The 57,671-nt window shown below is 44.6% G+C and carries 60 protein-coding genes, 1 pseudogene and 2 other annotated features (1 of these 63 running past the window's edge); of the genes and pseudogenes, 7 read left to right on the top strand and 54 right to left on the bottom strand.

The annotated features are described in order from the left end of the window. The 8 genes from era to VM640_RS13870 form a co-directional block, all read right to left on the bottom strand. Positions 1–634, bottom strand: partial view of a GTPase Era gene (era, locus tag VM640_RS13905; protein ID WP_325393232.1) — the 5' portion only. Its footprint begins 278 nt before the window's first position; only the first 634 of its 912 coding nucleotides appear in the window; the start codon lies at positions 632–634; its stop codon lies off the left edge, out of view. Positions 635–768: 134 nt separating this feature from the next. Then, a complete protein-coding gene (locus VM640_RS13900; protein WP_325393231.1) occupies positions 769–1,185 on the bottom strand; it encodes a cytidine deaminase in 417 nt (138 codons plus the stop codon). An 86-nt stretch (positions 1,186–1,271) separates the two neighbouring features. Beyond that, a complete protein-coding gene (locus VM640_RS13895) occupies positions 1,272–1,661 on the bottom strand; it encodes a diacylglycerol kinase family protein (RefSeq protein ID WP_325393229.1) in 390 nt (129 codons plus the stop codon). A gap of 13 nt (positions 1,662–1,674) precedes the next feature. Next, positions 1,675–2,151 carry an rRNA maturation RNase YbeY gene (gene ybeY, locus VM640_RS13890; RefSeq protein WP_325393227.1) on the bottom strand — a complete coding sequence of 159 codons (477 nt, stop codon included), beginning with the start codon at positions 2,149–2,151 and terminating at the stop codon, positions 1,675–1,677. Between the two features lie 74 nt (positions 2,152–2,225). Beyond that, the gene (locus VM640_RS13885; protein WP_414647999.1) at positions 2,226–4,481 is read right to left on the bottom strand and encodes an HD family phosphohydrolase; all 2,256 of its coding nucleotides are present in this window, start codon (positions 4,479–4,481) and stop codon (positions 2,226–2,228) included. A 27-nt stretch (positions 4,482–4,508) separates the two neighbouring features. Beyond that, positions 4,509–5,486, bottom strand: a complete 978-nt coding sequence (locus tag VM640_RS13880) for a PhoH family protein (RefSeq protein WP_325393223.1) — start codon at positions 5,484–5,486, stop codon at positions 4,509–4,511. 13 nt (positions 5,487–5,499) lie between these two features. Next, positions 5,500–6,714, bottom strand: a complete 1,215-nt coding sequence (gene yqfD, locus VM640_RS13875) for a sporulation protein YqfD (protein ID WP_325393221.1) — start codon at positions 6,712–6,714, stop codon at positions 5,500–5,502. Then, positions 6,714–6,995, bottom strand: coding sequence for a YabP/YqfC family sporulation protein (locus VM640_RS13870; protein ID WP_325393219.1), 282 nt, complete (start codon positions 6,993–6,995; stop codon positions 6,714–6,716). Before VM640_RS13870 ends, yqfD begins: the two co-directional genes overlap by 1 nt. A gap of 384 nt (positions 6,996–7,379) precedes the next feature. Between VM640_RS13870 and VM640_RS13865 the strand changes: the two genes are divergently transcribed. Beyond that, positions 7,380–8,189, top strand: a complete 810-nt coding sequence (locus tag VM640_RS13865) for a hypothetical protein (protein WP_325393217.1) — start codon at positions 7,380–7,382, stop codon at positions 8,187–8,189. A gap of 88 nt (positions 8,190–8,277) precedes the next feature. Continuing rightward, entirely contained in the window at positions 8,278–8,613 is a 336-nt protein-coding gene (locus VM640_RS13860) for a hypothetical protein (protein WP_325393215.1), read from the top strand. A gap of 830 nt (positions 8,614–9,443) precedes the next feature. On the opposite strand, the gene VM640_RS13855 is transcribed toward VM640_RS13860, so the two are convergent. Beyond that, positions 9,444–10,259 carry an FTR1 family iron permease gene (locus VM640_RS13855; protein WP_325393213.1) on the bottom strand — a complete coding sequence of 272 codons (816 nt, stop codon included), beginning with the start codon at positions 10,257–10,259 and terminating at the stop codon, positions 9,444–9,446. 264 nt (positions 10,260–10,523) lie between these two features. Here VM640_RS13855 and VM640_RS13850 point away from each other — a divergent pair, with 264 nt between their 5' ends. Then, positions 10,524–10,709, top strand: coding sequence for a hypothetical protein (locus tag VM640_RS13850; protein ID WP_325393211.1), 186 nt, complete (start codon positions 10,524–10,526; stop codon positions 10,707–10,709). A gap of 162 nt (positions 10,710–10,871) precedes the next feature. Here the strand turns inward: VM640_RS13850 and VM640_RS13845 are convergent, their stop codons facing one another. The 13 genes from VM640_RS13845 to hemW all read right to left on the bottom strand — a co-directional run bounded on the left by VM640_RS13845 (position 10,872) and on the right by hemW (position 23,400). Then, complete coding sequence (locus VM640_RS13845) at positions 10,872–11,507, bottom strand: SGNH/GDSL hydrolase family protein (RefSeq protein ID WP_325393209.1); 636 nt, start codon at positions 11,505–11,507, stop codon at positions 10,872–10,874. A 112-nt stretch (positions 11,508–11,619) separates the two neighbouring features. Then, on the bottom strand, positions 11,620–12,075 hold the full coding sequence (locus VM640_RS13840; protein ID WP_325393207.1) for a YbaK/EbsC family protein: 456 nt from the start codon (positions 12,073–12,075) through the stop codon (positions 11,620–11,622). Positions 12,076–12,210: 135 nt separating this feature from the next. Continuing rightward, positions 12,211–12,663 carry a GatB/YqeY domain-containing protein gene (locus tag VM640_RS13835; RefSeq protein ID WP_325393205.1) on the bottom strand — a complete coding sequence of 151 codons (453 nt, stop codon included), beginning with the start codon at positions 12,661–12,663 and terminating at the stop codon, positions 12,211–12,213. Positions 12,664–12,677: 14 nt separating this feature from the next. After that, the gene (gene rpsU, locus VM640_RS13830; RefSeq protein WP_006715885.1) at positions 12,678–12,854 is read right to left on the bottom strand and encodes a 30S ribosomal protein S21; all 177 of its coding nucleotides are present in this window, start codon (positions 12,852–12,854) and stop codon (positions 12,678–12,680) included. A gap of 75 nt (positions 12,855–12,929) precedes the next feature. After that, complete coding sequence (locus VM640_RS13825) at positions 12,930–13,274, bottom strand: histidine triad nucleotide-binding protein (protein ID WP_325393201.1); 345 nt, start codon at positions 13,272–13,274, stop codon at positions 12,930–12,932. A gap of 116 nt (positions 13,275–13,390) precedes the next feature. Continuing rightward, positions 13,391–14,722 carry a tRNA (N(6)-L-threonylcarbamoyladenosine(37)-C(2))-methylthiotransferase MtaB gene (gene mtaB / locus VM640_RS13820; RefSeq protein ID WP_325393199.1) on the bottom strand — a complete coding sequence of 444 codons (1,332 nt, stop codon included), beginning with the start codon at positions 14,720–14,722 and terminating at the stop codon, positions 13,391–13,393. Between the two features lie 792 nt (positions 14,723–15,514). Beyond that, positions 15,515–16,252: a 16S rRNA (uracil(1498)-N(3))-methyltransferase gene (locus tag VM640_RS13815; RefSeq protein ID WP_325393197.1), complete on the bottom strand. Its 738-nt coding sequence runs from the start codon at positions 16,250–16,252 to the stop codon at positions 15,515–15,517. 1 nt (position 16,253) lies between these two features. Next, entirely contained in the window at positions 16,254–17,180 is a 927-nt protein-coding gene (gene prmA / locus VM640_RS13810; RefSeq protein WP_325393195.1) for a 50S ribosomal protein L11 methyltransferase, read from the bottom strand. 119 nt (positions 17,181–17,299) lie between these two features. Further along, positions 17,300–18,436 carry a molecular chaperone DnaJ gene (gene dnaJ / locus VM640_RS13805; protein WP_325393193.1) on the bottom strand — a complete coding sequence of 379 codons (1,137 nt, stop codon included), beginning with the start codon at positions 18,434–18,436 and terminating at the stop codon, positions 17,300–17,302. 104 nt (positions 18,437–18,540) lie between these two features. Next, a complete protein-coding gene (dnaK, locus tag VM640_RS13800) occupies positions 18,541–20,391 on the bottom strand; it encodes a molecular chaperone DnaK (protein WP_325393191.1) in 1,851 nt (616 codons plus the stop codon). Positions 20,392–20,415: 24 nt separating this feature from the next. Beyond that, on the bottom strand, positions 20,416–21,045 hold the full coding sequence (gene grpE / locus VM640_RS13795) for a nucleotide exchange factor GrpE (RefSeq protein WP_325393189.1): 630 nt from the start codon (positions 21,043–21,045) through the stop codon (positions 20,416–20,418). Positions 21,046–21,062: 17 nt separating this feature from the next. Beyond that, entirely contained in the window at positions 21,063–22,100 is a 1,038-nt protein-coding gene (hrcA, locus tag VM640_RS13790) for a heat-inducible transcriptional repressor HrcA (RefSeq protein WP_325393187.1), read from the bottom strand. A gap of 172 nt (positions 22,101–22,272) precedes the next feature. Then, on the bottom strand, positions 22,273–23,400 hold the full coding sequence (gene hemW / locus VM640_RS13785; RefSeq protein WP_325393185.1) for a radical SAM family heme chaperone HemW: 1,128 nt from the start codon (positions 23,398–23,400) through the stop codon (positions 22,273–22,275). A gap of 485 nt (positions 23,401–23,885) precedes the next feature. Between hemW and VM640_RS13780 the strand changes: the two genes are divergently transcribed. Then, positions 23,886–24,020 carry a hypothetical protein gene (locus tag VM640_RS13780; RefSeq protein ID WP_325393183.1) on the top strand — a complete coding sequence of 45 codons (135 nt, stop codon included), beginning with the start codon at positions 23,886–23,888 and terminating at the stop codon, positions 24,018–24,020. Between the two features lie 284 nt (positions 24,021–24,304). Here the strand turns inward: VM640_RS13780 and lepA are convergent, their stop codons facing one another. From lepA to VM640_RS13755, 5 genes are all read right to left on the bottom strand, one after another. Further along, positions 24,305–26,110 carry a translation elongation factor 4 gene (gene lepA / locus VM640_RS13775; RefSeq protein ID WP_325393181.1) on the bottom strand — a complete coding sequence of 602 codons (1,806 nt, stop codon included), beginning with the start codon at positions 26,108–26,110 and terminating at the stop codon, positions 24,305–24,307. A gap of 96 nt (positions 26,111–26,206) precedes the next feature. Then, a complete protein-coding gene (locus tag VM640_RS13770) occupies positions 26,207–27,250 on the bottom strand; it encodes a phosphodiester glycosidase family protein (RefSeq protein WP_325393179.1) in 1,044 nt (347 codons plus the stop codon). A 61-nt stretch (positions 27,251–27,311) separates the two neighbouring features. Next, entirely contained in the window at positions 27,312–28,874 is a 1,563-nt protein-coding gene (gene murJ, locus VM640_RS13765) for a murein biosynthesis integral membrane protein MurJ (RefSeq protein WP_325393177.1), read from the bottom strand. Positions 28,875–28,980: 106 nt separating this feature from the next. Then, positions 28,981–30,072: a stage II sporulation protein P gene (gene spoIIP, locus VM640_RS13760; protein ID WP_325393175.1), complete on the bottom strand. Its 1,092-nt coding sequence runs from the start codon at positions 30,070–30,072 to the stop codon at positions 28,981–28,983. 67 nt (positions 30,073–30,139) lie between these two features. Then, on the bottom strand, positions 30,140–30,472 hold the full coding sequence (locus VM640_RS13755) for a phage holin family protein (protein WP_325393173.1): 333 nt from the start codon (positions 30,470–30,472) through the stop codon (positions 30,140–30,142). A gap of 243 nt (positions 30,473–30,715) precedes the next feature. Here VM640_RS13755 and rpsT point away from each other — a divergent pair, with 243 nt between their 5' ends. Continuing rightward, the gene (rpsT, locus tag VM640_RS13750) at positions 30,716–30,988 is read left to right on the top strand and encodes a 30S ribosomal protein S20 (RefSeq protein ID WP_325393171.1); all 273 of its coding nucleotides are present in this window, start codon (positions 30,716–30,718) and stop codon (positions 30,986–30,988) included. A gap of 187 nt (positions 30,989–31,175) precedes the next feature. Here rpsT and holA read toward each other — a convergent pair whose 3' ends face one another. From holA to VM640_RS13625, 26 genes are all read right to left on the bottom strand, one after another. Continuing rightward, positions 31,176–32,174: a DNA polymerase III subunit delta gene (holA, locus tag VM640_RS13745; RefSeq protein ID WP_325393169.1), complete on the bottom strand. Its 999-nt coding sequence runs from the start codon at positions 32,172–32,174 to the stop codon at positions 31,176–31,178. Positions 32,175–32,582: 408 nt separating this feature from the next. Beyond that, positions 32,583–35,108, bottom strand: coding sequence for a DNA internalization-related competence protein ComEC/Rec2 (locus VM640_RS13740; protein ID WP_325393167.1), 2,526 nt, complete (start codon positions 35,106–35,108; stop codon positions 32,583–32,585). Next, entirely contained in the window at positions 35,105–35,716 is a 612-nt protein-coding gene (locus tag VM640_RS13735) for a helix-hairpin-helix domain-containing protein (RefSeq protein WP_325393165.1), read from the bottom strand. The genes VM640_RS13740 and VM640_RS13735 overlap by 4 nt, the downstream gene beginning before the upstream one ends. Positions 35,717–35,888: 172 nt before the next feature. Further along, a complete protein-coding gene (leuS, locus tag VM640_RS13730) occupies positions 35,889–38,375 on the bottom strand; it encodes a leucine--tRNA ligase (RefSeq protein WP_325393163.1) in 2,487 nt (828 codons plus the stop codon). 74 nt (positions 38,376–38,449) lie between these two features. Next, positions 38,450–38,648: a binding site (T-box leader), on the bottom strand. Positions 38,649–38,752: 104 nt separating this feature from the next. After that, positions 38,753–39,100, bottom strand: a complete 348-nt coding sequence (gene rsfS, locus VM640_RS13725) for a ribosome silencing factor (protein WP_325393161.1) — start codon at positions 39,098–39,100, stop codon at positions 38,753–38,755. 1 nt (position 39,101) lies between these two features. Then, positions 39,102–39,662, bottom strand: a complete 561-nt coding sequence (yqeK, locus tag VM640_RS13720) for a bis(5'-nucleosyl)-tetraphosphatase (symmetrical) YqeK (protein WP_325393159.1) — start codon at positions 39,660–39,662, stop codon at positions 39,102–39,104. Between the two features lie 109 nt (positions 39,663–39,771). Then, entirely contained in the window at positions 39,772–40,026 is a 255-nt protein-coding gene (locus VM640_RS13715) for an RNA recognition motif domain-containing protein (protein ID WP_325393157.1), read from the bottom strand. Between the two features lie 92 nt (positions 40,027–40,118). After that, positions 40,119–40,751: a nicotinate-nucleotide adenylyltransferase gene (gene nadD, locus VM640_RS13710; protein ID WP_325393155.1), complete on the bottom strand. Its 633-nt coding sequence runs from the start codon at positions 40,749–40,751 to the stop codon at positions 40,119–40,121. Between the two features lie 591 nt (positions 40,752–41,342). Then, complete coding sequence (locus tag VM640_RS17210; protein ID WP_414648002.1) at positions 41,343–41,426, bottom strand: putative holin-like toxin; 84 nt, start codon at positions 41,424–41,426, stop codon at positions 41,343–41,345. Between the two features lie 4 nt (positions 41,427–41,430). Continuing rightward, the gene (locus VM640_RS13705) at positions 41,431–41,667 is read right to left on the bottom strand and encodes a hypothetical protein (protein ID WP_325393153.1); all 237 of its coding nucleotides are present in this window, start codon (positions 41,665–41,667) and stop codon (positions 41,431–41,433) included. Between the two features lie 17 nt (positions 41,668–41,684). Continuing rightward, complete coding sequence (locus VM640_RS13700; protein ID WP_325393151.1) at positions 41,685–41,993, bottom strand: DUF7689 domain-containing protein; 309 nt, start codon at positions 41,991–41,993, stop codon at positions 41,685–41,687. Between the two features lie 124 nt (positions 41,994–42,117). Next, positions 42,118–42,825, bottom strand: a complete 708-nt coding sequence (locus VM640_RS13695; protein ID WP_325393149.1) for a LytR/AlgR family response regulator transcription factor — start codon at positions 42,823–42,825, stop codon at positions 42,118–42,120. Positions 42,826–43,142: 317 nt separating this feature from the next. Beyond that, positions 43,143–43,433, bottom strand: a complete 291-nt coding sequence (gene yhbY, locus VM640_RS13690) for a ribosome assembly RNA-binding protein YhbY (protein ID WP_325393147.1) — start codon at positions 43,431–43,433, stop codon at positions 43,143–43,145. A gap of 208 nt (positions 43,434–43,641) precedes the next feature. After that, positions 43,642–44,841 (bottom strand): ABC transporter permease, encoded by a 1,200-nt coding sequence (locus VM640_RS13685; protein ID WP_325393145.1) that lies wholly within the window; start codon positions 44,839–44,841, stop codon positions 43,642–43,644. Beyond that, positions 44,838–46,064, bottom strand: a complete 1,227-nt coding sequence (locus VM640_RS13680) for an efflux RND transporter periplasmic adaptor subunit (protein ID WP_325393143.1) — start codon at positions 46,062–46,064, stop codon at positions 44,838–44,840. Before VM640_RS13680 ends, VM640_RS13685 begins: the two co-directional genes overlap by 4 nt. 49 nt (positions 46,065–46,113) lie before the next feature. Then, a complete protein-coding gene (gene obgE / locus VM640_RS13675; RefSeq protein WP_325393141.1) occupies positions 46,114–47,388 on the bottom strand; it encodes a GTPase ObgE in 1,275 nt (424 codons plus the stop codon). 53 nt (positions 47,389–47,441) lie between these two features. After that, on the bottom strand, positions 47,442–47,966 hold the full coding sequence (locus VM640_RS13670; RefSeq protein WP_325393139.1) for a Spo0B domain-containing protein: 525 nt from the start codon (positions 47,964–47,966) through the stop codon (positions 47,442–47,444). 239 nt (positions 47,967–48,205) lie between these two features. After that, positions 48,206–48,502: a 50S ribosomal protein L27 gene (rpmA, locus tag VM640_RS13665; RefSeq protein WP_325393137.1), complete on the bottom strand. Its 297-nt coding sequence runs from the start codon at positions 48,500–48,502 to the stop codon at positions 48,206–48,208. Continuing rightward, the gene (locus VM640_RS13660) at positions 48,496–48,852 is read right to left on the bottom strand and encodes a ribosomal-processing cysteine protease Prp (protein ID WP_325393135.1); all 357 of its coding nucleotides are present in this window, start codon (positions 48,850–48,852) and stop codon (positions 48,496–48,498) included. Before VM640_RS13660 ends, rpmA begins: the two co-directional genes overlap by 7 nt. A gap of 1 nt (position 48,853) precedes the next feature. Then, entirely contained in the window at positions 48,854–49,165 is a 312-nt protein-coding gene (gene rplU, locus VM640_RS13655) for a 50S ribosomal protein L21 (RefSeq protein WP_325393133.1), read from the bottom strand. A 10-nt stretch (positions 49,166–49,175) separates the two neighbouring features. Further along, positions 49,176–49,261, bottom strand: a sequence feature (ribosomal protein L21 leader region). A 258-nt stretch (positions 49,262–49,519) separates the two neighbouring features. Beyond that, the gene (locus VM640_RS13650) at positions 49,520–50,755 is read right to left on the bottom strand and encodes an Rne/Rng family ribonuclease (RefSeq protein WP_325393131.1); all 1,236 of its coding nucleotides are present in this window, start codon (positions 50,753–50,755) and stop codon (positions 49,520–49,522) included. 10 nt (positions 50,756–50,765) lie between these two features. After that, the gene (locus tag VM640_RS13645; RefSeq protein WP_325393129.1) at positions 50,766–51,482 is read right to left on the bottom strand and encodes a TIGR03936 family radical SAM-associated protein; all 717 of its coding nucleotides are present in this window, start codon (positions 51,480–51,482) and stop codon (positions 50,766–50,768) included. After that, entirely contained in the window at positions 51,479–53,335 is a 1,857-nt protein-coding gene (locus VM640_RS13640; RefSeq protein WP_325393128.1) for a TIGR03960 family B12-binding radical SAM protein, read from the bottom strand. The genes VM640_RS13645 and VM640_RS13640 overlap by 4 nt, the downstream gene beginning before the upstream one ends. 58 nt (positions 53,336–53,393) lie before the next feature. Then, the gene (locus VM640_RS13635) at positions 53,394–53,525 is read right to left on the bottom strand and encodes a hypothetical protein (protein WP_325393126.1); all 132 of its coding nucleotides are present in this window, start codon (positions 53,523–53,525) and stop codon (positions 53,394–53,396) included. Positions 53,526–54,053: 528 nt separating this feature from the next. Next, on the bottom strand, positions 54,054–55,100 hold the full coding sequence (locus tag VM640_RS13630) for a DUF4179 domain-containing protein (protein WP_325393124.1): 1,047 nt from the start codon (positions 55,098–55,100) through the stop codon (positions 54,054–54,056). A gap of 1 nt (position 55,101) precedes the next feature. Beyond that, positions 55,102–55,629 carry an RNA polymerase sigma factor gene (locus VM640_RS13625; protein ID WP_325393122.1) on the bottom strand — a complete coding sequence of 176 codons (528 nt, stop codon included), beginning with the start codon at positions 55,627–55,629 and terminating at the stop codon, positions 55,102–55,104. 308 nt (positions 55,630–55,937) lie between these two features. Here VM640_RS13625 and VM640_RS13620 point away from each other — a divergent pair. Together VM640_RS13620 and VM640_RS13615 are read left to right on the top strand one after the other, a co-directional pair. Beyond that, positions 55,938–56,156, top strand: a pseudogene (locus tag VM640_RS13620) (RNA polymerase sigma factor); the annotation flags it as partial. Between the two features lie 61 nt (positions 56,157–56,217). Beyond that, complete coding sequence (locus VM640_RS13615) at positions 56,218–56,760, top strand: hypothetical protein (protein ID WP_325393119.1); 543 nt, start codon at positions 56,218–56,220, stop codon at positions 56,758–56,760. A gap of 226 nt (positions 56,761–56,986) precedes the next feature. On the opposite strand, the gene VM640_RS13610 is transcribed toward VM640_RS13615, so the two are convergent. Further along, positions 56,987–57,547 carry a phytoene desaturase family protein gene (locus VM640_RS13610; RefSeq protein WP_325393117.1) on the bottom strand — a complete coding sequence of 187 codons (561 nt, stop codon included), beginning with the start codon at positions 57,545–57,547 and terminating at the stop codon, positions 56,987–56,989. Positions 57,548–57,671 lie beyond the last annotated feature (124 nt).

The raw sequence follows: 57,671 nt of genomic DNA, 5'->3' as shown, positions 1-57,671 counted from the left end.
CATCCCGGGTGAGCTGAAGGACTTTTTCCCGCACCAGTTCTGCCATAATGAAACGCTCTGGTTGATCCGTTACTTCATCCTCAGGATAGTACATTGGCCCTTCAGATAATTGATTGAAGATGACTTTCAGTAATTCCTCTTTGTTCTCCCCAGTCTTAGCTGAAAGCGGAACGATGGCTAAAAAGTCAGCGAGTTGAGAATAGTCTTGGATCAGCTTGAGAATTTGTTCCTTGTTCAGAAGATCGATCTTATTCAAAACGAGAATACAGGGTGTTTTAACCTGTTTCAGGGCGTTAATAATGTATTGTTCCCCACCCCCAAATTCAGCTGAACCATCGACCATATATAATACCAAGTCTACTCCACGGATGGAACCGACAGCGGCATCCAACATGAATTCCCCGAGTTTATGTTTGGGTTTATGTATGCCCGGAGTATCCAAAAAAATGACCTGTCCCCGCTCTTCCGTAAGGATACATTGAATTTTATTACGAGTCGTTTGGGGTTTATCAGACATAATAAGAATTTTCTGCCCTAAAAGCTGATTCAGGAGTGTTGATTTTCCTGCATTAGGACGTCCTATAACTGAGACAAATCCGGAACGAAATCCGGAGGATTGATTCGTTAATTTCAAATTATTACACTTCCTTAATTCAATATTAGGTTTAGATTTTTATTTGAGCTTATGCTTTTTATTTTAACTTTAAGTTAGATATCCAAAATTTTAAAACGATAATCTAGATATCATCCCTCTTTTGATAACTTTTATTATAGATACTCCGGTCCAAAGGAATCTGGAAGCAACGTTTTGAGATGGGTTAGCTGAGTTTCTCCCTGCCCATTCACCAGGATAACCAGGCAATCCTCTGCAAATTCTCGGAGAACCTGTCGACACGCTCCACAGGGAGAGGGGAAAGCTTCCGTAGGAACGGCCACCGCAACAGCCTTTAGCTTTGTTTCCCCTTGAGCAATGGCCTGAAAAATTGAGTTTCGTTCCGCGCACACCGTTAACCCAAAGCTAGCATTCTCTACGTTACATCCCGCAAAGATCTTCCCCGAAGCCCATAACGTTGCAGCCCCGACTGGATAGTGTGAATACGGAACATAGGCTTTTGGGTAAGCCTGCTGGGCAAGCCGAATAAGTTCTTCTTGTTCCTTGGGGGTAATCCCAATAAACTGATCCATAAATTACACCTCCGATTCAGCAGTGGCTTTCCTAGTATTTAGTGCTTGAATAAAAAAACTAAAGACCCCAAAGCTACATTTGAATTCTACCTCAGCGAATGCAGAATCCAGCGCCATAACGGCGGTCCAAAAATGAAAAGACCGATAACCACCGACTGAAGGGCGGTCACTAAAACAGCGCCTGCGGATACATCCTTTGCCATTCCTGCTATAGGATGAAAATTCGGTTGAACTAAATCAACAACAAGTTCAACTGCCGTGTTCATCACTTCAGCCGCGATCACACTACCAATCGCCAGGATGATCAGCACCCATTCCACCCACGTGAGTTGACACCACCAGGCTATGGCTAGAACAAGACTTCCTGCAAAAATATGAAATTGGAAATGTTTTTCAGTTTTCCAGGAATATTTAATTCCCCGGTAAGCCTGACCGAGACTCCGCCAGAACGAATTAGTCTTCGGATATTTCTCCATGAATTCCCCACCTTTACTCTCTCAAGAGACCGATTCGGTTCATCACCGTTTCTTCCTGGTGGCGCATTTCTGCCTTATCTTCTTCTGCTTCATGATCATACCCCAGTAAATGCAAAGTTCCGTGCACAGCCAGATAAACAAGTTCTCGTTCAAAGGAATGCCCATATTCCTCAGCCTGTACTCTCGCTCTCTCAACGGAGATAATGATGTCCCCAAGGATCTCATCTTCAAAATCCAAGATCTCAGGTTCCTCTTCCGCATCTTCTTGAAGTGCAAAAGAAAGAACATCTGTCGGACGGTCAACTCCACGGTATTCCCGATTCAGTTCATGGATTCTTTTGTCGTCAACCAGAGAGAGACTTATCTCAGCTTCTTCAGACCCTTCAGCAACCTTAAGAGCTTCAGCGATTCCTCGTTCAAAATATTCTTGAATCCGTTCCCGCTCAGCTTCAGGAATCGTCTGTTCTTCCCAATTAATATCTAATAACAAATTCTAGGAGTTACCCTTAGGGCAACTCCTCCCTCCCTTCGTTCTAGGCGTATCTATAGATTTGAGAATCATCATTAAGTATCCTGTTTTGTTTCATCTTCAGTATCATCTAAGGTATATCCTCGGTCTAATTCAATTTGATTCTCTTCTCCCTTATCTAGACCACCTTCTTGTTCACTAGCAAGTACAGGTACCGCATCCTCTGTTTTATGCGGTAATTCTGGATATTCCACACGAGAGTGAAAAATCCCGCTCAAAACTCGGACAAACGCGGTGGCGATCTTATCAAGATCTCTAAAGGTTAAATTACATTGATTGAGTTGATCATCATTAAATTTATCCTTAATCAGCTTCCGAACAAGCCCTTCAATCCGTCCAGGGGTAGCTTGCTTCATCGACCGGACTGCAGCCTCCACACTATCGGCAAGCATAACCAGAGCAGCTTCTTTCGTCTGAGGCCTAGGGCCTTCATAGCGAAACGTTTCTTCGGGAATCTCAAGATTTTCTTCAATCGCCTTATGATAAAAGAAGCTGACTAAACTATCTCCATGATGCTGGGCTATAATATCTTGGATGGACTGCGGCAACTTATGCTCCCGAGCCATTTCCAACCCATCCTTAATATGTGAGGTAATGATGAGCGCACTTAACGTAGGCGCAATTTTATCATGAGGATTATCTTGAGAAAATTGATTTTCGATGAAAAAATACGGGCGTTTGAGCTTACCAATATCATGATACATTGCCCCGACCCGCACTAGAATCGCATCCGCTTCGACGATTTCAGCAGCTGCTTCCGCTAAATTCCCCACAAGAATGCTGTGGTGATAAGTTCCCGGGGCCTCCACCAATAAACGTTTAAGAAGGGGCCGATTGGGATTAGATAATTCCAATAAACGAATCGCCGAGGTAATATGGAAACCGGCTTCAAACCAATGTAAGGTACCAACCGTAAGTACAGAAGAGGCTAAACCATTAACAACGCCGAGTAAAATTCCCACAGCCCAAGCTGAAAGTCCCATACCTGAGGTCAGGGCAATTCCGCTTACAGTAAGGATATTGACTGCGGCGATAAATAAACCAGCACGGGCCAAATCTGATCGCTGACTCAAACGTGAGACGCTATACACCCCAATAACGCCACTAAATAAAGCAACGAGTGCTACCTGTAAGCCAAAGGAAGTAGTCACGACTGGATCCGCTAAAATTCCGACAAAGACCGCTAAGATGATTGAACTTAAGAGCGCGGTCCCTGGATCGACCAAAATAGCGATCGTCATGGTCGCCCAGGCAACAGGAATGAGCATCCCGACCAGGGAATTAAATTGGGGTCCTCCTAGATTTAAAGCAATAATGGCTTTCCCAATAATCAAGACAAGGGTTATACTTAGCCCGACTAAAATCATCTTAGGCAGCAGTTGAGGAATATGTCGTCGATACTGGCGTGCATAAAGGATCATGGATAGCATACTGATTAAAACAATAAGGGCTATTCCAGCGACAGAACGCCAAGGCGAACGATTCTCCACCAGCCCATAAGCAGCCAACACCCGCATAACGCCTTCGTCTACAATCTCACCGGGTCCAACGATCTTTTGGCCGGCTTTATAACTATGAACTTCAAGCTTCACCGAAGCTCGAGCGGTTTGGCGTAACTTTTCGGTGTCTTGTTCATTCACCAGTAACGTCGGATGCGTGATTTTCGATTCAACAAAGGCTTGTAAAAATACTTTAAAATCATCCGTCATCGGAGCATTATCAATATCTAGTTTCATCCGGTCGCGGAGTGTAACTACTTCACCAGGTTCACGTGCTCCTGTATCGCTTCCCCGGGCATTACCCATAATAAGTTGGGTGGCAGTTTGCTCCTTCTCGTCAAGGAGTTGAGGAGAGGCTTTAATCAGACTCGCCAAGATCCCATCCGGCAAAGCGGCAAAGGGAGTTGTTTGGCGAAGCTTCGTGATCCTGGCAGGATCCTCCACTTTAGAATTAACAGCCTCCTGAAGTGCCATAAACGCCTTGCTTAAATCTCGCGCAACATTGGCGATATAATCTTCATCCGGTTTGTAAATAGGTTTGACCGCTTGAGCTGCTGCATCTTGGTCTTGACGATATTTATCCATATCCTCAATATCTTTAGTCCAAGGGGCCTTGATGAGTTGGGTACTGGGCTCTCCTAAATCAATATGCAATCTGGACATAAAAAGTCCAGAGGATAGTAGAAAGGTAAATAGCAGAAAATACACCACGACGGCAATAATGGGCTGCCAAGTGGTGTTTCTCTTGAAATTCGTCATGGAATTCAGAGGCCATAGTTCCCTAATCTTCAAATACATCCTTCTTTCACGAACGGAATTCTAATGGAAATCCCGCCGACCTTCGCTTTCTTCCATCTTTTCATAGGCCTGGATAATCTTCTGAACGAGCGGATTGCGGACAACATCGGCCGCTGTAAAATAGTGAAAGGAGATATCAGAAATATCTTTTAAGATTTTTTGAACTTCAACTAAACCTGAATAGTGCCCACGCGGTAAATCAACTTGCGTGACATCCCCAGTCACTACCGCTTGAGAAGCGAAGCCAAGCCTGGTTAAAAACATCTTCATTTGTTCGGGTGTCGTATTTTGTGCTTCGTCCAGAATAATAAACGAATCGTCAAGGGTTCGTCCACGCATATAGGCAAGAGGTGCTATTTCGATCGTCCCCTTTTCCACGTACCGCTGAACCGTTTCCGGACCTAACAAATCATATAAGGCATCATAAAGCGGCCGTAGATAGGGATCAATTTTCTCTTGAAGATCTCCAGGCAAAAAGCCTAACTTTTCCCCTGCTTCGACGGCTGGCCGGGTGAGAACGATCCGATTGACCGCCTTCGACCGGAGAGCGCGTACAGCCATGACGACAGCTAAATATGTTTTGCCTGTTCCCGCAGGACCGATGCCAAAAACAAGCGTATTTTTATCAATTGACTCTAAGTACTCCGCCTGGCCTAAGGTTTTGGCTTTGATTGGACGCCCTCGATGGGTTGTCGCGATAACTTTGGCAAGCGTGTCTGCCATTCCTGAATCCTGTCCTTCTTCGACTTGGGAAATAATATATAAAACATCAGTAGGTGTTAAATGATGTCCTTGTCGAATCATCGCCAAAAGTTCTTTGACCGCTTTTTCCGTTTTTTCGACTTCTTCAGGCTCACCCGTAATGGTCATTTCTCCCCCACGGACAATGCCCCGTCCGCCTAAACGTTCTTCTAACAGTCGCAAATGGGCATCTTCTAATCCAAGTAGATTCATCGCTTCAGCTGTATCATTCAAAATGATCTTCGATTCCTTCGTCAATCTTTCGCCTCCATTACGGATTCGGATACACCGCTAAATCCTCATACGTTTCTGTTTCGACGCGAACTCGCTCTACCTCACCACTACTGGCTAAGACACGCACGGTCTCCTCGATAATGCTAGCCCCTGGAGAAATCCTCGATTGGAGCTCTGCTTTAGCTTCCTTCTCGGCGATTTGTTGGGCTTCGGCTTTTGTACGTTCGAGATGTACCGTCTCTAATTCCTTATAGTCAATGGATAGTATTTCGACAGGCAGGTGCCAATTCCTCCCGAAGGTATAAGCGTAAATCTTAACTTCTTTCGTCACTTGCGGAAAAGGGGATTCTGGTGTTGTTACCATTATGACTCGGTTACCGATTTTTATACCCCATCCTTTTGCGCTCCGCCCACTCTCTTCAATTTTATCTTCAGTCAAGGGCACCTTACCTTCAGCACTATACCAAACGCGTGCCCGAGCAAAACCTTTTGCCGCTGGAATCGCATGGGGCAAAGTTGGGTTAGGCTTCGAGACGACACCAGGTTTTGGCTGAGCGCTTGGATTATCAAGGTTCACTGGAGCCTCAATCAAAACCTGGCCGGCTTTTACCGTTTCTCCTTCGTGAACCAGCGGAGTTCCCTGAATGACCATCAGCTCTTGAATGATTCCTGTCTTACTGGCGACAAGATTTCCTCGCTCCGTCTGGACAATGGGGCGGATTTTTTCTTTGACGTTAATATTGATTTGAGTTCCTTGATTATCTATCCCAACCCAAGCCACATCTGGAAATTCCTCAACTAAAGCTTCAGCAATTTTACGGGTATCCACATTTTTCTGCCAAACCCAGGTTTTCAACCCTAGATTATCTGCACTTTGAAGGAGCTGCTCCGTCGGAATCACTTTATTACCCTTCACTTCAATGGACAACACCATTTGGGACAAAACAGCAAGTGTTATCCCGATCAAGAGAATACCTGCAATCAAGGTTTTTCTTCGCCACCAGCGGAGGGCAATAAAGGGCCAACCATATTTTGCGAGAATATGGACTCGCGTATGCGTTAGGCGGGCAGCACGGCGTAATTTCTTGAAATCCGCAATTTTAACTTGAGCTTTAAGACCCCGCTCCGATTTTTGGGTTTTATAAAAAACGATGCCCTCCCGAATTCCTTCATTGACAAAGCGAGCAAGTTGATCCCCGCGCGCAGCAAAAATGACCCGTCCATGCCAAAATGGTCCAAAATCTACGAGCATTAGGATTCACTTCCTCCCTGAAAAGTTAGGGAATCAAGCTCCCCCTCAATCCGCAGTTCCGCAGCTAGCACTGTTTTTAGAACAAAACTATGACCTGTGAAACAGAGCTCCCCTTCGAGCGTACTTAAACGGATTTCCTCTGTTGAGAACTCAACGATCTCCACATAATTTTCAACCAGGACCTCCTGACGTCCAGTTATCGTTATCTTTGGGCCGTTGCCTGCGACATCCGGCGGAAAATCTAAAGCTTCGCCTACATTTTTAGAAAGTTTATCAAACATCGAAAGACTCCTCCCTTCTTAAACCATGTTTATGAAGGAAGGAGTCTAAATAGTCCAAGCCTAGAGGACAAAATGATAGCTTGACTCAACAAGCATCGTTACCCAGCTGTTGTCCTATCAGACAATCCGAATTGAACAACAGAGGATGATCGGCAAAATACGCAACAATTAAATTGTGATTTGCGCTGTACACTGATTTAACAGATCAATTTATTAAGTTGGAGCTCAGAACTTGCGTCCTATAAAGACTGTTAAGTAAAGAGGCTTTGGACTATATTACCGTTTTGCTTTATAGAATTTATTACTTATTTTTAAAAAAACAAAAATGTAACAAGAAAATTAGCAATATTTGTTGGAAAATAATAGTATCTATTGTAAGTTTCTTTGATTATAATTAAATTAATGGTCATCAATTTAAAAATGAAGGGGTTGGTAAATATTAAGAAGATTTCAATTTTAGTCCTTTCTTTTGTTTTACTATTAGGATTCTCAACGAATGTATTTGCCGCTGAAAAAACTATCGGTGAACAAAACAAACAGATCTTGGTTTCTGAACCCAATAACTCGATAACGTTTAAGAAAGTTGAAATAATTAAGGAATCTGATAAAACAACTGTTAGTGTGGATGGACACGTAGAATTCGGAGATGTACCAAAAAAAGTTCAGATTGAGGTAGATGCTAAAAAAGGTACATACAAAACAAAATTATTAAGTGTTGGTCCCATTATAAAGAACCCAACTTCTACAAGCGACTCGGCTTCTACAATCCAACCCATGTCAGCAACCGAACTACGCTCGGCTGCAGTTACAATAAACTCAATAGATCCTGCTTATTGGTCTTTAGCTCGAACAACCCAATATCTCAATTGGAATGTTTGGTCAGATGGAACTGTAGGGTTTTCCAGTCGCTCACTGAACACATGGGATGGGCAACCGACTCAGGGAGGTACCTATTGGTACTTAAACTGGATTAGCTTTCAAGGTGACCCATGGTACACTTCTAATTACACCATGGTAGGCTCTGATCTTTCTTCACAGCATTACAACTATGACTTTGGATTACCTAACTTAGTAACATATGCTAACCATAATATTAGTATCTATGGATTATCAACTGGATATGATTTTAATGCCACTTATAGTCATTCAGGTGAGTTTTCCTCCTTACTTTCCGCCCAAATTTGGTACAACTAGCTAGATTCGACTTACTAGCTTCTCTGAAGGAACTGCTCGTAACGAGCAGTTCCTTCTCTATAAACTTAGCAAAAAGGAGTTTTCTAAGATGAAAATGCTAATTGCTAAAATAACTGGATTATTGGCTGCTTTCGGAAGTATGATTCTGGTAATTATTCTTCTTTACTTTAATCCTTACAGCAGTGAAAAGAGTCAGTTTGGTACTATGATGATCGTTTACACAACTTTATTTGCCCCGGCTTTGTTTGCGCTTATTTGCCTAATCATAAAAAGGTATAGATTGATGTTTATCCCCTTTATATGGTCACTACCAATAAGCCTTTATTTAGGATTAACACCAGGTGTATTTAGTTTGATTATGTTAACTTGTATTCTTTACCTTATATCCGCATTGTTGTTCTTATTTAACCACAAGTCGAAATAATAACGTCTGTTATAGAGGATTGCGTCCCATAAAAAGCACTATGACAAGCTGAGCGATAATCTACAACAAGTTTTCGGGCATATAAACTGCTGACGAGTGATTTAGGTGTCCACCAGATCACGGGAAAATTCCGTTTCAAGTGAATTGGTAAAACTCTCCTTAGCTCCCGTTTACTCCAGTTTTCTAATGGATGACATTTTTATCACCATCTCTACTGTCCACCTATCGAAAACACCAAAAGTTTCCCACGGACCCCCTTCACCCAATATCACTTCCGATGCTGTGTCGATCCGGGCCAGGACATATACCCATGGTGCCTGGTAGATGGTTTCAATTTTGCTGATGTGCTTGGCTCGTGCCCCGTTGAGTACGGCCAGATCTTTCTGAATGCGCTATTAGGCTAGACCGGGGCTAAGGGTTTAGTGGGGTAAGCAAGAGCGTCGGCTCCTTTTTGCAAAATAAATTCGAGAAATAACCTACTTATCTTCGTTCGTAGTTTAGACATAATCGGCCATCCGACAAAAAAATTCTTTTCTTTATCTTAAATCATACGAAGTGTTATCTATAGCAACTTAGTTATTTAAATTTTTAGAAAGTTCTTCTTTAATATTCAACATGCTATCTGAGCATTCCTTCCAAAATAGTAATTTGCGCCTATTTTTTTATATAAAAAAGCCAGAGTGGCTAAATGCATTCTGGCTCAACGAGTCCCTCTTTTTTAACTACCGAGAATTCCTCGGTAGTTACGTACCTACCGTCCAAGAAAGAAAACGGCCACCAGAAGTCTCGATGATTCCTTCTGATGGCCTTTGAAAGGCTTAAATTTTAACCTAATTCCGACGTCCCGTTAACTTAGCGGGCTTAAAGTAAACGATCAACGCTGGAATCAGATATACCCAATAGGTTATAACCAACACGATATTGGGATTATCTCTATATCCAAAGATTGCCTTGAGTAAGCTGCCTGCCGAGGAATCTTGGCTAAGAATCATTTGGGTATTCCAGACCTTGAAGCCTTCCGGGATCCAGGCCACTTCTTGAAAGGCATGTATCCCATTTGAAGCAAGACCTGCAGCCATAACGATTAACAACAAACTCATCACATTGAAAAACGACTTAAGGGGTAGACGATGGGTTCCTCGGTAGAGTACATAACCGATAATCGCGGCACTCCCAAATCCGAGTACCGTTCCACCCAAGACTTGACCAACAGTAGACGTTTGAGCTGTCCCAGTAATAAAGAGAACCGTTTCGATCCCTTCTCTGATCACTGTTGCAAACGCCAAGGTAGCCAGTGCCCAAACAGAACCGTTAGTTAACGCCTTCTGCACTTTTTCCTTTAACGAACCACTCAAATCTGAACTTTGACGCTTCATCCAGACGGTCATCCACGTTAAGATGGCGACCGCTAAGAGCATAAAAGTTCCTTCCAAAATTTCCTGAAAATCTCCCAATTCGGTTTGTCCTAGGATAAAAAAGATAATTCCACCTGTAATAAGACTAACCAGAGCTGCCGCTGCTGTACCCAGCCAGACTTTTCCGGCAGTGTGAGTTGCCCCCAGTTGTTTGAGATAGGCCAAAATCACTGCCAAAATGATCGAGATTTCTACCCCTTCACGCAGGGTAATAATGAAAGTACTGAACATTGATCTCACTTCTCCTCTACCTTTTGTTGTTTTTTTGCGTCGCCAGTCTACAAGATAATGGTCCTCCACCGCGGTTAGAGTCTGTTTTATGTTTTTCCTCTCTGTGGTTGATAGTGATTATCACTATCATAGTGTATACGAATAAAGCAGAACCTGTCAAGGATATCTTATGTTTTTCATCGGAATTGTTTTTTAATGAGGCTCATGATAAAACAAATGTGAGTTTATTTCCATATATTAGTAGAGGAAGGAGGCATTCAAGACATGTTTTTGCGCAGAAATCAGTTAATCAATCCAAGCGGAGAAAACCCAGAATTCCTTAATCAAACCACCCGACCCGTTCCGATGGGTATGCAGCGTTTCCTGGCCAAGAAAGGAATCAATTCTCCTGAAGACCTCATGAACCGTCTTCAATTCGCACCTCGCGTATCCTTCAGAAGAGCAAGGTAATCAAAAGAGCGGGTTAGTTCCCGCTCTTTTAATTACTCTATTTATTATTTAACGTTTAATCATTTACAATTCATTTTTCCCGGCTGGCTCATGGTGAGTAAAGTATCGTTTCAAAATTCCATGCTGATAGAACTTGTGTTTACTTTTGTGCTTGATTGGCGTTCAAGGCAATTGGATTGATTTAATGTAAAGGTCAGCCATAGCTCTGTGCCCCATTACATTAGGATGCAGATGATCCGGTCCAAGGAGTAACTGTTCTTGCCCATTAAAGGCTTTAGCCACGGGTATAACTCTAAATCTATTTTCCCTGGCCATTCGTATAATACTATGATTAGCCGTTTTAAGCAGTTCTTGAGTTAGAGCCCTAGACTGTTTGTTCATCGGGGGTAAAGGGCTATAAAGGGTTGATATCATGACTAAAACAAAGGGATTGATAGCCCGAATATGCCCACCGATTAACATGATATTATGATTTAAATTCCCTAATGTTAGGTCGATATTAGCCCCAGCGCCTGAAAGTAGTTCTTTGCCAGTAGCCAGCAAATCATTAGATCCTATCGTCACGCTGATCACTTTAGACTGGGCAATTAAGGAGCAGACGCCTTTTTGACTCATTAGGGTTATAAGTCCACCACTCGTTAAGCCGTTAACCCCGAGATTCTCATACTTTAACCCTGGAAAGCTCGACAGTAAGCTCCTGTAAAATAAAGCGGCAAAGGATTGGTTCGCTCCAACACCGTAACCCGTAGTTAGCGAATCGCCCAAGGCGAGGTATAACTCATTCATTTTACTTGCCACTTCCCCCCTAAGCTTCCTTATCCTAGAATATTCAATTCATCTTCTGACTGTACTCAATCTATGTATGAAAAGCGTTTCCTTTGTCTACAAAACATATATTTTTCTTACCTGCTTACTGGGCTACATCAACCCAATCTGTAGCTACAAGTGCTTCTAACTCCTCGACTTTAAGTCCCACCGCTGCATTTGGTGCCCCTGCAGCAGGATAGACCTTAGCATAGGCCCGCAAGGACTGATCCAGGTAAACCGGAATCTCCTCTTTTAAACCAAACGGGCATACTCCACCCACAGGATGACCTGTAATTTTTAAAACCTGTTCTACTTCCGGCATCTTTGGCTTCGCCTTAAACCTGTCTTTGAACTTGCGATTATCGAGTCGTTTATCCCCTGACATAAGAACCATGATAAAATCATCTTTAACTTGCAAAAGAAGTGACTTGGCGATCTCTCCAGGTGTCACCCCAATGGATTCAGCTGCTTTTGCAACTGTGCTTGTATCTTCAAAGGTAAGAATCGGGATCTCTTTATGTTTGGTGGCAAAAAAATTCCTCACCGTTTGTACTGACATGACCTTCCTCCTCGTTTTTCAATAAGCTAAGACAGAAGAACCGTCCCCCTGTCTCGCTTTGGATGATTAAAAGCCTGACTACTTTACAGCAGCCAGGCTTTTAATCGGTTTTCAGTTTAGATAACCCCAAAAGACTTAAACTCCGAGAAGTTCACGCACAATTTCGTTAACGAGTTTTCCATCAGCGCGTCCTTTTGTCTTTTGAGTAATCTTCCCCATCACTTTACCAAGGTCTTTGGGGCCCTGAGCCCCTACCTCAGTAATCGTTTCCTGGGCAAGCTGACGAATTTCCCCTTCGGAAAGCTGTTGAGGAAGGTACTCCATAAGAATGGAGATTTCCTCTTCCAATGCCTTCACAGTATCCGGGCGATTCACCTTAGCAAACTCTACAATAGAATCTCGACGCATCTTTACTTCGTGCGCAAGAACTTCAATTACTTGTTGATCATTGAATTCAGTTTTTTTGTCTATCTCACCATACTTAATGGCGGCCCGAGCCAAACGGATGACGGAAAGTCTGACCTTCCCCTCCTCTTTTGCCTTCATGGCAACCTTCATATCCTCAACGAGGCGATCCTTAAGGGACAATTTCGAGCATCTCCTTACTTGAACTTGCGTTTACGAGCAGCTTCAGACTTTTTCTTCCGCTTCACGCTGGGCTTTTCATAATGCTCATGTTTACGGGCTTCCGAAATAACGCCTGCCTTCTGACACGTACGCTTGAACCGGCGGAGTGCGCTATCTAGGGATTCGTTTTTTCCAACTTTAATTTCACTCATTATCTTATCCCTCCCTCCACTGGATCATCACAGATATACTCTTAGATTATAATGGATGAAGCTGGACGCGTCAAGTTACCCAATGTTAACGCCCAAAGGTTTACCCCCAAGAACATGGAAATGCAAATGTGGAACTGCCTGCCCACCCTCTTTACCAATATTGGTAACAACACGGTATCCAGATTCCGCAACCCCAAATTCTTGCGCTAATTTTTGAGCCAACATCAGGATATGCCCTAGCAAAGCTTCATCCTCAGGTAATACTTCATTCAGACTTGCGATATGTTTTTTCGTGATCATGAGCAGATGTACAGGTGCCAAAGGATTGATGTCTTTAATGACAAGTACTTGATCATCTTCGAAGACAACTTCACTGGGTATTTCTTTATTTAAAATTTTACAAAAGATGCAATCTGACATGAAAAAGCCTCCCTTATCTTTATATGTTTCATTTCCTTCGGTCAGTCACCCGACTATTGTAGTAATCATTTCCAGTTACTCTGGGAGATTTGTCCAACTCAAACGATTATAGCATACTATTTCCAGATATGCTTCGCTTCAAAGATAAATTCGACGAGTTCTCCGTTTTCCCATGCTCTCCCATCCTTACGTGCCGGGAGTTTAACCTGGATATAATTTCGCGTGTGCCCAGTCGCTGTTCCATCCTCATTCACACGCTCAATCAGAACCTCTTCCTTCTGCCCTATACATTTCTCAACATAATCTTCATGGCTTTGCCGAGCGACCTCCATCAAATCCTTAACCCGTTGCTCTTTAACCTTTTTGATAATTTGATCTGGGTACTTGGCTGCAGGAGTACCTTCCCGTTTCGAATACGGAAAAACGTGAGCTCCAGCAAAATGACAGGAGCGAACGAATTCAAGTGAATCTTGGAAGTCTTGCTCCGTCTCTCCGGGGAAACCGACGATAACATCCGTGGTGATCGCAATTCCCGGAAGTCTCTGATTGAGCTCATCGATAAGTTTCTTAAATTCGCGAAGAGTATAAGGCCTTTTCATGCGCACTAAAATAGCGTCACTCCCACTTTGCAGAGGAATATGCAGATGGGTACAGACGGCAGGTGAAGAAAGAATGACCTCAATCAATTCAGGAGTAAACTCCATGGGTTCGATTGAGCTCAGCCGCAATCGATATAACCCTGGAATGTTTGCTAATTCCTTAACCAAACGCGCGAGATTCCAATCTTCGCCAAGATCCTCGCCATAAGAGCCTGTGTGAATCCCAGTTAAAACGATTTCCTTGTACCCTGCCGCAACAAGTTTCTTTGCTTCGGCGACAGCATTCTCAGGAATTCTACTGCGGACTGGTCCACGGGCGTAAGGAATAATACAATATGTACAAAACTTATTACATCCCTCTTGGATTTTTAAGGTTGCCCGTGTCCGACTTTCACCCTCCATCAAGGGGAGCTCTTCAAATTTCACAGCATCCCAAATCGTATGTACATTGCTTTGCGGCTTTTGTTCCTTGCGAACTTGCTCAATAAGCTCAAGGATTTTTCCCCGATCCTGGGTCCCAAGCACAAGATCGACTCCTTCGATATTCAGGACTTCGCCTGGAGCGGTTTGAGCATAGCATCCCATAACAACGACAAATGCATCCGGGTGAGCCTTGATCATGCGACGAATCCCCTGACGGGATTTAGCATCACCCGTATTCGTTACTGTACACGTATTGACGACAACTACATCCGCTTCGTCAGAAGAATCCACGACGTTATATCCGTCATTATGGAATAACTGGGCTAATTCTTCACTCTCAGTCTGATTGACCTTACAACCAAGAGTTAGGAAACACACACTGGGGGTAGTTACTTTCAGCGATTCCTTGCTGGTATTCAAAGGCATATTCGTTACCCCCTTAATTCAAGGTTAAATTTCATTTTCAAGATCAATTGATACCTAGGGTATCGGCGAAACGCTTTGCCCGCTCATCACGGCGCCGGGGCTATTCTGAAAGAGGCCATTTGTTATCCATTCAGGCGAGGCGTACGCCGACCAAACTAGGACTTAAACTCGAGTTTAGGGAGGGGTACCCGCCAAAAATCGGCTCGCAGAGATGCTTTGCCATCCATGGCGCACTCGGCACGTCCTGTGCCATCGCTGCCCTCTGTTGGCGGCGCACGTCCTATGCGCCTCCCCGCTAAAGCTTCTTTTCCGAGTTTAAGTCAAGTTTGGTGAGCGTCTCACTTAAAGTCTTCATTCCTAACAAAAGGCTCTTTTGGGTCATAAGAAGACGGACGGGGATTTGCGATACGCCCCAGTGCTTTAAGTCTTCGCTCAGTAAAGCGTTTCGCCTATCTCTGTTACTTTCATACTGTAAAAAATCTTAAGAGACCCTATAGCGTAGCTTTTGCAACGTGCAGGAGTGAACGATTTCTTCGGAGGGGCGTTATAGGAAACTTGGTTTGAGTTGAGAAACGAAACGCAAACCTTAGTTGACTTATCCTCGAAGGGGAAAAGGCGAACAAAGCTTTCGAGGGTGAGCGGCGCCAGTGGTTCACATGCAGTAAGCAAAAGGGTTTGGCAAAGCTCCCTCGGAAGCGAGTGAGCGAGCCCCGGAGATGCAAAGTGAACGGATGCGTGAAAAGCTACACGACCCGAGCTTTCTTTCTCATGCTCCAATGTTACGCAAGGGGTTTATCCTAAATCCCCATAATGGGCTAACACCATAGCCGTTGCAGCCAACGCCGCTGTCTCAGCACGCAAAATCCGTGGCCCCAAGGAAACGCTCTTTGCCCCCAAGTGTTCTTGTGCCCAAGTAACTTCTGAGGGCTCAAAACCCCCTTCAGGACCAATAATAAGGGCAATCGGAAGTAGAGGTGCAAGGCTATTAAGTACAGTAAACAATCGTTCCGTCTTCTCTTCCTCATAAGGGATTAGCCATTGCGTGTTCGCGGGTAGAACCTTCTGAAGCTCAACCCAATCCGCAACAGCAAAAATTTTAGGTTCCTGAACGCGATGAGATTGTTTTGCTGCCTCACTCGCAATTTTTTGCCAACGTTCCACCCTGTCGACCGCTTTATTCCCTTCCAGCCGCATAACTGCCCGTTTTACTCGTAAAGGAACTAAACCTGACATTCCAAGTTCCGTTCCTTTTTGGATCACCCATTCCATTTTCTCCCCTTTGGAGAGTCCTGCTACGAGATAAACCTTAGTTTTGGCCTCAACCTCAGGATGTGACGTCTCTAAGATTCGACATGTCACACTCTTATCCTCAATCTTGAGGATCGTCGCATAATACTCTGCTCCCGTGTTATCAAATCCTACGATATCATCGCCTGGAACCAAACGGAGGACCCTGACCAAATGCTCCCTCTCGTCCCCCCGCAGCCAAAACGCGTTTTCTCCGAGTTCTGTAATCTTAAAGCGATGCACTCTATTTCCACCTCGCGCGTAAGAGTACCCACCCCGAATTTTCCTTCTTCTCGATGACTTCGAGTCCTGCCTCACGCATCCCGATTTCTACATCTTCAGCACGATTTTCAATGATTCCGGAAGCTAGAAATTCTCCATTGGCTTTTAGAATGCGCTTAAGATCGGGTAAGAGCATCAAAATGACATCAGCAATTATATTCGCCACTACCAAATCAGCTTGTCCCTGAAGAACTGATCCCAAATCCCCAAGTTTAGCTGAGATCCGCGCAGAAACGTGATTCAAGTCGATATTTTCCTGGGTGACTCTAATCGCGACTGGATCTAAATCAACCGCTTCAACCTCCGCCCCGAGCTTCGCGGCGGCAATAGCTAAAATTCCAGACCCTGTTCCCAAGTCAAAGACTCTCATGCCCGGTTTTACGATCTCCTCTAACTCTTCTAAACAAAGGACCGTTGTTGCGTGGGTTCCTGTTCCAAAGGCCATTCCTGGATCTAGTTCCAAAATCACATCCTCACTCCTGGGATTTACATCCTCCCAGGTGGGCTTGATCAGAAAATGATTGCCCACGCGTGTCGGTTTAAAATAGGCCTTCCAAGCTGTAGCCCAATCCTCTTCTTTAACTGTTATCCCCTTCACTTGGATAACCCATTCGGGAAACTGCTTTACGAGTTCACGGAGACTTTCATCCAGTTGAGTCATCCGCCGTGAGAGATAGTCATCTTCGCAAAGATATCCTTTAATAATCGAAGTTCCCGTCAGATCAACCTCGCCAAAACTATGATAATCCCATATTCCGGATTCGATGTAATTGCGTAAAAGTTCAGGATCCTCAACACTGACTCCTGGACAGCCGATTTGGTAAAAAAGATCGGCAACAGCCTCCTCTCCCTCAGATGAAACCGTTACCGCAACTTCACGCCAATTCATTAATCACATGACCCCTTCATACATAATTATTCTTATATCTATGATTACGGCAGAATAGTTAGTAAACCTTCATAGTGAGTAGCTATGCAACGTGGTGAACGGGTATCTGCCGTAATCACTCACCCCATTGCATCCCGAATATTCTCCTTAACCTTATCGAAAAACGACTTTTTACCCATCTGCTGTTGTTCACTCGTATTATCCCCGAACTCCTGTAAAAGTTCCTTTTGTTTATCGGTAAGCTTGGTAGGAGTCGCAACAACGACCCGAACATGCTGATCTCCGCGACCACCCCCTCGACGATAGGGAATTCCATGCCCGCGTAAACGGAAAACAGTAGCCGTCTGAGTGCCTTCAGGCACTTTCATTTTAACGCTGCCATCAAGGGTAGGTACATCAATCTCGGCACCCAAAGCTGCCTGTACAAAGGTAATGGGAATCTCACAATAAACATCATTTCCATCCCGCTCAAAGAATTTATGCGCCTTTACATGCAAAACAACATAGAGATCTCCCGCCGGTCCACCTTTTTGACCCGCTTCGCCACTGCCACTAAAGCGTAGATTTAGCCCTTCTTCAGAGCCGGCTGGAACATTGACTTTAACCGATTTCACCTTGCGTACGACGCCCTGACCATTACACACCTTGCAAGGGGAAGCAATCGTCTGCCCCTCTCCACGACAGGATGGGCACGTCCGTGCCGTCTGAACCACGCCAAACGGAGTTCTTTGATTGACTTTAACTTGGCCTGTTCCATGGCACTCAGTACACTGAGTCGGATGTGTCCCTGGCTCAGCTCCCGAGCCATGACATTCTGTACAAGTTTCATTTCGCGGAACCTGGATTTCTTTCTCCGCCCCAAACGCCGATTCTTCGAAACCGATCGTCAAATCATAACGCAAATCTGCTCCGCGGGCTGGTCCATTACGCCGCTGTCCGCCTCCATTGCCGCCAAAAAACATATCAAAGATGTCACCGAAACCACCGAAGTCTCCACCACCGCCGAATCCTCCGCCGAATCCCCCAGCATTCGGATCTGTGCCTGCATGTCCAAACTGGTCATAACGCGCACGTTTATCTGAATCACTTAAGACATCATAGGCTTCGGTCGCCTCTTTGAATCTCTCTTCGGCTTCCTTATCCCCTTGGTTAACATCCGGATGGTTCTTGCGGGCTAATTTCCGGTATGCCTGTTTAATCTCTTGCTCGCTCGCGGTCTTTTGAACCCCCAGCACCTCATAATAATCGTGTTTCATTTTTTCCTCCATCACTCCTGCTTAACCATCCGAACATGATTTAGGGGCACAAGGGAAACTTGTCCCCTGCACCCTTGACTCACGAAAAACTTTTGAAGCTTTATTTACTTATTTTTATCTGGATCTACCTCAGTATATTCGGCATCGACGACATTGTCATCTTTCTTTGCTCCTCCATCAGTACCTGCTCCAGCAGCACCTCCATCAGCCCCCGGTGCCCCAGCGTTTTGTTGGTACATTTTTTCGATAAACGGATAGAGAACGCTGTTGACTGCCTCTGTTTTGGCCTTGATTTCTTCAAGGTTTTCTCCGCTTGCTACAGCTTTTAGGTCTTCCAAAGCTTTCTTAATCGGCTCGACTTCATTTTCTGGAGCTTTTCCCTCGAAATCCTTAAGCGATTTCTCGGTTTGGTAAACAAGGGAGTCTGCTTGGTTCTTTGCATCGATCAATTCTTTGCGTTGTTTATCTTCGTCAGCATGTGCTTCGGCATCTTTCTTCATCTTCTCGATCTCATCTTTGCTTAAGCCAGTCGAGGAGGTAATCGTTACTTTCTGTTCGTTACCAGTCGCCGTATCCTTAGCCGAGACGTGAACGATACCGTTGGCATCAATATCAAACTTCACTTCAATTTGTGGGATTCCACGAGGAGCGGGTGCAATACCCGTAAGTTGGAAGCGTCCTAACGTCTTATTCCCAGAAGCCATCTCACGCTCACCTTGGAGAACGTGGATATCTACAGAGGTCTGACCATCTGCTGCAGTCGAGAAGACTTGGCTTTTCGTCGTTGGCACAGTCGTGTTGCGGTCGATAATTCGGGTAAAGACTCCACCCAGTGTTTCAATCCCCAAGGAAAGCGGAGTGACGTCGACGAGGATAATATCTTTAACATCCCCTGCAAGAACTCCCCCTTGAATCGCTGCCCCTACAGCAACAACCTCATCAGGGTTCACACTTCTATTGGGTTCTTTACCACTCAATTTCCGGATTTCATCTTGAACCGCTGGAATACGGGTAGATCCTCCGACAAGGATAACTTGGTGAATATCATTCCAGGTTAACTTAGCATCGCTCAAGGCTTGACGTGTGGGTCCCAGCGTAGCTTCAACGAGATCGGCTGTCAATTCATCGAACTTCGCACGGGTAATGTTCAGATCCAAATGCACAGGACCATCAGCAGTCATTGAGATAAATGGCAAGTTAACATTAGAAGAGCTCACGCCAGATAATTCAATTTTTGCTTTTTCAGCGGCTTCCTTTAACCGTTGGACAGCAACCCGATCTTTAGTGAGATCAACACCGTTGGTCTTTTTAAATTCGGCAGCCATATAATCGATTAACCGTTGGTCAAAGTCGTCTCCACCTAACCGGTTGTTACCGCTGGTGGCTTTAACTTCAACCATTCCTTGGCTAAGTTCAAGAACGGAAACATCAAACGTACCACCACCCAAGTCAAAAACAAGGATAGTTTGGTCTTCTTGTTTATCCAGTCCATAGGCCAAGGCCGCAGCAGTTGGTTCGTTAATAATCCGTTTTACTTCAAGTCCAGCAATTGTTCCGGCATCTTTCGTTGCTTGGCGTTGCGCATCAGTGAAGTAAGCTGGAACTGTAATTACAGCTTCGGTAACGGGTTGACCCAGATAGGCTTCAGCATCGGCCTTTAATTTTTGCAAAACCATAGCCGAGATTTCCTGTGAAGAATAATCTTTCCCATCAATGTTTACTTTATAGTCTGTACCCATATGACGTTTAATAGAACTTACCGTTTTATCTGGGTTAGAAACCGCTTGACGTTTAGCGACTTGACCTACTAAACGCTCACCTGTTTTTGAAAAACCCACAACTGAAGGTGTCGTCCGATTTCCCTCCGCATTCGGGATGACAACCGCTTCTCCACCTTCCATAACCGCTACGCAAGAATTTGTTGTTCCTAAGTCAATACCAATAATTTTACTCATAATGTTTCTTCCTCCTTGTCACTCCTAGCGGGAAACTTTAACCATGCTAGGACGCAATATTTTATCTTTAAGATAATACCCTTTTTGAAGTTCTTCGACAACTGTGTTTTCCGGATAATCCTCCGAATCAACTTGAAGAACTGACTCATGCAACTTTGGATCAAAGGGCTGTCCTACCGTTTCAATCGGAGTAAGGCCTTCTTTGGCTAAGCCACTTTTCATTTGCTTCAGAATCATATCCACGCCTTGTGAAAACGCTTGGAAATCCTGATTGGATTGTGACGATAACACTGCACGCTCAAAATTATCGAGTACGGGAAGCATCGCTTCAATGACCCGCTCGGCAGCATACTTTATCGTTTCCTCTTTTTCCTTTTGTGTCCGTTTCCTGAAGTTATCAAATTCCGCTTGAAGGCGTTGCAAGCGCGCATAATAATCATCAGCTTGTTCTTTACTTTGTTTAAGTTCAGCCTCTAATGTTAGGACTTTTTCTTCCACAGACACATTCTGAACATCCTCTAGGACTTCTTCCCCACCATCGTGGACTTCACCCCCAGCGAGGTTCTCGTCTGTCAAATCTTGGTCACGGAGAAAATTCGTTTCTTTTACATTCTCCTGATTTGAATTTGGGGTTTTTTCTCCCCGATTGATCATTGTTCAACCACCCTTCCCTATATTTTTCGTCGCTTCGTCAGAAGCTCAGTCAGTGTCTTCGTCATGAAATCTACTAAAGCCATCGCTTTGGAGTAATCCATACGTGTCGGCCCAATTACCCCAATTGATCCTATGTGTTCCCCGTCGATTTGGTAAGTTGCTGCAATGACGCTGCAATCCTTTAGTTCCTTTACGATATTTTCTCCGCCAATCGTTACACTTAGTCTATCCGTAGTCGGGATGAGCAATTTTTTCACCTGTTCATCCTCTTCGAAAATCTGAAGGAGGTTTCTCACCTTATCAACATCCCGAAACTCAGGCTGATTGAGCATGTTTAAGGCTCCACCAAGATAGACCTTATTTTTATCTTCCTGGGGTTCTTCGAAAACGGCAGAAAGGAGATCTATGGCATGATCAATGAGCGAGCGTTGACGCGTGAGTTCGCTATAGATCTCATGGAGTAGTCCATGGCGGACATCGACCATCGAATGGCCCTTTATGTTTTGATTAAAGGCATTGGCAATCTTTTGTAACTCCTCTGCGGATACATTCTCACCAATATCAACGATCTGATTCTCAACCACACCGTTCTCTTTAACAATCACCATGATGGCCTGACCTGGTTGATACGGAAGAAAATGCATTTTGCTAAAAGAGCTTTTTTCGCGATGAGGACTAATGACAATACTCGTCAGACTTGTAAGTTGGGAGAGAAGCTTACTCGTATTTGCGATGACTTCCTGAATCTCCGCAATTCGTTTCGTCGTCTCTTGCTCAATCACGGCTTTATCTTCCGAGTTGAGCTCAGGACGATCCATCAGACAATCGACATAATAGCGATATCCCGCATCCATGGGAATCCGGCCAGCAGAAGTATGTGGTTGCTCAATGAGGCCCATTTCTTCCATATCAGCCATTTCATTACGGATGGTTGCTGGCGAGATACCCAGATCGAACTTTTTAGAAATCGTGCGCGAACCGACAGGCTCAGCCGTCGTAATGTAATCTTGAACAATGGCACGCAAGATTTTCTTTTTACGTTCATCCATTTGCATACGCTCTACCGCCTTCCCACCACATTGTTAGCACTCTTCTCTAATGAGTGCTAACCGATTATGACACAACATTATCACTCTTAACTTTTGTTGTCAAGAGGATCTGCGGTCAAAAGTCAGGGAAGGTCAAATATTTTTCTCGTGCTTAATTTCTACCTGCATCATTTTAAATTTAAACAAATTCTTGAAGCACACTATTGGCAACAAACCAATAGTCTGGGTTTAATCTTAAAGCATCTTCATTAAAGATGAGAACCTTCGTCTGAAGATAGCGTTCCAAAACTGATTGGTAAATATCCCGAATATCTTGTCCAAATTCCTTCTTAAAGGCTGTGAGATTAACTCCTTGAGAAAGACGAAGTCCGAGAATCATCCGTTCGGCCATCCGATCATGTTCAGACAGGGATTCCACCTCTGTAGGTTCGAGGGGAAAACGGTTCTGCTCTAGCATTTCCCGGTATCGTGCAATATCTTCGATATTTTTCGAGCGAACCTGCCGAATACATCCTACTGCACCTGGCCCAAGGCCTAAATAGTCCTCACCCCGCCAATATCCTAAATTATGCTGGCACTCATACCCTGGTCGTGCAAAATTCGAAGTTTCATAATGGAGATAGCCCGTTTCCCGCAAATACTTTCTCGTCCAAGCGTACATTTCCGCCTGATCATCATCATTTGGTAAAAGTGCCAAAAGCCTTGTGTTTCGGGCCAGCGGTGTATCCTCTTCAACCATCAGCCCATAAATTGATAAGTGCTCTGGGGCGAGCTGAACAGCCTCTTGCAAACTCGCCTGCCAATCTTCAAGAGTTTGACTCGGGAGCCCAAACATTAAGTCGAGATTTAGATTTCTAAATCCGGCTTCCCGAATGAGTTGAACTCCTTCTCGAACGTCCTGAACCGTATGAATCCTGCCGATTTGTCTTAAAAGAGAATCATCAAAAGACTGCACCCCAAGGGAAATCCGATTGATTCCCGCTCGTCTGAGAATTTGGAGTTTCTCTCGCGTTAAGGTTCCAGGATTTCCTTCGATTGTTTGTTCCGCCGTTTCGGGAATGTAAAATTTCTGCTTTAAAAGAGTCAGAAGCTCCTCTAACTCCTCTTCAGCAAGTGCCGTCGGCGTTCCGCCCCCTATAAAAAGAGAAGATACCCCCTCAGGGGCATCTTTTTTCCGCAGTTCGGTTTCTTCCCTTAGCCCCTTCAAGTAATCCTGAGCCTTTGCATTTTTCAGTGGAACAGAGTAAAAGGCACAGTAAGTGCATTTCCGTACGCAAAAGGGAACGTGAACATAGAGTGATGGCATAAGCTCTGACCTCCTAGCCCTGGGTAGACATGGGGACGGTTCTTCTGTCTTTTTTATAAGATTTAGAATATCTAAGGGGAGTGGATTTTGTTTACTACGTTTACTCCAGGCGCTTCGCAGTCCAAGCTAAGACACCGGCTCCTTGTTTAGGCTCCGATGACACTAGACGTGTCATCGCCCACAAAAATCGGCTCCTGCCTCTATTGGCGGTTGCGCACGCCTGTGCGCAACCCTTTGCTTGCAAGTAGTCGCCACTGCCTAAGCTTGGATAACTGCTTGCTTTAGTCGTTCTCTCCCGTAAATCAAAATCCACGCCCAGGCTTTCTCTTAAGCTATTAATGAAGCTTGCAAGTGCGGCCTTGGGTGCAGAATGCGCCCGCCGCCTCTCGAACCATGCAATCATCACATGCAAGTGACCCAAAAAGCTGCCCGGAGAGTTGCGAATACAGATGCGGAGGCCTTCAAGCGAGCAGCTAGCAAACTCGGTGAAACTGCGCTTGCATCAGCGGGGCGGGGCACATGGATCGAAAGCCTCCAGTGGAGGGTTTCGCCCCGAGCCGCAAACTCAAGATGACATCTCAACGGCGACAGGTTGCCAACGCCGCCAACAAGACAACTGAAACGAGGGACCTGTCCCCCTGTTTCAAGAAAGCATCACATGCAAGCGACCTAAGAAGCCACCCAGAGAGTTGCGAGTACAGATGCGGAGGCCTTCAAGCGAGCAGCTAGCAAACTCGGTGAAACTGCACTTGCATCAGCGGGGCGGGGCACATGGAAGTGCTCCGCCGCCAACAGAGCCAAGGATGGCGATTTTGGCGGGAACCCCGCCTGCTTGCATGCAGCAGTTGAACCGCTAGTTTGCTTTACGAGCGCTCGGCCGGAGCAGCTGTAATCGCAACTCGCTCTAGTCATCGATCTTCAGAACCGCCATAAATGCATCTTGCGGGATTTCCACACTGCCCACCTGCTTCATGCGTTTCTTCCCCTCTTTTTGCTTTTCGAGGAGTTTACGTTTCCGAGAAATATCCCCACCATAACACTTTGCAAGGACGTCTTTACGCAACGCACTCACAGTTTCCCGAGCAACAACCTTCGCTCCAATCACCGCTTGGATCGGTATTTCAAACATTTGCCGCGGAATAATTCCTCTTAATTTCTCAACTAGCTTTCGACCTCGGCTATTCGCCTTATCTTTGTGGATAATAAAGGAGAGCGCATCCACCAATTCCCCATTCAAGAGAACATCGAGTTTGACCAAATTCGCTTCCTTATATCCGGACATTTGATAATCTAAAGAAGCATACCCTTTCGTCCTGGATTTAAGTTGATCAAAGTAATCATAAACAATTTCGCTTAAGGGAAGCTCATAGCTAAGGCTGACTCGGTTAACGGACAAATAATCCATATTGATATACGTACCCCGTTTTTCCTGATTAAGTTCCATGATCGCTCCCACATAGTCGGCAGGCACCATAATCGTCGCCTTAACCATGGGTTCCTCAATACTGCTTATTTCTTCCGTTGGCGGCAGGTTAGTTGGGTTATCGATCTTAATGACTTCTCCGTCCGTTTTATTCACGCGGTACACCACGCTAGGTGCGGTTGTAATCAGATTTAAATCATATTCCCGTTCCAGTCTCTCTTGAATAATCTCCATATGCAAAAGCCCCAGGAAACCACAACGGTAACCAAACCCAAGCGCCACAGAAGTCTCCGGCTCAAACACGAGACTGGCATCATTAAGATGGAGCTTTTCTAAAGCGTCTTTAAGATGTTCGTAATCACTAGCATCCACAGGATATAAACCACAAAACACCATTGGCGTCGCGCTGCGGTAGCCTGGGAGCGGGAAAAGAGCTGAATGATCTGCATCCGTAATCGTATCCCCAACTCGGGTATCTTTAACATTTTTAATGCTCGCCGAAATAAATCCAACCTGACCTGCCTTTAATTCCTCGACAATACGCATCGCAGGTGTATAAGTTCCGACTTCTGTAACTTCAAAGACGCGGTCGTTTGACATCATTCTGATCTTAGTTCCTTTAGCCACTCGTCCTTCCATGATGCGGACGTGGGAAATGGCCCCCTTATAAGCATCGAAATTGGAATCAAAAATCAAAGCCTTTAAAGGTGCCGTATCATCTCCCTGTGGGGCTGGAACCTTTTTAACAACCGCTTCCAGAATGTCTTCAATTCCAATGCCTGTCTTGGCTGAAGCGAGAATGGCTTCGCTCGCATCGAGTCCAATCACATCTTCAATCTCTTGTTTGACCCGTTCAGGATCTGCACTTGGTAAATCAATCTTATTAATAATTGGAATGATCTCCAGGTTATTTTCCAGCGCTAAATAGACATTAGCCAAGGTCTGCGCTTCAATCCCTTGCGCCGCATCCACAACCAGGAGTGCCCCTTCGCAGGCGGCCAAACTCCGGGAAACTTCATAGGTAAAATCGACATGTCCCGGGGTATCAATGAGATTCAGCTCATAGACTTGTCCATCTTTCGCTTGATACTGCAGGCGGACCGTTTGGAGTTTGATCGTAATTCCACGCTCCCGCTCCAAATCCATCGAGTCGAGGACCTGTTCCTCCATCTCTCGTTTTGAAAGTGCACCTGTATATTCAATCAGACGGTCAGCCAACGTAGATTTTCCATGATCGATGTGCGCGATAATCGAGAAGTTGCGTATTCTTTGTGACGCCTGTGCCACAGATTTCCCCTCATTTCCAGCAATTCTATTGTTGATTTAATATCTAAAGAATCATTATACCAGAATGTGGGGGGAATCAGCAAGAAAATGCAAAACCTAGAAAGTCTCAGTAAATTGGTTGAGCGGCCTCACGACAAAGGCCGAAGGGACCTCACGCGATCCGTACGAGCTGCTCGGTTTATTCATCACCTTACCCTCAAGGACAAGTATAGACGAAGACCCGCCATCAAGATTAGCCGCGTTTTCAGCACCGTGTTCGAGCATAATCGTTTGCACATCTTTAAGGGTTGCTCCCAAGCTTCCAATCTGCCGTCCATCAATCACTAGAAAAAGTATCGTCCCATCTTTCGTCTGCCCTATCGCCGTTCGTGGTGCAATTCCCCAGCCCCCATCTCCTTGTGTGATCATGGGTTCTCCGTTCACGATCAGAAAAGGGCCAAAGCTAACGGCATCTCGGATTCCGAGCTCTTCGATCTGTTTTAAAGAATATCGCCCCAAGACCATGACGTCATTCCGATCAAAGCCGATCAAGTTATAAAAGGCAAGCTGATCCTTGTAAAGAATCCTGCCACCCGTGATGAGAATTCCCGTCGGAGTTCCACCCCGCCCTTCTCCTCCAGGATCGGAGAATCCTCCTGCATTGATAGCGGCTGATGCCTGATATTTCCTTGCAAACTCTTCCACCTTGAGTCCTTTACTTCCGAGTTGATCCGTGACGACAAGTTGAACCCATTTCGGGTTAGCTACCTTTAGAAGATAGCCATGATAATTGTCCCCCTTCGTTTCAATGAACTCCAACGGTGGTTTCTGCTGGATCCATGGTTGTTTCACCTTTATCGCCTTTTCATCCGTGTTTACCGTCGGCTCGGTTACTTTGTTATTATCCATGATCTGTTGGATTTCTTCATCACTAACCAGCAAATGTGCTAAATATTGATGGCTATAGGTTGTCATCGCTGTCGTGACATAAAGTTCCTTTAGCCCGGTGAGCGGCCCGTAAAAAATGAGAAGATAGCCCGTAATCCCCGCAACGAAGATAAAATATAAAAAAGCAGTCAAAACCTTAAGCAACAACTTTTGCCAGCTTCGGAGTTTCTTCTCTGCCCTTACCGCGGCTGAATGCTCGAGCTCAACACCCACTTCTATCTCCTCCACGATGCCTTAGTTGCCTTATAGGGTTGCCCTCCCAGGTAACCCCTGCTTAGTGATGTATTTTCCGTTGCAGCATCCCTAAAGTCTGATTGAATTCTTCCATCTTCATCACTTTGGCCGCTCCAGCAAAGATAAGAGCACCCAGAGCCGTTCCCGTAATGAGTATAATTATTGCCCCCATGGTTCCCGAACCTAGGCGAGGAGTCAAACCTTGGCCCCAAATCCAAACAACAGCCCCCATCAGCAGGGAAGCCCCTAAAGTTTGCAGGGATGTTCGAAAAATTCGCCAGCCATCGATTTTTTTTAAACGTTTACGCAAGACATAAAAAAGCGCAACCATATTGAAAACTGCAGCTAAGGAGGTAGCCAAGGCCAAGCCTCCCGCTTGAAGCGGTTTAACCAATAGGAACATGAAAATAACATTAGCAATCATCGAAAGTATCCCTAGGATTACCGGGGTCCAGGTATCCTGCAAAGCATAAAACATCCGAGGAAGAATTTGGATGATAGATTGGGCTGAAATGCCAACTGCAAAATAAAGGAGTGGGATTGCCGTCGCGAAGGTATCCTCTGCTTTAAACGCTCCATGCTGAAAGAGCACTTGGATTAAGGGATAACGCAGGACAATCATCCCTACGGAAATAGGTAAGGTAATAAAAATGACCATCCGCACAGCACTCGAAGAGGTTTGGATAAAATCTTGCCAATGTTTGAGCGTCGCATGTTCATTGAGTGTGGGGAAAATCGCTACCGCAATGGCTAGGGCGAAAATTCCAACGGGTAACTGATATAAACGATAAGAATACCAAATCGAGGTGATACTTCCCGCAACGAGGTGTGAGCCGAGATTGGAATTGACCGCGACCTGAATCTGGTTCAAAGCATAACTAAAGATAATCGGGACGGCCAGCATCGCGATCCGCTTCACTCCGGGATGATGCCAATCAATAATAGGGTAATACCGAAGTCCCACCCGGCGCAAAGCAGGAATTTGGACGAGAAAGTTCATTAGCGCTCCGACTACGACTCCGATCGCAAAACCGGAGATCGTCTGCGGGTTATTGGGCTGAGCCAGAATAATTCCAAAGAGAATAACACACGCATTATAGAGCACGGTACCTAAAGCTGAGGGCCAAAATATCTTATAAGAATTGAGAACCCCCATTGTTAACCCACTTAAGGCTAAAAGCAAGGGCTGGATCAGAATAATGCGGGTAAGATGGATCGTCAAAGCTTTATTTTCTTCGGAAAATCCGGGGACTTGCAATTGAATAAACCAGGGAGTGAGAATCAGCGCCAGGATAACAAATGCGCCTAACCAGATAAAGATAATATTCACGACGGAACTTACGACGCGCCAGCCTTCTTCTTCATTTCCTTTATGGATATACTCGGAGAACACAGGAATAAAGGCAGAGCTTAAAACTCCGCCTACAAGTAGCCAATAAATTAAATCGGGAAGAATAAATGCGGTCTGATAGGCATCCGTCGCACTCGTTTTGCCAAAGTAACCGGCCATGATGGATTCCCGAAAAAAGCCTAAAATTCTCGAGGCTAGCTGGGTCAACATCAACAGTCCAGCCGCTTTCGCTAGGGTTCGTGTACCTGACATTCTTCTGTCCCCTTTTATCGATGTTCGGGTAAGTTTCGTGTTTAACTTTAGAATTATATCATTTTTCGAAGCGAGGGGGAAGAATCAGTCTCCAATTAGAGGTTTATCAATTCGCCTTAACCCAATCCGCGAGTACATCTGCCAGCGCATCAGCAGCTCCATTCGCCTCTTCGAGCGTATTTAATTGACTTCCGATTTCGAAAAGAAGTGCTCCATCGGCTAGATGCTGATTATAACGGGCATCAGAAGCATAACTGATTTGCGTAACGAATAAACCTGGATATTTTTTTTCTCCTAACGCAATCAACTGTTGAGCAATTTCTTCATTTTTCTGCCAATGAGGATTTTTCTTGCCAATAACAACCAATACCTTTCCAACGTCTTTGCCGTTGATCGTAGTCGTCGACTTATCAACATCCGGCGGGAGCCCATCCCGATGCAAATCAAGAAGCAGCTTCAGCGAGGGATTGTCGTTTAAAAGCTGGGTTGCCGTAACAACAGACCTATTATAGGCTTTCATCATATCTGCTGCGTCATGAATCTGTAAGGAATGAACTGTAGGTACTCCATCTTTATCGAGGGCTTTTTTCAATGTTTCCCCAACAGTAACAACATCGCCGTTTTCTCCGTCCCGTCGTTCCGGACCACCATCCCCTGCGTAGCACTCAGCATTATGAGTGTTGTAGATTCCGACAAGGACTTTCCCGTTACTCGAGTTGGGTTGAGGCGTAGGAGTCTGATTTTGCAAACCAGGGTTATTTCCTGGGTCCTTGGGGATAGGTTCAATGCTTGGCCCAGAATCAAATCCCTCAAACTCTGGGTCATTTGCATTATAGGCCCATCCAATCCAAGCCGGACCTTCAGGCGGTGGAGTAAAGTAACTCAAAAAATAGGTGCGTGTATCTGACAAATTAACTCCCGTTAGCAAGAACATTCCTAACGATACCCCTTGATTTCGGATCTGGCCTAAAAGTGGACGTTCAGGTGCTGAATATCCAGGAATACCTTCCATCACTATTGCTTCAAACGGGAATTTTTGCTGAACTAAGACGCGAACAAGTTGGCGTGAACTCCCCTGTTCCAAGGCGTAAGCAAAGAGTCCTAAGAAGAGAAGTGCAAGTAAGGTGAAAATTATACCACGGGCCCAATAAGATGTCGGCCATAAACGCCATTTTGAATAGGTTTTTTGGTGTAACAAGAAACTTGTCCTCCTTTCCTTTTTATTAAGGAATATGAAGGACAAGTCTTCGTTAGAACTTACTTTTTTAGCGCAACTCAGTGGGTACAAAGGTATCAACGATTCCTATGACAAGAGAAGCCAGCAAAGCACCAATTAAGTTAACACGAATAGATCCAGGAACAATAAATTGGGTGAGATAAATAACCACTGCTGATGTAATGAAGCCAACCGCCCCGCGGTGAAAACGGGTAAGCTTGGTTTTGCCAAAAGCCAGTTCAACGACATAACCCAGAACGGCAATAACTACGGCAGCGATCAGTGCGCCTGTAAATCCGGCTACGTGAAGACCAGGAACAATGTAGCTCACCAAGAGCAATACGATCGCAGAAACAATAAACCGGACAATCATTCCTAACATTAAAAACCCTCCAATCGTAATTGACTTTATGTCTTTTTAACTTAGACTACAGCATATAGTCTAAACAACTTTACTTCTTTTTATCCGACCCTCGATCTCTTTAATTTTTTGAATTTCGTTTAAGATTTTTCAAAGGACTTTTAAAGGATCTGAGGGATTCCGCCTTGAATTATTTCCTATTGAATGTTAGAATGTAGTTTGTGTATACTGTTGGAAAGTTTATTCCAAAGGGGGTGACCACCAGTGCCAAATATTAAGTCCGCTATCAAAAGAGTTGAATTGACCAAAGCTCGCGCGCTTAAAAATACTGCCGCTAAATCGGCTTTACGGACAACACTTCGTCGTTTTGAAGAATCTTTAAGCACAGACGCCGATACCGCTAAAGTTGCGTTGAGCAAAGCAACCCGCGCTTTGGATAAAGCTTCTTCTAAAGGGTTAGTACATGACAACATGGCTGCCCGTAAAAAGTCTCGTTTAACCAAACGTTATGCGAAGCAATTTACCCAAGTCGGCTAAGCCCTAGGTTAACCTTAAGTTAGAACGGCATAAAGAAAACCCGGCTTTCGCCGAGCTTTGCGAAAGCGAAAACCGCTGGTTGCACTTATGCTATCTGCCAAAAATTTATACTTTCTGTTAGTATAAAAAAAGAGTAGTGTTTATTCGCCACTCTTTTTTTATGCCTTCTTTTGGCACTCTCAAATAACTAAAGTGCACAGAATTTCGTCACCATTAACTCCAATAAGAAATTGGCTTCCCCTTTGCCTGTCTTAATTCCTAGTTCAGTAGCTAAGCATTCTCGGAGAGCCGTCTCCAACTGTTGGTAGCTCAGTTTTTCAGACTGTCTCCATACTTTTTGAGCCTCAAAGGGCTTCATTCCCAATAAACGAGGAGCATCATTCACATTTCCACCCTTTTGGCGTAAAGCCTGAGTCCCAAGGAGCATTCGAACTTGTCGAACCAGAAGAGTAAGAACTTTAAGGGCATGCTCCTGGCGTAAAACCTGATGAAGCTTTTGCAAAGCGAGTGCACTTGAACGTGCTGCCACAGCATCCAAAAGTTCAAAAACTGTAGCCTCGGACGTTTGCGGGATAATCTCCTTCACATCTTCGGCTCGAATCATTTCTCGTTCTCCGACATACAACACGAGTTTATCGAGTTCCTGATTTAACACCCCAGGTTGATGCCCTGTCCATTCTAGAAAAAAGGTTTTAACCTCAGGACGCATCTTTTTCCCTCTTGCCTGAAGTTCAGAATCAAGCCAGGCTTGCCACTCTTGGGCCCGTTTGGGTGCCGTGAATTCCACAATCACACCCGCTTGACCGATCGCTTTGTAAAACTTACGTCCTTTATGCACACTCTCGGATAAAAACAAAAGACAGGTTCCTGGATTAGGGTCCTTAAAATACTCAAAATAGGGCTCTAAACTATCCCCTTGTCCCTCCTGAAAATACGGAATATCCTCAACAATCACCAGCCGCCCCTGAAAAAAAGAGATCGTGCTCGCTCGTTCAACAATCTCAACTGGTGTCACAGCCTTGGCTGATACAACCTCAATCCCGCTTCCAGACGGGTCCTTTTCTAAATAAGAATTCATCAAAATCTGAACAGCCTCTTGAAGGAGAAAGCGCTCTTCCCCATACCAGAGGTAGACCAAAGGAAGGCCCTTTTGAATTGCTTGACGGATTTGCTCTATTTCCCGCATTCGTTACCCTCCCCCCACCTTCTTATTCTAAACAAGAAGCTGATAGAATGCTATATCTTTATTTGGAGACGGGGGAACCAATTCCTCGTTCTAAGTAAAGAAAACCCGGCTTTCGCGAAGCTTTGCGATATAGAAGACTTGGTCAGCGCCAAAGCGGTGGCCTTAGTCGCCTTATCCTGCCGAACTTAACCGCATTCATCGTAGGAAAGTGAAAACCGCTGGTTGCACTTATGCTATCTGCCCCCAAATTTATACTTTCTGTTAGTACAAAAAAATCCCCTCCAACAAGTGAAGGGGCCAAAGAAAGAGGAGGAGAAAAGAGATGTTCCCTCCTATTCTTACCTACATCAGGTTTTTTATACCATAATAGGTAAAAATATTTTATTTATTTTTAATGTTATTATTATCTTAACGACCCGCGATCAAATCTACTCCCCCTTTTTCATCTAACCGTAATTCGAGCGTCCCACTTTCATCCGTTCTGTAGAGCGGAATATGACGTTCTTGCCAATATTGAAGTACCTTCGGATCGGGATGTCCGAAGCTATTTTTCCCGACGGAGACAAAAACTGCTTTGGGATTGATTGAATCTAAAAAATCCAGGTTAAGCGAAAAACGGCTTCCATGATGGGGCTCTTTAAAATAGTCACCAGTCCAATCCTGTCCAGACGCGGCGATTTCTTGCATTTCCTCCGTCTCCATATCACCACTTAAAAGTACACTTTGACCCCCATACTCTAACTTGAGTACAATCGAATTATTATTGGGATCAGAATGGGTGTTCGTCAACACGTTCCCAGGACCTAATACCTTTAACACTAGCTTACTATCCACAACAACCTGATCCCCCGCTTTAAGAGAGTTCACTTCCATTTGCGCCAACTTCGTCGTAAGTCTACTGTTCAAAGAAAGATCTGTCGATGTAAAGGTACTGCTATCTTTCGTAAAGAATCCTGGATTGTCCTGTCCTACGTCATCCCATGCCTTTCCGTCTTCCGGTACACCTACCCAGTCCACTGGGACGTTATTCAAAATTGCCAATGCTCCTCCGACATGATCCTCGTGCGAGTGGGTGAGAATTAAAGCATCCAGGTGTTTTATCCTTTTTTCCAATAGATAAGGCAAAATAATTCGTTCACCCGCATCAAAGCGATCGGTTTTTGGTCCAGTATCAATCAAAACCGCATGATGATCTGGAGTTTCTACTAGAATACTATCGCCCTGACCGACATCAATAAAGCTAACACTTACTTCTTTCTGGCTGTTCCACGGACTCCAGAGCACTAAAATTATAAGGAAAATACCCAGCAAACGCGGAACAAGTTCCTGATTTTTTCTCAAACAATCCACTGGCCAAGCGTTCTTTAAACCTTTTAAAGGCAAACTACTGGTGTCTAAGGGACTTATTCCTAAATTCTTAAGAAGATCATTTATTCTGATATCTAGCTTCCTTAGCCAGACCTTGGAAATAAACAAACTCCGTTCTTTACCGATGAGAAAGACAGCCAGTGCGCCGTACCAGATAAACAAAAATAAAATTCCAGGATTGATAACCCAGACATCTGCCCATGGAAGCAAGGCCAAAAAACGCAACCCTTCATTGACTCCCCCCAGAAGCCATAAACTCACCTGGAATAGAGGAATCGCCAAAACCGCGAAAGAGGAAAAGAGCACTCCGATTAGTCCTAACTGAAACACACTGCCCAAAACCGTCAGGACAACCAAGTTGGCCAAAAGGCCAACCAAAGAAAGTCGATGAAAGGCCGTGATCAAGATGGGTAAAGTGGCGATCTGAGCTGCGAGAGTTGTTGTCAGCGCTAATCGCAACAACTTTGGAAGATCTCTAAGCTGCTTTTGCTCAGACAGTTTTGGCGCTAAGCTAATGATTCCCCAGGTCGCCAGAAAAGAGAGTTGGAAACCCGTGTCCCCCAAAATGAGCGGTTGCCACAGAAAGAGCACTGCCCCAACGAGTAAAAGATTGCGTAAAGAATTCACTCTACCTCGACCTAACCGTCCGAGCAAAGCGAAAATTCCCATCAAGGTAGCCCTAATAATCGGTGGATTACCGCCACACAGAATCGCATAAAAGATCAACAGACTGCTGGTGAGAAGGATTCGTAACGTGGGTGGTAAAAACCGTAGGACTCCCCAGAAAATAGCAAGAACGAAGGCAACATTCGAACCCGAGGCGGAAAAAACATGGAGCACTCCGGTTATTTTATAACGTTCCATCTCCTCCTGAGGGATTTGGCTAGAATCCCCGAAAAGGATCCCCTCTAAGACCGTTGTTTGCTCAGACGGCCAGCGTCCAAGGAGTTTATGAACCTGCTCACGAATTTGCCAGGAGTAGGGTTGTCGACCCATACTCAATAGCTCCGCATCCCCTTGCGCCGTGAGATTACCGGTTTGTCCTCGTACTGCGTAATAAAGAGGTAAATCAAACTGTCCAGGCGTACCTGGCGGCTTGGGCTGATCCAGCCGCGCCTTAAATCGTATGCTATCTCCAGGTAAAGTACGCGACCAAATCTCTGGTAAGTTACCCTTTCTGTCGGTATAAACGCGTAGCCGGTAGGTCTTGCCGTTTAATCCTAAATCCGCATCCTGAACTAAAAAGACGCCCGTCGCGCCGTCCGTCCTCAAATTCCAGTCCTTTAAAACTCCGGTAACCTGCACTTTGTCTAGCGTTAGTGGCTTTTCGAGGTCAGAATTTGCAGTAAATCCGTAGAGAACTCCGATTACGAAACCTGCCGCAAGAATCAATATTTCAGGCTTTAGAAGCTGTCCGAAAAAATCACGGGCTCTCCAGAACCATAATCGTAGTCCTAAAAGCAATAACACCGCCAAAAGCCAGATTCGCATCGTTTCCGGTATTTTTACCCCTAACAGCCCGCCAACAAGGAGAAACGCAAATCGCCGTACCCAAATATCTTTCATGGTCCCGTCGTTACCATCGAGGCCATTTTTTCATACGTTTTGGGACCGATCCCGGAAACTTCCTGCAAATCCTCAGGTTTAGCAAAAGGTCCATTATCTGTGCGGTATTGAATAATTCGCTCCGCAAAAGCTGGACCTATTCCTGGTAATTTATCAAGCTCAGCAACCCCTGCTGTATTAATATTTATTTTCCCATTATTTGGCGTTGAAGGTGGAGCAACGTTCGCGGGTTGGGTAGGCTGTGGAGATGGCATAGGTTGTGAAGATGGAGTTGATTGAACAGATGATTCATTAGGATTCATTCCCGCTTTGAACGGGACAATAATCTTTTGTCCGTCCTTTAACTTTTCAGCAGGATTCAACTGTTCAAGATAGGCTTCCGGCAAAGGGTTCGCTTCTTTCAAAGCATCATTCAAGCGCGCATCAAGCGGTAGATGCACTAACCCTGACTTATTAACCGCCCCAGAGACATAGACCACGATCTCCCGGTTGCTCGATGCTTTCTGTACCGTAGCCTTTTCCCCATGAGGCAAAAAGAACTTCCCGAACGCTAATAAAACTAAAACGCCTAATACGCCCCACCAAAGATAGCGCATACGCCTTTCCATTTTGCATCCTCCAATTCTAGTCTTTTTCACCACTCTCCTATTCCATTCTCCCTATATCTTCCTTTTCCTTTCACGAACTTTGGCAAGTTTTGTCGTAAATACGGGGGACAGGTACCTCGTTTTCAAACGTTGTTTGAAACGAGGTACCTGTCCCCCTGTTCCGAAAAATAGTTTACTTTACAACCAAATTTACGAGTTTTCCTGGCACAATGACCACTTTAACGATTTCTTTTCCTTGGGTCCACTCTTGGAGCTTCGGCAAGTTCCGCACTTGTTGCTCTAATTCCTTTGCTGAAATCTCAGCGGGGACTTGGATCCGTTCACGGAGTTTCCCATTCACTTGCAGTACTACTGTGACTTCATCTTGGACTAAAGCAGCTTCATCTACTTGCGGCCAAGATTGTTTATGAATACTTTCTCTATTACCCAGTTCTCCCCAAAGTTCTTCGGTTATATGGGGGGCAAACGGGGCCAGCAGGAGGATAATACTCTCGAGGGCTTCGCGCTCCACTTCGATCTTTGCTGTAGCTTGTTCTTTGTAGAGATAAAGCGCATTGACCAATTCCATGATCGAACTAACAGCCGTGTTGAAGTTAGAGCGCGTTCCTATATCGGTCGTGACTTTCTGGATCGTGAGATGCGTTTGCCGACGCATTTTCTTGGCCGCAGAATCAAGTTCACCAAATACCTGCGCTGCGTTTCCGGTTGATTGTTGGGCAGACTCCACAAATTGTCCAACCAAACGCCAGACCCGGTTTAAGAAGCGGAAACATCCCTCAACCCCTTGGTCACTCCATTCAAGATCCCGCTCCGGAGGTGCAGCAAACAAAATAAAGAGACGAGCGGTATCCGCACCATATTTCCCAATAATCTCTTCTGGGCTGACAACATTCCCTTTCGACTTAGACATCTTCGTTCCATCCAGACAAACCATTCCTTGCGTGAGCAGGTTTTCAAAAGGCTCATCTATCTTAAGATAACCGAAGTCGCGCAAGGCTTTGGTGAAGAAGCGAGAATAGAGAAGATGCAGGATAGCATGTTCAACCCCGCCAACATATTGATCCACATTCATCCAATGGTCTACTGCCTCTTTAGAGAAGGGGAGTGTATTATTACGGGGGTCAGTATAGCGAAGATAGTACCAAGAGGAGCACATGAACGTGTCCATCGTATCCGTCTCACGGTGGGCTTTGCCGCCACACTTCGGGCAGGTCGTTTCCTTAAAACTATCGGACGTGGCCAGAGGATTTTCTCCCGCTTTAAACACGACATCATCGGGAAGCAGCACAGGTAATTGATCCTGAGGAACAGGAACAATCCCACACTGCTCACAGTAGACCATCGGGATCGGCGCACCCCAGTAGCGTTGGCGCGAAATTAGCCAGTCACGCAAGCGGAAGTTTACTTTACGTTGGCCAAAGCCCTCGCGTTCCGCTTGATCAGACATTTTCTCCCAAGCAGCCATATTAGCAAGCCCATCATATTCCCCCGAGTTAACCATCAGTCCCTTGCCATGGTCGGCCTCTTTTACGGGTTCATCTTTCGCTTCAACGGGCATTTCTTCTGGACGAATCACTCTACGAATGGAGAGCTGATATTTTGTCGCAAACTCAAAGTCCCGTTCGTCATGCGCTGGAACCCCCATGACCGCGCCAGTCCCATATTCCAAAAGGACATAATTCGCGATCCAGATCGGAACTTTCTTTCCACTATACGGATTGATGCAGTAAGCACCGGTAAAAAGGCCTTCTTTTTCCGTTTCACTCGACGTCCGGGCGATTTCATTTAAGCCTTTCATTTTATCAATAAAGGTTTGAGCCTCTTGTTCGTATTGTGTCCCCGCCACAAGTTCTTTTACGAGCGGATGCTCAGGTGCTAAGACAACATAACTTACGCCAAAAATCGTATCCACGCGCGTCGTATAAACGCGGATCTTATCGGTGTGGTTTTCGACTTTAAAATCCACTTCCGTTCCTTCGGAACGACCGATCCAGTTCCGTTGCATCGTTTTAACCTTTTCCGGCCAGCCTGGAAGTTTATCTAGATCATCCAGCAGAACTTGCGCGTAGTCCGTGATCTTAAAGAACCATTGTTCCAGATCTTTCTTCGTCACCGGCGTATCACAACGCTCACAAGCACCATCCACAACCTGTTCATTGGCTAACACGGTCGCACAGGAAGGGCACCAGTTGACTGCCGCTTTTTTCTTATAGACCAGACCATGTTTATAAAACTCCAGAAACATCCACTGCGTAAACTTATAGTAATCCGGATGGCACGTCGCAACCTCGCGATCCCAATCGTAGGAAATCCCCATTTCCTGAAGTTGACGTTTCATATTCGCAATGTTTTTCCACGTCCACTCCGCCGGAGGCGTCTGATGCTTAATCGCTGCATTTTCTGCCGGCAACCCAAAGGAATCCCAACCAATCGGATGGAGAACGTTGAAGCCCTGCATCCGTTTAAAGCGAGCAATAACGTCCACAATCGAGTAGTTGCGAACATGCCCAATGTGCAGATTTCCAGATGGATAGGGAAACATGGCTAAAGCATAGAATTTAGGTTTATCCGAGTGCTCCTCTGCTTTATACGCCTTTTCTTCAATCCATTTTTTCTGCCATTTAGGCTCAATCTCGGAAAAAGAATACTTTTCTTGCATGGGAAAACTTCCTCCTTAGAAATCTGATAATTAAATTTAAACTATGAAAATAAAATAAAATAAGCCCTCATCCCTAAAGGGACGAGAGCCGGCTCCCGTGGTACCACCCAATTTCCTATCGTACTTCCTCGCTGTTAACGGCTCGCACCGGCATCCATTATGATCTGGACACAGCTCCAGGGTGAGTTCACCAAGCCCTCCGTGCAGCTCGCACCACCCGCTGCCTCTCTTCACCTCGAGTCCTTAGTTACTGTTCCCTTTCCTCGCTTTTGATTTTTAAATCTTTATTTAGATAAGAACATCGTTTTGTACTCTATAATAGTATAGTTTCCAATAATATGTCAATCTCAAACTTTCTATTAGACATAGCATGCGATTTAAGAGGCACTGAAGGAAACGACTTTAGCATCTCCCCATAAACGCTCCAACTTATAAAATTCACGTTGATCAGGGGTCAGCACATGCAGGACGAGATCTCCGCAGTCCACCAAAACCCATTTAGCTTCAGGGAGTCCTTCCACATGCAGAACCTGTAAACCCAGTTCAGGGAGCTTCTCCGTGAGCTTCTCCGTGATGGCCTTGACTTGTGTCGTTGTATTTCCGGTGACAATTAAGAAATAATCCGTAACCATGGATATTCCTTCTAAATTTAAGAGAATAGGATCTATTCCCTTTTTTTCCTCGACAATACTTAAGGTATCTTGTAACAGCTTGTCTGTAAGCAAATCAAATCCTCCTTTGTAAATCTTCGTATGTTTTCAATGTAAGCGGATGTATCGTTTGCTTGTTATGTTTAAGATAGTTCAAGGTATGTTCCACACAAACCAGTGTTCCCTTTTCTAAATCATCATACAAGGCTTGGCGCAATTTGTCCACTTCCGGAAAATCCCGGCCGGGTTCAACCATGTCGGCACTATAAATAAGCATTTCCAATCTCGACATTCCCGGTGCCCCTAACGTATGATGGGCGATCGCCGCACATATTTCCGAGTTTAACCCTCTTTCCTGTTTCAACCAATGGGCTGCAATAGGACCATGCAAAACCTTAGGTGCTGTTTCATCTTCTGGATAGTTAAGGAGTCCCCACTCTCGTGCAAGTTCAAGTTGCCGTTTAATGGGAACTTCCTTGGCCACATCATGCAAATAAGCTGCGATCAAAGGTTTATCTAACTCCATGGCATTTAGAACAGCAAGTTTACGGGCCATTTCAGCGACTCCTAAAGTATGTTTAAAACGTTGTTTCGACATCGATTTTTGAGCGAGTTCTCGAGCTTCTTGAACTATCACTTTCTCCAAATCCCCTTTTAGAAATCATAAAGATAATAAATAAAAATAGTGAGAAGACCCTGCTCGCTTCGTAAAATCCAGAGAGGGTCTTCTCATTGGAAACCTCGATTTACATCTGCTGTTTCGGCTTTGCCTCATTGACGGTGAGTGGGCGTCCTCCATAATCCTTACCATTTAGATCCATGGCCATGCGTTCTGCATCGTCATCTCCGACTTCGACAAATCCGAATCCTCTCGAGCGTCCCGTTTCCCGATCCGTAATGATCCGACTGCTTACGACCTCTCCGTATTCTCCAAAAAAGGAAGTCAGATCTTCCGTGGTCGTGTTCCAAGGTAGATTCCCAACATAAAGGGTTTTCGACATTCTGCTGTCACCTCTTATTTCTGAATTCGTTTTTAGTATAGGCAAAACGCGGTTAACTATACAAGCCTTTTAATTCTACATATCATGACTTATCATCGATATAATCTCTTCTCCTCGATAAATATTCGAACAGGCTCCGGAAGAAGGTACCGAATGGATTGCCCCTTCTTAACCCGTGAACGGATATCTGTCGAAGATATAGCGAGCGCGGGTACTTCCAAGAAGTGCATCCTTTCATATAATTCCGGAAGTTCCTGCTGAAGTTGATTTAAAAAAACGCGAGCATCAAACCCAGGTCGAGAGGCCCCGATAAATTGCGTAAGCTCTAGTATCTCATTCGCCTTCCGCCAGGTAAAAATCTCTCGGAAAGCATCCGCACCTGTTATAAAATAAAGCTCATACTCATGATATTCCTGTTGCATCAAGCGAATTGTATCCACCGTATAGGTGAGTCCAGTCCGTTCAATCTCAATTCGTGAGACATCAAAAAAGGCATTATCTTCTATCGCAAGCGAAACCATTTGATAACGAAATTCAGATGAAGTAATCTTACGTTCAATCTTATGCGGCGGAACCCCCGTCGGAATAAAAATAACTTTTTCCAAATTAAATTCATACCGGGCCATTTCAGCAGCCACCAGATGCCCGTAATGAATCGGATCAAACGTTCCACCCATAATTCCAAGCCGTTTATGATTTAGCGATTTTTGATTGGTTTGCCTCATCTTATTCCCTTTTACCTATGTCCTTATCCTTAGAATCGACTTGATTAGAACTAATTTTAGCACATTTAGTCTAAATATTCTATACAGCCCTGATATCCATATCTTCTGAAAAGATGCTTCTCTACCCAGCAAATACTTTATTAACAGGTTTACTCTTATTCGTGCTTAAATTCCTAACCGTTGCATAAATTGATCGCTTCTCAAAACAACTTTATGTCCAACTGGGTGAACCATCAAAGCCTGAAGAAATAATCCAGCCGCACTTGACAAAGTTAATACCACCAGCCATCTAGCCTCAGCAGAATTTAGCAACCCCCAGATCGGAAAGGCTATACAAATCATCCATAACATTAAAGTAAAACACTTGGGTTTCCAAATAAGAGGCAAGGATACCAGAACCAACAGATACGAAAAGACAGGTGGCTTAAATTTCATCTTCATTTTAGACAACTAGGTATATAATATTGACTTGATTATGGTATACTAAAATCAAAAGGGAATCATGCGTGAACATGATTCCTTGCAACAGCCGCTTAAAAGGCGGACGGCTTAGGGTGACGGATAGACCGCAACCTTTGGAATCGGGGCGGTCTATCCTTTGTTATGGAACGAAAGTATTAACACGACCAATGTCGCAAATGAAATCATAAGCGCCAATGATTGGTAAACTTCCATGGCATCACCTCCCTTTGGAGGAATGCCGACCGCCCTGCAAGCCTTTTCTGTAACTATATGGATTTGAATTCATTGCTGCTTGAGGATCTTGAGTTGCTAATTTATTGACATCATCCATTATACTTGAAATGTTTTTATCAATTTTAGAAGCAATTGATGCATTTGCTTCTAAAGCTGTGGATGTCAATATTGTTACAGCGATTAAACACGCAACAGATAATAATGCAATAAACTTTTTCAAAGATTATCCCCCCCTTATTAATAATATGTTTTAACTGGTGGGCCATAACCACCTCCAGGATTATAAGGATCCCAACTGTAACTTTTCATAAGCTCAAGACTACCCCATTTTGCAATCGAATAACCGCTAACCGCTTTACTGAAATGGACAACCGCAGAAGAGGAACCATAAGAAATGATCTTGGAGTTGATTGGGTATCCCCACCATGCATTGTTAAGTAATAAGGTTATAAAAAAACAAGAGAAAAGAATACTAAAAATATAATTTCCAGTACTTGCTCGGATCAAATATGTCGTTACACCGAAGATAACTGCCATAACAGCCATAACAGCCAATCGGCTCCCCGAGAATTTTCTTCCTAAAAAACTAGAGGCTAAACAGAAAATAATAACCGCCTCCGGTATGGAAAAAACAAGTACTTCAACTATATCTGCTCACCCTTTTCTCATCCTAAACAATACTTTGGCCCTTAATCCGCCGTCTGAATTCAGGATATATATCTTTTTGCAAGAATGCTTGGTAATCCCTGCCCTTAAAAGAAATCTGATACAATGCACGCATAGATGATTTAATCGACTCTACTAATCTTAAATTTACGATGTACGATCGACTAGTTCTGAGGAATAACTCCTTATCCAACCGATCTTCCATCTCTTGGATAGAATATAGGCATGTAAACGAGTGATTCACACTATTAACCACCGTCTTTTTCGACAAGGCTTCTACCATGTAGATCTCTTCTTGCCTTAGAATTTCTACTGTTTCTTTGCATCTCAACTCAATTTTCGATTCGGACCTAGGAAATTTGTTTTGAATCCGTGCTATTGTCTTGTACACTCTATCCGTATCAAGAGGTTTATCAATATAGTCTGTAGCATAGACTTGAAATGCATCTCGGAAGTGATTCTCATCTGCCGTAATAAATACAATATCCAAATACGGAAAATCTCGACGAACACTTTCGGCAACTTGAATTCCTGAAATACCGGGCAAGCCAACATCTAAAAAGAGAATATCCGGTTTGATTCTATGAACTTGAGCCAACAATTCTTCGCCATTATCAAATGAGCCAATAATTTCAATTCCAGGAAAAGCTGACAGAATCTTTAGCAACTCTTTCCTAAAAATCAGATCATCCTCTACAATCGCAACTTGCAAATCAAACACCTCACTCTTCTTAGTACTGTTATTACCTTGATATGTAAAAGTGATGTGCCAAAGTAGATTATGAAACAGTTATAGAAAAACGGGCGTTTAAATATTTTGAAACTTTTGTTCTTATTACTATAGCACCGTCTAATGAAAAACTCCACAAATTGTCGTCTCTAGAAATATTTAGGAACATCAATGATTAGGGACAATCTGCGTAGTGAGGGTTTACAAAATTAGAAAGAGTACAGGAAGCTTTAGCCCTTCCTGTACTCTTTCGTAGGTTTCATTAATAATTACAACTGCCCCCAAATGAGACATCCTAATCACGGTAAAACGATGACAGGCATCTTTTTCGACTCACGGTAGAGCAAAAAATTCCGTCCAATGACTTGTACGAGTTCCGCTCCCGTGCGACTGGCTAGATTCTCAGCAGCTGCTTTTGGGTCTTCCATGCTGTTGGTTAATACCCGCCCTTTGATAAGTTCCCGTGTCTCCAAAACCTCATTCGTTGAAATGACCACAGCCTCGGTGAGCCCTTCTTTACCAATTTGCAAAATTGCATCCATTTCGTTACCCATGGACCGAAGAAAATGTTTTTGTTTACCTGTTAACACATAAATCCTCCTAACTAAGATCAAAATTAAAAAGTGCAAATAAGACCGCATAGTATCCAGAGCGGATACCAAACTTCGCAAATAGTGCGATACTCTCCACTGGAGACTATCGGGACGCCAATTTGGCCATGTCCCGTCGGAGCGAAGAGTTAAGCGGCTAGTTTGGTCTGCGCAGCTTATACAGAGTGAACGGTGTAAAACCAAAGCTTCATTCATATCGTAGCGCTGCCATCGGTTCGAGCTTTGCTGCTTTCTGGGCTGGATAATATCCGAAAAAGACACCCACGGCAATCGAAAAAGTCACTGCCGTAAGAATAGCCCAACTGGACAACGCGGGTGGCCAATTAAGAAGCTTTGCGATTAAGAGCGCACTTGCGGAACCTAAAGCAATCCCGACCAGTCCCCCAATCAAAGAGATGATTGTGGCTTCCAATAGAAATTGCGTCAGAATATCCCGTTCTTTCGCTCCGACTGCTTTGCGCAAGCCAATTTCCCGCGTCCGCTCGGTCACGGACACAAGCATGATATTCATAATTCCGATTCCCCCGACTAAAAGGGAAATTCCGGCCACCAAACTGATAATACTGGTCAAAATCTTAGTGATTTTTTCAGCCGCTAGCACCAGTTGCTGAACATTAAAAGTCTCATACTGGTCCGTCGTCCCATGGCGCTGATTCAGAATCCGTTTCGCCGACGTGATCGTTCCCTCTAGATCGGCTTTATTCAAAGTTGATCCTTCGAGTTGGTCAACACGCCTTGAACCAAAAATATCGGACCACGTTCCCCAGGGCATATAGCCAAAGGCATTTTGCGGTCCCATGTCAAACTGGGCAAAAGAGGATTGGTCTTGCGCCAATACACCAATGACACGACAGGGAACATTATGGACCAGCACCTGTTGACCCAGTGGATTTCCTGGCCCGAAAAGGGTATCCTCCATTTTTTGATCAATAACAATCACTCGCCGGTTAGAAGCTAGCTCATCAGCCGTAAAAAATCGACCTGTTGCCACCTCTCGGCGTCGAACCTCTGCAAACTCAGGTGTTGTCCCTACAACCATTGCTGAACTACTTTTTTGATTCACTTCCAGAGTACCATACTCCGAACTTGCGGGAACCAGGCTCTTCACTTGCGGTAAAGCGCGTTTCAAACTATCCACATCTTGCCAGGTCAGTTTCGCTCCATCTTGGGTATTGCTTTGTCCGACCGACTTCGGATAAATAATAAACAGATTGACCCCGGTCTTCTCCAACTCTTGCATGACCGCAGCCTTGCCACCCATCCCAATCGTGACGACTGCAATCACAGCCGCAATCCCGATAATGATCCCGAGCATGGTAAGCCCTGCCCGAAGTTTGTTTACTTTCAAACTCGATAGGGCACCCCGCAAACTCTCGAGTAGGCTCATGGTGTTCCACTTCCCGTATCCAGGGTGACTGGCAAGCCATTCGCCAGCTGGGCTGTCGGATTGAGTACCACCACATCACCCGCCTCTAGCCCTGAAGTAATTTCTTGCAAAGTTTCATTAGCGATCCCGATACTCACTTCCGTTTTCGCCAGTATCTTATTGATGACTTGGAAAACGAAGTTCTTCCCACCCTCTTGAAAAAGGGCTTCTTGAGGAATGGTCAAGACATTGTTTTTAGATGATGTCGCAATATTTAAATCCACGGTAAAGCCTGGTTTTAATTCTGGAGGAACGCTTTCAAGATCGATTTTTACCGCAACAGAAGGAGGTGAATTTCCTTGAACACTCGGCTTACTTACTGCTTGAGGAGCGATCTCCGAAACTACGCCCGCAAGCGCTGTATTTCCGACGACTTTGCTCGTTAACCTCACCTTTTGTCCCAACTGAACCTTACCCGCATCAACTTCGTTCAATTGAACTGCAACTTGAAGTTTACTTAGATCACCGACCACGATCAAGGGGGTTTGCAGCGGGGCCATACTTCCATCCTGACCATTTAATTCGAGCACTGTTCCCGCAATACTTGCCGTATAAACATTTTGGGCGCGTTGAGCTTGAGCCACTTTAAGCCCTTCCTGAGCCTGTTGAAGCATCGCTTTGGCTTGAGAAACTGATGACTCCGCTTGTTGTAACGTAGACCCCGAGGTTAGCTGCCCTGTATTTTCTGGCATATTCACAGTTGAGTTCATCGGGACCTCTATCGTTGGGATCGAAGATCCCCCCTGAAGCAGAGTGGATGTGCTGGCAGATGCAATTTGGGAAGTCTTTAAAGCATTCTGGGCACTTTTTAAGGTATTCAAGGTCTCTTGCGCAGCCGTAAGATTGGTTTGAGCTGTATTCACTCCAGCTTGAGCTTGAGCCACTTGAGCATCGGCAAGTACGGTATCCATTTGGACTAAGGTTTGTCCGATCTTCACCGTATCCCCAGTATGGACAAAAACCTTGGCAACCTTGCTTGGTGCCATCACCGTAACCTGCTGTTGCTTGGCAGGAACAACCGCTCCCGAAGCATATACCTCCTGTTGGATTGTGGCATTTTCTGCTGTTGCAACTCTAACCTTGACTCCAGTAGCATTCCGCCCACCGAACCACCAAGCACTAAAGCTGACTCCCAGAACAATTGCCAAGCTAACGATACTCCAGACCCACTTTTTGCGACTCAATCCTGTGCCCTCCTTAGACCCGATGACCTGATTGACTTTGTAATCCTACCTAGTCCTCCCAGTCGAACTCCATACCCACAATCTGAACTTTGTCCCCTGCCTTAATTCCTTCCGCGCGGAGGGCACCATCCACACCCATAGTCTTTAAAATAGTTTGAAAACGATAAAGCCCTTCCTCACTCTCAAAAAGGGTCATTTTAGCATGCTTTTCAATCTCTTTGCCAGTAATGACAAAGACGCCGTCTTCCTTCGTAATTATGAAACGTTCTGTGGGTTCCACATGAGTGACTTTATGCTGCTCATCCTCTCGGATCAAAATCTCTGGAACCGGGATTTCCGGTAACAGCTGGGCAATCCGGTAAATTACGCCCTTAAGTCCTTCTCCCGTCGCTGCCGAAACCGGGAAGATCTCAGTTTCGCTTCCTAACTCTTCTTGCAAGCGCTTCAAGTTCTCCTCCGCGCCTGGGATGTCCATTTTATTGGCCACAACAATCATCGGGCGTTTAGCGAGTTCAGGACTATATTGGCGTAGCTCCTCCTGAATAATTCGATAATCTTCGAGAGGATCGCGTTCTTCCGAACCGGAAATGTCCAAAACATGCAAAATTAAGCGTGTCCGTTCTGTATGTCGTAAAAACTCATGCCCCAGTCCTGCCCCCGCATGAGCCCCTTCAATCAATCCCGGGATATCAGCCATGACAAAACTATCTCCGTCCTCTAATTCCACCACGCCAAGGTTCGGAACAAGCGTTGTAAAATGATAATCCGCAATTTTGGGTTTGGCCGCAGAAACCTGTGAAATAATCGTCGATTTTCCGACATTCGGGAAACCGACAAGCCCGACATCGGCCAAAAGCTTCAGCTCTAGGATCAGCCAACGTTCTTCACCCGGTTCACCCTTTTCGGCCAAAGTCGGCGCTTTGTTTGTATTACTCATAAATCGTGCATTTCCACGACCCCCACGCCCTCCTTTGGCTACGACAGCCTTCTGTCCATCCTCGGTTAAGTCCGCGAGAACTTCACCAGTATCTCCATCTTTAATCAAGGTTCCCGAAGGAATGCGCACGACCATGTCCTCGGCACCTTTGCCATGCATGTTCTTGCCCTGTCCATGTTCACCCCGGTCTGCCTTATAGTGTCGTTTGTAACGGAAATCCACAAGTGTTCGCAATCCTTCGTCCGCTATAAAAATGACGTTTCCACCCCGACCGCCGTCTCCGCCCGCTGGGCCCCCTTCGGGGACATACTTTTCTCGGCGAAAGGCCACCACCCCAGAACCACCGTCTCCACCTTTTACATAAATTTTTGCTTGGTCATAAAACATACCGCGAATCCCCTTTAATTCCACTTCATGCTTAACTTTTAACTTAAGCTTAACTAATCATCAGTTTTCAATAGTGCCAACTGGTTTTCCCAAACCGTCTGATTTTCCTGCATGACTTTTATATGACACGAAAACCCGTTATCCCCATCTAAGTTAAGATAAACATCTGGACACGAGTCTCCCATTCCCTGATATTTTTCGCACAGAATCTGGATGCATTCTTTAGTGTACCCGTACAAAGCTTGTCCGTATTCTTCCCGCCAGAATTCTTCCCAGTAATGCGTTGTTTTCATCTGCTCGCCCAGATATAACTCAACAGGAATTCTCTGTTGGCGGAGAGAGAGGATAAGCCCCAGAATTATCGCACCCACCGTCTCCTGGGAAATTTGCCCGGCTATCTGCTCAGCTTCTAGACCGTCAATCGCCTCGCGTAGATACTCAAGCGCCTTCTCTGCTTTTCCTAACTGCAGATAACCCATAATCACCTGACCATGATTAAGAAAATCATGACGTTGCAGACGGTAGTATTCCAGTTGCTCCCTTAATAGGATATGTTCTAGATTCTCCCCATCGTGCATTTTTAATTCCTCCACTTATAGAAAACTCGGCTAGCGCAGAGCGTTGCGCAGGCGATTGCCCTAGTTGCCTTATCCTGCCGGACTTAACTGCATTCATCGTAGGATAAAGAAAACTCGGCTAGCGCCAAGCGCAGCGCAGGCGTAAGCCTTAGTTGCCTTATCCTGCCGGACATAAATACATTCATCGTAGGAAAAGAAAGCCCCTGGGGATTCCCCAGGGGCTTTCTTCCTGTTGTCAATTAAGCTTGAGCAGCCTGGCGTTCAGGATAAATGCTCACTTTTTTACGGTTGCAATCCTTGCGCTCGAATTTCACATAGCCATCAATCGTAGCAAAGAGGGTATCATCCTTGCCTAGACCGCAGTTTTTACCAGCATGGAATTTCGTTCCGCGTTGACGAACGATGATGTTTCCAGCTAGCACGAATTGACCGTCGCCGCGTTTTACGCCTAAGCGTTGCGCATTACTGTCACGACCATTTCGGGAACTACCTACCCCTTTTTTATGTGCGAACAGTTGCAGGTTCATTTTTAACATGGAGTCCACCTCCTCTGAGTAATTTTTACATATTCATTGCCATAGCTTTGCTGGATTTCTTCAATCCCCAAAACCATTGTCTTCAGAATCCATTGGGCTTTTTCCAGCGTCTGAGGATCTAAATCGGGGAGTGAACAGGTAAGATACCCATCCGAATCCCTCACTTCGACCTCTGGCTTTTGAGGCAAAAAATGCTCCAAGCCATTGACCGCTGAAATGCTGAGTGCCGAAACTGCGGCACAAACAATATCTTGCCCATACTCATCATATCCCGCATGCCCACTGAGTTCGAACTTATGAATCCTCTGATCTTCATCCAACCAAAGGATAAAGTGAATCCCTGACTTCATCTTAAGCTTGGATTGATTCAACGAGAACTTTTGTATAGGGTTGACGATGTCCTTGTTTGCGACGGTAGTTCTTTTTGGCTTTGAACTTGAAGACAATAATCTTCTCTCCTTTGCCATGCTCAACAACTTTGAGCACTGCCTTTGCACCGTCAACAACCGGAGTACCCACTTTAACCACGCCATCCTTTTCTACTAAAAGAACTTGATCGATGGTTACAGTATCTCCAACATTCGCATTCAGCTTTTCCACGTAGATAACTTTACCTTCTTCAACCCGGAATTGCTTGCCACCGGTTTCAATCACTGCGTACATTTATTACACCTCCCATGCCTAGACTCGCCAGTGCAGGCCGATATGTTTTCATAAACATAACTGTTAAGCGCCTGATTCGTGCGGTTGCGGTGAGAAGTCACCACATTTAGTTATTTTAGCATTAAATACGGTAAATTGTCAATCTAGGGTTAGAATGTTCATCACTTTATTACCAAACATACTCACCTTTATCATCAGTGATCCATTCAAAAGTAAATCGGAATCAAGACTCGGAAATTGCATATTAAAGGACATTTTACTTGTATTACCATTATAACATTATAGAGGCTATTAGAAAGTTAACTCCCAATAGTCTCTATTTTTGAATTAAGAATATGGACGTAAAACTTACTCTTAGACCCGCCCCGTTCCATCACACTTCGGACATTGTTTGCTATATCTTACCTCTAGAGTCTGTCCTACCTTCTTACGGGTCATCTCCACCAGACCGAGTTTCGTTAAGCCCATAATTTGGCACTTGATCTTATCCTTGACACAGGCATTTTCAAGAGTAGCGAGCACCTGTTTTTGATCTTCTTCCAAAATCATATCAATAAAGTCAATAATGATAATTCCACCAAAGTTGCGCAGGCGCAGTTGATGAGCAATTTCTACTGCTGCTTCGCAGTTTGTGTGCAGCACCGTATGTTCGAGGGAACTCTGCCCCACATATTTTCCAGTATTAACATCAATCACTGTTAAGGCTTCCGTCTGTTGAATGACTAAATACCCGCCGCTTTTCAACCAGACCTTCGGGCGCAATGCTTTGCGGATTCCCTCATCCACGCCATAATCGGCAAATAGATTATCTTTGCTAATTAGATGCACATGATTGGTCGCAGGATGGTCCAGTTTTCGGAGCGCATTTCTCAGCCCTTCGGCAACCACCGGTTGGTTGACCGTAATTGTTTCCACTTTCCCGTCAATCCACTCTCGAAGCATGCGAGCTAACAGATCCACATCTTCATGGACAAGCCCCGGAACCGAAACATGAGGTACTTTCTCGTTGATTAGACTCCAGAGTTCAACGAGCGCTTCCAGATCTTCCCCGAGCTCGTTCCCTTCGATCTTTTCGGCGAGCGTTCGTATAATCACACCCATCCCTTGAGGGCAGATACTCTTCGCCCGTTCTCTGAGGCGAGAGCGTTCCTCCTCATCGGTAATTCTTCGCGACACACCAATATAATCCGTATTGGGCATCAGAACGGTATAACGCCCTGGGATTGTAATATTTGTCGTAATACGAGCTCCTTTAGTTCCAACTGGTTCTTTAGTAATCTGAACCAGCAGTTCCTGTCGGGGCTTTAAAACCTGCTCCACCCGTGGCAAGTGGTTAGAAGTTAACTTGACTTCGTCAGCAAAGCGGGGAGGCATTGCATCAGCAACATAGAGAAAGGCATTTTTCTCCAGCCCAATGTCGACAAAAGCGGCTTGCATTCCCGGAAGAACATTTTCCACTCGCCCTCGGTAGATATTCCCGACGAGGTGTGAGAATTCCCCTTCTTCCTCATGTACTTCGATTAGCTCACCATCTTCGAAGACAGCAGCCCTCATTCGCTGCTCTTGTCCTTGCAGAATGATCTCTTTCAAGAAGCTTTCCTCACTTCCCAAAGGCCTCATGTTCCATCGGAGAGAACTTCTGCCCTTCGTAGCTAACATAGATTCCTGTCCGTTTAATTCTCAGAATATCCATATCGAGCGGAAGTTTTTCTAGATCGCAAAGACTCGCGATCACTTCTTCAGGACGCACGCTTCCTTGACTTCCCATTTCTACTTCCAATTCGAAAACAGCTTCATCGCCCTCGACCTGACCCTTTAATTGTTTTACCCAGGGACGAATATCTTTTTCGACCCGTCCTTTTTTGCTATATCGCATATATTGAATTTCTTTTCGGTCTAACCAAGCCGCGATTCCTTCTTGCAATTTTTCCTCGCTAACCGGCAGGCCCATGGCCACCGTAATTCTATAACTGGCGGCATTCAAAACTGCCATTAAGGCTTTTGTTCCTGAATCGATAACCCGTCCTTCTAAAAGGCGGATTCCCGAAGGTAATTGTTCCTGAAGACGTCCCAAAATTTCTTTGAGTTCCAATTCCTGTACCAGTTCGATATCCACATACTCCCGTTCTCCTTCGACACCCACGGCTAAAGCCGAACCAAAGGAGATCTTCGGATGAGGGTTAAATCCCTCGGAATAGGCCATCCGAATTCCGGCCCTACGCATCGAGCGTTCAAACACTCGTGCTAAATCTAAATGAGCAATATATTTTGCTTCTTCTACTTTATTAAAGGCGATTCTTACCCGCAAGGCACTCACCCTTTCAAATCAATCTGAACCCCTCTGCCCGGGCAAATTCCGCACCCGGTGCAGTCTGCATTTCTACAATCCATAGTTCGGGCTTCCTGTAGAGCCCTCCGATGTTCTTCCGCAAGGAACCGCTTAGTTACGCCACTTTCCAGATGATCCCAGGGAAGCACATCATCATAGTCGGTCACTCGGTTCGCATAAAAATGAGGATCTAAACCAAAGACCTTAAAGCTCTCTATCCAGGTGTCATATTTAAAATGCTCCGCCCAACCATCAAACTTGCATCCGTTTTTAAAAGCCCACTCCAGGGCATCGGCTAGACGGCGATCTCCTTTGGCAAAAACGGCCTCCAAATAACTCGTATCGACATCATGGTAATTGTATTTAATGCGTCGATCCCTGAGCTTTTCCCTTAGATATCTTTGTTTCTGTTCGAGGGAAGCCATCCCTTCCTGAGGCTCCCACTGGAAGGGAGTATGACTTTTGGGGACAAAGGAACTGGTTGAAACCGTCACCGTTACGTTCCGTCTCCCCAGTTTGGTCCCCAGTGCAGCCACCTTTTTAGCAAGGAAAGCGATCCCGTCGATGTCTTCCTGGGTTTCCGTCGGCAGTCCAATCATAAAGTAGAGCTTTATCCTGGACCAACCGGCCTTGAAAGCGGATTCCGCGGCCTGCATGAGGTTTTCCTCTGTGACCCCTTTGTTAATCACATCTCGGAGGCGTTGTGTTCCTGCCTCTGGCGCAAAGGTCAGTCCTGATTTTCGAACTGTTTGCACTTCTTGAGCAAGTCCAACATCGAAGGAATCAAGTCTTAACGAAGGGAGAGAGACGCTCACTTTTTCCCCACTATACTTCTCGAGAATCCCATGAATCAAGGACTGAACACAGGAATAATCTCCTGTGGAAAGAGAAGTCAGAGCGATCTCTTCATACCCCGTCATTTTCACCAGTTCATCCGTTTGGCGCTGGAGGGTTTCTGGAGAACGTTCCCTAACGGGTCGATAAATTATTCCCGCCTGACAGAAACGACAGCCTCTTGAACATCCTCGCATGACTTCCAGCATCATCCGATCATGGACAATTTCCATATAGGGTACGATCGGATTCGTCGGGAAAAAGGCTTGGTCAAGATTCTGAACGATCGCCTTTTCAATAACTTTTGGAGCCCTTGGGTCAGCGACAAGCTTTTCAATTCGCCCATCCGCTTTGTACTGAACTTCGTAAAATTCCGAGACATAAGCCCCTTGAATTTTTGTTACTTTTAAGAGGAACTCTTCACGGGGCACTGGATTCTTCTTTTGCTCTTCAAGGAGTTGAAGGAGCTCAGGCAAAGTTTCCTCCCCATCACCCAGCATAAAGAAATCGATAAACGGAGCCAATGGCTCAGGATTAAAGGCACATGGCCCGCCAGCAATAATCCAAGGATGTTCCGGCCCGCGGTCCTTAGCCCGGAGTGGAATGCCCGCGAGATCCAGCATGTTCAAGATGTTCGAAAAACTCATCTCATATTGCAGCGTGAATCCGATAATATCGAACTCTTGGAGGGGATGATAGGATTCGAGTGCGTAGAGCGGTATCTTCTTTTCCCGCATTTTCTCCTCCATATCTACCCAGGGAGCGAAAACACGTTCACAGAGAGCATTCTCATTCGAATTAACAAGCGCATAAAGAATCCGAGTTCCTAAGTGAGACATCCCGACTTCATAAACATCAGGGAAGGCAAAAGCCATATGGACTGCTATTTTCTCCCAGTCTTTATGAACAGAATTCCACTCAGAACCTAAATATCGGCTCGGCTTTTGAACCTTAGACAGGAATCGTTCAACCTGTTTGTGGATTTCTGCCGCTGTAATGTCACTCATGCTGAAGATGTTCCTCCTTGTTTCGTTGTAATTAAACATTATATCACAGGTTGTCTGATTATTCCAGTTTGGAGAAGCCTTTAGCATCCATTCCGGCCTGGTATTCGCCGACCAAACTAGGACTCAAACTCGCTTGTGGGGATGGGGTTCCTGCCAAAATCGTCTCCTGACTCTGTTGGCAGCGGCGCACATCCTATGCGCCGCCCCGCTATAGCCTTGGTTCTCGTTTTCGTCTGAGTTTGGTTGTGGCTCTCTTTAAGCCTTCTTTCCTGCTAAAAGGCTTTCTCTAATGCTTTCCGGAACGGGAAGACGAATCCTCTTAAGAGTACCTTCTGAGATACTACCTTGAGAGAAACTTCGGAGAGAGCCTTTTAGCATCCACTCCAGCGTGGCGTTCGCCGACCAAACTAGGACTCAAACTCGTTTCTGGGAATGAGGTTCCCGCCAAAATCGCCTTCCTTGGCTTGTACACTTGCTTAAACTTATGCCAGAAGGGAAAAAATAGAACGGCCTCAGTTACTCATAAGTAGTAGCAAAAGCATGAGCCACTTGTCAGTTTATATAAAGTTTTTATAGAATCCTTGCTTCATTTCGTAAAATACAACCACGACTCAGCTAATTATTATCAGGTCGTGGTTGTATTTCTGTTATACATTCTAAGCTATAACTAGAAGAGGTCTAGATTTCTTATGATTGGATAGTATTAGCCTTTTTTAGATTATTTAATATCTCTCACCAACGTAGCTTCACTATCTTTGCCGTTGATATCTTTAACAATAAATTTGAAAGAATCGATTTGGTCAAAGTTAGAGACTTCAAATGTCATGGAAACCAAATCTTTATTATCTGCTGTACGTTCCATACTTGCTACTCTTGAACTATTGTAAGAATTACCGTTTGAATCTACTAATTGTGCTTTAGTCACAATACTTTCATCAACCGGAGTATTAACAACGAACTGTACGACAAACCCCGTAGGTAACATTTCGGCAGAAATAACATTTACATCCTTACTACTACTCTGAGAGGTATAAGCTACTCCATTAGCCTTTGCAAACTGTTTATCTAATGCCACACTGCTATTCCACACACCTTCAATTTTCTTAAAGGCTGGAGCTCCCTGATTTTTAAACAATGAAACGCTCTTGATTTGAACTTTAAGTTCGCTCATTTGTGGAATACTCGCTGAGGGTGATTGTAGTAAGACATTGTAAATCAATTCACCATTCTTTTTGTTCACAATATTTGTGCTATCTTCTAGTCCTCCAACGAGTTGTTGTGGATATCCTTCTCCAGAGATAACCCTTCCATTACCATCAGTGATTACCATATCTAAATACACGTGGTCAACATCTTTGATAGAATTGATGTCATCGAATTTCATATTTATTGCAAGACCGAGCCTTGATTTATCTACAACAACATTTGTCACGTTAGTCTCTATTCCTTGAGATTTAACAGAAGCACTTTGTACCTCTTGCTGATATCCATTTCTAACAGCGCTTTCAATTCCGGCATGATTTCCCCAAAATGCTGCTTTGATAGCCGCAATTACGGGTTGGTTGAAAGTTACGCCTAAAAATACTACTGCTACGGCTGCTGCAACCCATTGTTTTTTGCCTAACAAGAATTTTTTTCTAGTTCGTTGAGTCTTGCTACTCCTAATCTCTTTAAAAGCACCTTCAGCTTTATCAAAGACACTTTTGGGTATTTCGATATCATGATTTAAGGAATTTTTTAATTGCTGTTCAAAATTTCTTTCCATATTACTTTACCTCCAAAAATCCAGTGTAATTTGCCTTTAATTCTGTTCTAGCCCGAGACAGTCTTGATTTTATGGTTCCTTCTTTCTCATTAAGAATTTCACTGATTTCTCTGGTGTTAAAGCCGTTCACGTAATACAGCACGACCACAGTTCTATAATCATTACTCAATTGCATTAATATTTGGTTAAAATCCATATCATTGACAATGTTGTCATCACAAATAGCCTTCGTCAGCTTATCGGCTTCCTCATAAGACCCAATGCAGATTACCTTGCTATTTTGTTTTATAATATCATTGCATTGGTTAATTAGAATCCTAATTAGCCAAGTCCGAAAATAGCCGGGATTTTTTAATGACTGTAAGTTTTTAAAGGCCGAGAGAATGGACTCTTGAATCACATCTCCAAGATCGTCTTCAGATGAAAGCCTTGTCCTAGCAACCTTATACATTACAGGCATATATTCAGTTATAGCTTGAATAAAAGCTTCTTCATCGCCCTTTTGGGCCTTTTTAATAAGGTCTTCCACATCGTACCTCTTTTCTTTGGCATTCCGGAATGCTCATTTTGTTGTGGTTCTATCTATTAGACTGAAAAACCGAGTGAGATAGTTGCATTGAAATGCAACTTTATGTTAACTAATCATGAACAAAGTAAACAATTCTGGGTAATAAAGAAAACTTGGCTTGCGCCAAGCCTCTAGCGTAGGCGGAAGCCTTAGTTGCACTTATGCTATCTGCCCAAAACTTATACTTTCTGTTAGTATGAAAATAAACCTATATCTATCGAACTTTTTCGATGAGTTAATACTCATAGCTATAGAAGAGAGGTGGCAGGGTGGAACAAGAAGTTATAAAAATCGTTAAGCGAGCGAAAGGCGGAGATAAGGAAGCCCTAATTCAACTCATCATGAGTCAAAAACAAGATTACTATCGCTTAGCTTATATCTACATGAAGAACCAAGAAGACACTTTAGACGCCATGGAAGACATGATCCTAAAACTCTATGAAAATATCAAGGGTTTAAAAGAAGAGCAAGCCTTTTTTAGCTTCAATTCTTGCTTCTCCCACCCAAACCGTCATTAAAGGATCTGCCGAGAGCATTTTTGGTTTAGCTATGGATAGTCTAAGCGGAGAACGCTTTAGGCCAACTGATTTAACGTTAAAGCTTATCGCTAACGGGGTAGAAGTTCAGAAACAAGGGGGCGGCATGGGTACGGATTTGAAAGGGATTACTTTTAATAGTGATTATGATGCCCTTCCTCCCGACTTGAATAAGTTACAACTAGAACTGGTGAGCTTTAGCGCAGATCACGATGTGAATAAGCAGTTTAAGCTAGTGAGTAAGGATAAAAATCAAGTTTTAAACATTTTAGGACAAAAGGTAGAGGTCAATGAGGTTAAAGTGTTCAAGGACGAAACACTTATTACGGTAAGTAGCGAGGAAAGCCTTATCTTAACCAAGGTTTATCTAATTATCGACGGGAAAAGGGTTCCCCTTAAGGAAACGATAGAGGATGAGTATGACAAACAAAATGGTACAATTACTCATCAAAGGACACTACGCTTCATGGGAGCCGGAGATGAGCTTAATCTAGATATTCAACGAATGACATACTCCAAAAAGTATAATCAGGTTATTGAAATTCCTTTAAATTAGAGATGGACACATCATTCGTTTCATGCAAAAGACCTTTTTCAGCCCTTTATACGCTAAATCCAATGATCAATTCGGTGTATAAAAGATCATCCGTGACCCAAAAGCCACGGATGATCTTTTATACAATGCTTTTTAGAATTATTTAGCGGCGATTGCCGACAGCCATTCCCAGACGCCAGCCTACCGAAGCAATTATTTAATACACATTCTTTCTAAAGATAAAATTTCACATCTTACCTTGAAATACGCTATCCGTATCTCTGCAAAGATATTGAATTGCTGTTCGCCCTGTCGCAGCGGCAACTGGCAGACCGCCCGGCGGTTGCAAGCGTTGCCCTGCAAAGTAAAGGTTTGCAACGTTTTCAGAAGTGTTTGGGTAGGCGATTGTCTTATTGCCTTTTCCCATAACTGTCATCCATGAACCTTTGTAAGTGCCGCAATAGCGTTCATAAGTAAGCGGCGTTGCCACGTCCCAAACAACGACTTTCTCTTTGATTTGCGGCAATTTAGCCGATAGTTTTTCTATAATTGTGTCTGCAAGCTGCTTTTTTTCTTGTTCATATGTACTTTTTGTTTTAGCGTTTTTCCAGTAATCGTAGGTATCTCCCATCAACGCCATAGTAACTGATGTGCAACCCTTTGGTGCATAGCCCTTGAATGTTGCATAATTATTTATACCAACGGAGTTTATTTCATTGCCTGCATATGAAAAAGGCGTGTCAAATAAAAACAGCATGTTTTCGGGCAAATCAGATAAATCCGCTTCAATGCGTGAACTACTCTCCATTGAAATGGAGAGCTTCAAGATTCTAGGCGACGAAAGAACATCCGTCAAACCTGTACATCTTTGGCGTACCCAACACCACTACTGGTTGCTCGTTAAGAGTTTCCAGATACTTTTTGGCAATATT

Source organism: Desulfitobacterium sp. (assembly GCF_035539115.1).
Lineage (GTDB): Bacteria > Bacillota > Desulfitobacteriia > Desulfitobacteriales > Desulfitobacteriaceae > Desulfitobacterium_A.
This window is presented reverse-complemented; position numbering and strand designations above follow the sequence as displayed.

Bases quoted from the DNA above. Each gene is read 5' to 3' on its own strand.
- VM640_RS13640 (WP_325393128.1), bottom strand. From the start codon at position 53,335: ATGAGTGACATTACAGCGGCAGAAATCCACAAACAGGTTGAACGATTC.
- VM640_RS13900 (WP_325393231.1), bottom strand. From the start codon at position 1,185: ATGGATCAGTTTATTGGGATTACCCCCAAGGAACAAGAAGAACTTATT.
- VM640_RS13700 (WP_325393151.1), bottom strand. From the start codon at position 41,993: ATGGCTGTTATGGCAGTTATCTTCGGTGTAACGACATATTTGATCCGA.
- VM640_RS13715 (WP_325393157.1), bottom strand. From the start codon at position 40,026: ATGTCGAAAACCCTTTATGTTGGGAATCTACCTTGGAACACGACCACG.
- VM640_RS13825 (WP_325393201.1), bottom strand. From the start codon at position 13,274: ATGTCAGATTGCATCTTTTGTAAAATTTTAAATAAAGAAATACCCAGT.
- grpE (WP_325393189.1), bottom strand. From the start codon at position 21,045: ATGATCAATCGGGGAGAAAAAACCCCAAATTCAAATCAGGAGAATGTA.
- VM640_RS13610 (WP_325393117.1), bottom strand. From the start codon at position 57,547: ATGGAGAGTAGTTCACGCATTGAAGCGGATTTATCTGATTTGCCCGAA.
- obgE (WP_325393141.1), bottom strand. From the start codon at position 47,388: ATGTTTTATGACCAAGCAAAAATTTATGTAAAAGGTGGAGACGGTGGT.
- VM640_RS13685 (WP_325393145.1), bottom strand. From the start codon at position 44,841: ATGAGCCTACTCGAGAGTTTGCGGGGTGCCCTATCGAGTTTGAAAGTA.
- VM640_RS13660 (WP_325393135.1), bottom strand. From the start codon at position 48,852: ATGAAGTCAGGGATTCACTTTATCCTTTGGTTGGATGAAGATCAGAGG.
- prmA (WP_325393195.1), bottom strand. From the start codon at position 17,180: ATGAATTGGCGTGAAGTTGCGGTAACGGTTTCATCTGAGGGAGAGGAG.
- VM640_RS13840 (WP_325393207.1), bottom strand. From the start codon at position 12,075: ATGTCAGTACAAACGGTGAGGAATTTTTTTGCCACCAAACATAAAGAG.
- nadD (WP_325393155.1), bottom strand. From the start codon at position 40,751: ATGAGGCAAACCAATCAAAAATCGCTAAATCATAAACGGCTTGGAATT.
- VM640_RS13860 (WP_325393215.1), top strand. From the start codon at position 8,278: ATGAAAATGCTAATTGCTAAAATAACTGGATTATTGGCTGCTTTCGGA.
- holA (WP_325393169.1), bottom strand. From the start codon at position 32,174: ATGCGGGAAATAGAGCAAATCCGTCAAGCAATTCAAAAGGGCCTTCCT.
- rplU (WP_325393133.1), bottom strand. From the start codon at position 49,165: ATGTACGCAGTGATTGAAACCGGTGGCAAGCAATTCCGGGTTGAAGAA.
- VM640_RS13615 (WP_325393119.1), top strand. From the start codon at position 56,218: ATGGATAGTCTAAGCGGAGAACGCTTTAGGCCAACTGATTTAACGTTA.
- VM640_RS13850 (WP_325393211.1), top strand. From the start codon at position 10,524: ATGTTTTTGCGCAGAAATCAGTTAATCAATCCAAGCGGAGAAAACCCA.
- VM640_RS13670 (WP_325393139.1), bottom strand. From the start codon at position 47,966: ATGCACGATGGGGAGAATCTAGAACATATCCTATTAAGGGAGCAACTG.
- VM640_RS17210 (WP_414648002.1), bottom strand. From the start codon at position 41,426: ATGGAAGTTTACCAATCATTGGCGCTTATGATTTCATTTGCGACATTG.
- VM640_RS13895 (WP_325393229.1), bottom strand. From the start codon at position 1,661: ATGGAGAAATATCCGAAGACTAATTCGTTCTGGCGGAGTCTCGGTCAG.
- VM640_RS13755 (WP_325393173.1), bottom strand. From the start codon at position 30,472: ATGTTAGGAATGATTGTCCGGTTTATTGTTTCTGCGATCGTATTGCTC.
- VM640_RS13735 (WP_325393165.1), bottom strand. From the start codon at position 35,716: ATGGAAAGGCGTATGCGCTATCTTTGGTGGGGCGTATTAGGCGTTTTA.
- VM640_RS13630 (WP_325393124.1), bottom strand. From the start codon at position 55,100: ATGGAAAGAAATTTTGAACAGCAATTAAAAAATTCCTTAAATCATGAT.
- VM640_RS13870 (WP_325393219.1), bottom strand. From the start codon at position 6,995: ATGTTTGATAAACTTTCTAAAAATGTAGGCGAAGCTTTAGATTTTCCG.
- yqfD (WP_325393221.1), bottom strand. From the start codon at position 6,714: ATGCTCGTAGATTTTGGACCATTTTGGCATGGACGGGTCATTTTTGCT.
- dnaK (WP_325393191.1), bottom strand. From the start codon at position 20,391: ATGAGTAAAATTATTGGTATTGACTTAGGAACAACAAATTCTTGCGTA.
- dnaJ (WP_325393193.1), bottom strand. From the start codon at position 18,436: ATGAAACACGATTATTATGAGGTGCTGGGGGTTCAAAAGACCGCGAGC.
- rpsU (WP_006715885.1), bottom strand. From the start codon at position 12,854: ATGAGTGAAATTAAAGTTGGAAAAAACGAATCCCTAGATAGCGCACTC.
- hemW (WP_325393185.1), bottom strand. From the start codon at position 23,400: ATGCCATCACTCTATGTTCACGTTCCCTTTTGCGTACGGAAATGCACT.
- rpmA (WP_325393137.1), bottom strand. From the start codon at position 48,502: ATGTTAAAAATGAACCTGCAACTGTTCGCACATAAAAAAGGGGTAGGT.
- mtaB (WP_325393199.1), bottom strand. From the start codon at position 14,722: ATGCCTTTGAATACCAGCAAGGAATCGCTGAAAGTAACTACCCCCAGT.
- murJ (WP_325393177.1), bottom strand. From the start codon at position 28,874: ATGTCAGGTACACGAACCCTAGCGAAAGCGGCTGGACTGTTGATGTTG.
- hrcA (WP_325393187.1), bottom strand. From the start codon at position 22,100: ATGCAAATGGATGAACGTAAAAAGAAAATCTTGCGTGCCATTGTTCAA.
- VM640_RS13855 (WP_325393213.1), bottom strand. From the start codon at position 10,259: ATGTTCAGTACTTTCATTATTACCCTGCGTGAAGGGGTAGAAATCTCG.
- leuS (WP_325393163.1), bottom strand. From the start codon at position 38,375: ATGCAAGAAAAGTATTCTTTTTCCGAGATTGAGCCTAAATGGCAGAAA.
- VM640_RS13740 (WP_325393167.1), bottom strand. From the start codon at position 35,108: ATGAAAGATATTTGGGTACGGCGATTTGCGTTTCTCCTTGTTGGCGGG.